We start from the raw sequence: 53202 nt of genomic DNA, 5'->3' as shown, positions 1-53202 counted from the left end.
CCAGGCATTCGGGGCGGCCCACCACCGGTGGGCCGCCCCGAACACTATGTCGCACCCGGACCCGGGCCGCTAGCGTCGCTCACGCGAGGTTGGCGTGCAGGAACTCGGCGATCCTCTCCCACGGGATGGCGCCGCTGGCGCCACCGTCATACAGGTCGGTGTGGGAGGCGCCGGGGATGGAGACGAATTCCTTGTTGTCCCCCTGCAGCCGGGCGAAGGCGTCCTTGCCCATGTAGTAGGAGTGCGCCTTCTCCCCGTGGACGATCATGACGGCGTTCTCGATCTCCTCGATGTAGCCCAGCAGGGTCGCGTTCATCAGCGAGGAGCCGCCGATGACAGTCCACCCGTCGTTGGAGTTCAGGGAGCGGGGGTGGTAGCCGCGGGGCGTCTTGTAGTAGGCGTAGTAGTCCTTGACGAAGTCGGGGGCGTCGTCGGGCAGGGGGTCCACTACCCCGCCGGCCAGGGCGTAGGTGCCGGAGCGGTAGTCGGCGGTGCGCTGGGCGGCCACGGATGCGCGCGTCTGGTTGCGGGCCTCGGCGGAGTCGGCGGAGTCGAAGTAGCCGTTGGCGGCCACCCGGCTCATGTCGTACATGGTGGAGACCACCGTCGCCTTGATGCGCGGGTCTGCGGCAGCGGCGGCAAGGGCCATGCCGCCCCAGCCGCAGACGCCGATGATGCCGACGTGCTCGGGATCGACGTCATCGCGCACGGACAGGAAGTCGACGGCGGCCTGGAAGTCCTCGATGTTGAGGTCCGGGGAGTTCATGTAGCGCGGCGTGCCGCCGGACTCGCCGGTGAAGCTGGGGTCGAAGGCGATGGTCAGGAAGCCGCGCTCGGCCATGGTCTGGGCGTACAGGCCGGACGACTGCTCCTTGACGGCGCCGAAGGGGCCGGACACCGCCAGTGCGGGCAACTTGCCCGTGGCAGCCTTGGGCCGGTACAGGTCGGCGGCGAGGGTGATGCCGAAGCGGTTGTGGAAGGCGACCTTCTCATGGTCCACGGCGTCGGACTGGGGGAAGACCTTGTCCCATTCCTGGGTCAGTTCGAGGTTCTCGATGCTCATGGCGCGCTGCTCCGTATCTCCGTGTCTGCGGGTATCTGTGGCTGTCTGCAGCGCCCGGCGTGGTGCCGCGGCGCCTCTGACGTCTAAATTAACCGTCCGCATGACATGACGCTAATGACTGTTTGGCATACACGACATGCCGTGTTGGCATATCGTAGCGGGCATGGAGATACGCACGCTGCGCTACTTCGCCGCCGTGGCCCGCGAGGAGAACATGACGCGCGCCGCCGCTCAACTGCACGTCTCGCAGCCGACGCTTTCGAAGCAAATGAAGGCACTGGAGCACGAGCTGGGGCACAAGCTGTTTGTCAGGCGCTCCTTCAGCATTGAGCTCACCGAGGAGGGCCGTCTGCTGCGGGAGCGGGCCGACGACCTCCTCCGCCTGGCGGACCGCATCGAAACCGACTTCCTCGCCCTGGGCGACGTCACCGGCGGCGACCTCTACCTGGGCCTGGCCGAGTCCTTCCAGGTGGGTCTGCTCGCCCGCCAGCTCAAAGGGCTCAAGCAGGAGTGCCCCGGGCTGCGCTACCACGTCACCAGCGGCGACACCGAGCAGGTCACCGAGAAGCTGGACCGGGGCCTGCTCGACTTCGCCGCGATCGTTGAGGAGCCCGACGGCGAGCGCTTCAGCCGCTACGAGACGCTGCCGCTGCCCGTGGCGGACAGGTGGGGCGTGGTGCTGCGGCGCGAGGACGCCCTGGCCCGCAAAGAAGCCGTCACCGTGGACGATCTGGCGGGAGTGCCGCTGTTCTGCTCGGAGCAGTCCTGGGCACGGGACATCCCGGCCTGGGCCGGCGGCCGCATGGGCGAGCTGCAACTGGAGGGGACCTTCCGCCTGCCCTACAACGGCGCGGTGTTCGCCCGCGAGGGCCTGGGTTACCTGCTCACCTTCGACCGCCTGGTGGACACGAGCGAGTCCAGCGGCCTAATCTTCCGCCCGCTCGAGCCCGCCCTGGAGTCCCGCATGTACTTGATCTGGCGCCGCCGGCAGGCCCTGTCCCCCATCGCGGAGCGCTTCCTGGACCGCCTGCGCGCCTCACTCGTCGACGACGCAGAGAGCAAAGGGGCGGGAAGTGATGAAAGCAGCTGACACGGCGCCGCTGCCGTTGGCGTCGATCCCCTCTCGCCGAAACCGGCGCGGTCAACCCACCCGAACCAGTGAAACACGAACAACGCGTTTTCAACCGGTCTCGGCACGTCACTAGTGCCGGTCTCGATGCGTTACTCGTGCCGGTCTCGGCACGTCACTAGTGCCGGTCTCGGTGCGTTACTAGTGCCGGTCTCGGCTGGGAAGGATCTCCCCACTGCCGCGAGTGATGAACTGCGTGGGGATCACGATGTGCTCGGGCCGGGGGGCCTCGCCCTCCAGACGGCGGAACAGGCGCTGCGCGGCCACCCTTCCCATGCGCCGGGGGTCCTGCCGCACCACGGTGAGCGCGGGCTGAAGCATGTCCGCAAGCGGCAGGTCGTCGAAGCCGATATGCGCAATCCGGTCGCGCAGTTCCAGCTCGTGCAACGCGTGCAGCGCCCCCTCGGTGAGGAGGTTCTGCCCGCTGAAGATCGCCGTCGGCGGGTGCGGCCTGCTGAAGAGCTCGGTGACGGCACGCTCGGCCGCCTCCGCCCCCACCAGCCCGGACACCACGATGGCGCCGTCGGCGCCGGCACCGCGAGAAGTGAATGCGGCGGCAAACCCCTCTTGCCGCTCCACCGCGGTGGCCACATTCAGGCGCTCGGTGAGCAGGGCGATACGGCGGTGACCACGCGCAAGCAGGTGCGCAGTCGCCCGCTCTGCCGCAGCCCGGGTATCGCTGGTTACACGGTCGGCCTCGATGCCGTGCGGCGCCCGGTCCACGAAGACGATCGGCACCCCCAGGTGCAGCACCCGCTCCAGGGCAGCCCCGTCCGCCGTGGTGGTGTTGACGATGATGCCGTCCACGTGGCGCCTGATGGAGTCCTCCACCGCCGCCACCTCCCGCTCCGGCTCCTCGTCCAGGCTGGAGGCCAGCACCGCCACATCGTGCTCGCGGGCGACGTCCTCCACACCCCGGTGGAGCTCTCCGGCGAAGGGATTGTCAACGCTGCCCACCAACAGGGCGATGGTGCGCGTGGCGCCGCCGGGGCGGCGCAGGCTGCCGGCGCGCAGGTCAACGTGGTAGTCCAACTCACGGACGGCATCCCAGACGCGCTCGGCGGTGGCGTCGGAGACATTGGGCTCACCGTTGACCACGCGCGAAACCGTCTTGACGCCGACTCCCGCCAGGCGGGCGACCTGCTTCATGGTGGCCCGCCGCCGCGGCCCCGGCGCAGAGTCGGCAGATGAGTATGACGTCACTGTCTCCTCCCCGATTCTTAAAACGCACTTGACCCGAGTGGAAACCAACCGTACCATCGTCACTGCGATTGACATCGTTGTCAGTACTGGAACGCCGCCACTTGGGGGCATTCCAGTAACCCCTTCCCACCGGCCGCTCCGGCGACCCTCCCAGCCGCGCCCGGCACCGCCGCCCGCGGATTACCTCAAGCAATGGAGCAGATATGGCACCACCACAACCACCCCGGCTGAGACTCACAGACGTCTCCAAGTCCTTTCCCGGAGTGCAGGCCCTCAGCGGCGTGTCCTTCGACCTGATGCCAGGAGAAGTGCACGCTCTCGTCGGGGAGAACGGCGCCGGCAAGTCCACCCTGGTGAAGATCCTCACCGGCATCCACCCGGACTTCGAGGGCAGCTACGAGTACGACGGCGCCCCGGCGGCCTTCCGCTCCATTCGCGACGCCCAGCGGGCCGGCATCGCCATCGTCCATCAGGAACTCAACATGATGGCCGACCTGACCGTGGCGCAGAACATCTTCATCGGGCGAGAGTCCTCCTCCCTGCTCATCTCGGACCGCACGCTGAATCGCCGCGCCCAGGAGTTACTGACCGAGCACGAGGTCGACGTCGCTCCGCAGGCACTGTTACGGGACCTGTCGGTCTCCAAGGCGCAATTGGTGGAGATCGTGCGCGCCATGTCCTTCGAGGCCACCATGGTGCTGATCCTGGACGAGCCGACGGCGGCCCTGTCGGAGGCTGAGAGCGCCGAGTTGCTTCGACGGGTGCGACGCCTGCGGGACCGCGGCGTGGCGGTCGTATACATCTCCCACCGCATGCACGAGGTCATGGCGATAGCCGACCGCATCACGGTCCTGCGCGACGGCGCGCACGTCGGCACGCTCAAGACGTCCGACACCGACCTGGACGAGATCATCGAGATGATGGTCGGGCGCCAAGTCGTCAACACCCCCAAAGCCGCCTCCGAGGTGGCACCCGACGCCCCCGTCGTCATGCGGGCCGAGCACCTGGCCTCCGCCGACGTCAAGGACGTCTCCTTCACGCTGCACCGGGGAGAGATCCTCGGCTTCGCCGGCCTGGTAGGCGCAGGCCGCACGGAGACCATGCGGATTGTCGCGGGCGCGGACCGCCCCACAGCCGGGCGGCTGGAGGTCAACGGCGCCGAAGTCTCCTTCCACCGCCCCAAGGACGCCATTCGTGCGGGAATCGCCTACCTGTCCGAGGACCGCAAGCGCTTCGGCCTGGTAACCGGCCTGTCGGTCTCCGACAACACGGTCCTGGCCTCTTACGACGCCTTCACCACCGCGACGGTGGTGCACGAGCGGGCGATCCAGCGCGCCACTCGCCGTTACGTCGACATGCTGCGCATCAAGACTCCGTCCACGCGCCAGCGGGTGCGCAACCTCTCCGGCGGCAACCAGCAGAAGGTGGTGCTGGCCAAGTGGCTGCTGCGCGACGTCGACATCCTCATATTCGACGAGCCCACGCGCGGCATCGACATCGGTGCACGCGCAGAGATCTACCAGCTCATGCGCGACCTGATCGCGCAGGGGAAGTCAATCATCCTCGTCTCCTCCGACCTCGACGAGGTCCTGCACCTGTCCGACCGCGTGGTTGTCATGCGGGAAGGGCGCAAGACCGGGGAGCTCGACGCCTCCGAGGCGACTCAGATCAAGATCATGGAACTGGCCACCAAGCAGGAAGAAGGTCGCGCAGCATGAGCGCAAATATCATCAAGAACAACCCACTGCGCGCGCTGCCCATGCAGCAGCTGATGGCGCTGGCCGCACTGGTCATCCTGTACGCGTTCTTCGCCGTATTCGGTAACCACTTCCTGTCCCCCAGCACCTTCGTCTCGATCCTCGACTCCTCCTACTACATCGGGTTTCTGGCCATCGGCATGACCTTCGTCATCATCACGGCGGGCATCGACCTGTCCTCCGGGACGGTGATGGTCGGCTCCGCGCTGGTCGGCGGCGTGGCCTACAACGTCTGGCACCTGCCGATCGCCGTAGCACTGCTGGTCGTACTGGCGACTGGGGTCGCCTTCGGCATCGGTAACGGCGTCCTGGTCGGCTTCCTGCATATCCCACCCTTCATCGCCACCCTGGGCATGCAGTTCGCCTCCCTGGGCCTGTGCGCGGTGATCGCCCAGGTGCAGACGCAGACCTACCCGAGCCTGACCTCCGACGACGGCTGGTTCAAGACGGTCCTGTACAAGGCGGGGAACCTGCCCGTGGGCATCTTCTGGCTGGCGGCCTTCTTCGTGATCGCCTGGTTCATCCTGACTCGCACCAAGCTCGGCCGCTACACCTACGCCATCGGCTCCAACGAGGAGGCCGTCGAGCTGTCGGGCGTCGTCGTGTCGCGGTGGAAGTTCTGGGTCTACGTGCTCAACGGCTTCTTCTGCGGACTGGCCGGCGTCATCTACGCCGCCACCTTCTCCTCCATCACCCCGCAGACCGGAAACGGTCAGGAGATGTACGCCATCGCCGCCTGCGTGATCGGCGGCACCTCGCTGGCAGGCGGCGTCGGCTCCCTGTGGGGAACCATCATCGGCGTCTTCGTCATCTCCGTGCTCAAGACGGGCCTGCTGTCAATGGGCCTGCCGGTGCAGTGGCAGCAGGTCCTCATCGGCGTCGTCGTAGTGCTCGCGGTCCTGCTCGACGTCATCCGCTCGCGTCGCTCCGGCCGCGCCTGATCCCGCCATCCGTTCTTCTCCCCCAGCCCACGAAAGGAAAACAACCATGTCCACCATGCTCACCCGGAGGACCGCGCTGACGGCGGCGCTCGTATCCGCCTGCTCGGTATCCCTGCTGGCCGCTTGCAGTGACGACGGCGGCTCCGCAGGTGCGGACGGGAAGATGAAGGTCATCATCATCTCCAAGAGCTACCAGAACCAGTTCTATCAGGCCGCCTTCAAGGGCGCGCAGGACGCCGCAGATGAGCTCGGCGTCGACCTGGAGACCAATGGGCCCGACGCGGAGAGCAACGTCTCCCAGCAGGTGGAGCAGCTGGCCTCCGCGGTCAACCAGCGGCCCGCCGCGATCGCCCTGGCCGCCTGCCAGCCCGACGCCGTGCAGGACGCCCTGGTGAACGCCAAGAACCAGAACATCCCGGTGATCGGCTTCGACTCGGGCGTGCCCGACGACGCCTCCGGCGCGGTGCTGGCCACCGCGACCACGGACAACGAGGTAGCGGGCGGCAACGTCGCCACCAACCTCGCCGCCAATGCCGATTTGCAGTCCGCCCTGGCCTCCGCGAGCGCGGACTCCCCCGCCGTCATCGGGGTGCTCGCGCAGGACTCGACCTCCGGCTCGATCGTCCAGCGCGTGGACGGCTTCACCGCCACCCTGGTGAGCGAGTTGGAGAAGCTCGACGGCCTGGCGGGGGCGGTGGACGTGTCCGGGCAGCAGCGTTGGACCACGCCGTCGTCCAACCCCGCCAAGGTGAAGATCGTCGTCACCGTGCCGCCGACCACCAGCCAGGCGGATATTCAGTCCGCGGCCACGTCGATCCTGTCCACGGACGGGCTGGTCGCGCTGTTCGCCGCGAACCAGGACGCCGTCAACGGCGTCATCAGCGCCACCGCAGACGCCTCCCAGCTGGATCGCGACTCCGGCCGCTACAAGGATCTGCTGGTGGTGGGCTTCGACGCCGGCACCTCCCAGAAGGACGCCGTGCGCTCAGGGGCCTTCCTCGGCTCGGTAACCCAGGACCCCTACCAGATGGGGTACCAGGCGGTCGCCCTCGCCGTGCAGGCGGCCAATGGTGAGAGCGTCGAGGACGTGGACACCGGCTCACACTGGTACGACTCCTCCAACATCGACGATGAGGACATCTCGGTGCTGCTGTACGACTGAGAGATCCGAACAGGCGTGAGGGCCGGCGGCGCGTTGCCGCCCGGCCCCCACGCCTGTTCCACTGCGGTCGCGGCCTGCAATGACTTGGCAACGGCGACCGGGCAACGCTCGCCTAATCCACGGCCAGCCACAGCTCTCCCGTGTCCTGCCGGCGAATCCGCCAGGTGGTGGAGGTGGTCGCCTCCACCAGGGCGGCGTCGTGGGAGACGAGCAGCAGCGCCCCAGGAAATGCCGCCAGCATCGCCTCCAGCGCCCGGATGGAGCCGACGTCCAGGTAGTTGGTGGGCTCGTCCATGACGATCAGCTCAGGCCGGTCGAGGACGCCGAGGGCGAGCATGAGCTTGCGCATCTCTCCGGGACTGATTGCGTCCCCCTCCAGGACCCGCTCCGGAGAGGAGTTGAGCCGGGCGACGATCGACAGCACCCGGCCGCGACGTTCGGTACCCATCCCGGCCAGACGCGCCAGCGTCGCCTGTCTTGTCGCCCGGTCCGGCTCCTGAGGCACATACAGGCGGGTGGTGTCCTGCGGCAGATGCCCCAGTAGGGCGCCGACGAGCGTGGTCTTACCTTTGCCGTTGCCACCCGCCAGTGCCACATGGTCGCGGCTGTCCAGGTGCAGGGCCGGGGTGTGCAGCGTCGTCGTCTCCCCCAGGGGCAGGGCCAGCGGCTCGGTGCGCAGCAGCACGGGCCTTCGGCTCGGGGCGGCGTCCACCCACGCATCGGCGTCGTAGCGCTTGTCGATCCTAATAGCCTCCACTTCGGCGTCGGCGCGGGCGAGCCGGGCCTCCATACGGGAGGCAAGCCGCCCCGTCTTGCCGTCCTGCCCGCTCACCACGGCTAACCGGCGGCGGAAGCGCGCGTCGTTATCGTGCTTGGCGATGTTGCGTCCGGAGCGGCGGGAGGCGGTGCGGGACGCCTCCTCGCGACGTCGCTGGGTCTCCCGGGCCAGACGCCGCTGCTCGCGCCTGGCCGCCTCACGCCACTGGAGGGCGGTGTCACGCTCTAGCTCGGCCTGAGCGGCGGCCTGGGTATAGCCGCCCGGGCGCATGACGGCGCTCCCAGGAGCCATCAACAGGCACTGGGTGCACAGCGCGTCCAGCAAGGCGCGGTCGTGGGCGATGAGGATGCCGACCCCGCTGAAGCGCGCCAGGGCGGCGCGTATGGCCGCGCGGGCGGGGGCGTCGGCGTGGTTGGTCGGCTCGTCCACCACCAGCACGTCTGGTTGTTCCCACAGGGCGCAGGCGATCTGAACCAGTTTGCGCTGTCCGCCCGAGAGGGTGTCGTAGCGCCAGGCCCAGTCGTCGTCGACGCCGAGGTCGCGCCGCAGCCGCATGGCGACCTCGTCGTAGGCGCAGGCGAAGTCCGTCAACGCCGACGGCGGGGCGGTGGCGTCCTGGGCGCAGTAGTGGGCCACGAGCCGCGGAGCCACCGTGCCGGCGTCGGGTTTCAGGTCGCCACAGGCGATGCGGGCGAGGGTGGTCTTGCCGCAGCCGTTGTCGCCGACTACGCCGGTCCAGCCGGTCGGGAAGGTAACCGTGATGCCGGCCAGCGCCGGGGAGGCGGCACCGGGGTAGGTGTAGTGGATATCGGACAGGGTGAACTGCATGCGGGCCTCCTGGGGTGAGGGGGCCGTGCGGCGGTGCAGGCTGTTCGCGATAAGGACTTTCCGACGGGGCCGTATTTGTGTGGCAGGCGGCGCGCCCGCTGGAGCGGGTTCAGTCTGCGCCGGATGGGGCGCGAGCTCAGGCCGGTGGCCTATCGGTATGGAGGTCAGCGATGCTGCACCCCGGGCACGGCCTCATGTGTTGAGTCTGGTTCCGTGCGCCCGTGGGGCGTCGCTACTTCCTCATGCGCCCGACGCTACTGGGTTGGCGCACGCTCGTCCAGCCCAGCTATGGCTTGTCCCGGCTTCGCCAGTACTCCCCACCGCATGTGCGCAGTCAGCATGCAGGGCGCAGCTCCGCCCCGGCAGGACCAGCAGCATTGCCGGGGCGGCGCACCTCGATCATGATCCAGTCACTTGCTCGCAGTTGCGCCGGCGAGCGGCTTGTCGCCGGGGCGGGCGAGCGGGCCGACCAGCTCGTGAGGCTGGTAGAGCTCCTCCAGGTAGGCGACCTCCTCCGCGGTGAGCTTCAGGTCCAGGGCGCGCACGGCGTCGTCAACCCGGCTGGGCCGCGAGCAGCCGACGATCGGTGCGGCCACGCCTCGTGCCCAGTGCCAGGCCAGTGCCACGTCCGCCATGGGAACGCCGCGCTTCTCCGCGGTCTCGGCCACGCGCTCGATGATGGGCATGTCGATCTCGCGGTCGTGGTCGTACTTGCTGCTCATGATCTTGTCGGTGGTGGAGCGCACGGAGTCGGAGTCCCAGGTGGGGCGGGTCAGGTGACCGGAGGCGAGCGGGCTGTACGGGGTGAGCGACATGCCGTACTGCTGGCACACGGGGATCAGCTCGCGCTCGTCCTCACGGTAGAGCAGGTTGTAGTGGTTCTGCATAGAGGCGAAACGGGTCCAGCCGCCCACGTCCGCGGCCAGCTGCAGGTTGTGCAACTGGTAGCCGTACATGGCCGAGGCGCCCAGCGCCCGGACCTTGCCCGCCTTCACCAGCGAGTCGAGGGCCTCCATGGTCTCCTCAACCGGGGTGCCGTAGTCGAAGCGGTGGATGATGTACAGGTCCAGGTAGTCGGTGCCCAGGCGCTTGAGGCTGCCCTCGATCTCCCGGTTGATCGCCTCCCGGGACAGGTGCCCCTCGTTGAAGTAGACCTTGGAGGCCAGTACCACGTCCTCCCGCTTGACGCCTAGGTTCTTCAGGGAGGCGCCGATGAACTCCTCGCTGGTGCCGCGGGCGTAGACGTTGGCGGTGTCTATGAAGTTCACGCCCAGCTCCAGGGCACGGGCGATCACCTCCTGGGTGGCGCTCTGGTCAATGGACCACTGGTGGGAGTCGGGGAAGACCTCCCCAAAGCTCATACCGCCGATGCACAGGCGAGGGATGGTGATGTCCGTGGTTCCGAGCTTGGTGTACTCCATGTCAGAGTCTCCTTGGGTACGTGAGTCGGTATGCGCGTTCGGGCGCGGGGCGGCGACGCCGTCGCCCGGACCTCAGCCTGCCCCGGGCGGCTCCCGCACAGCCAGGTTCTGGCAGTGCCCCCTCGAACACACGTCGAGCCGAGCAACCGGGCTGCAGGGCGCCGCGTTGTCAGTTGCGCAGACAGGCCAGGGGGATGACGAAGACGCCGTCATCTCGGCGGTAAGCGGTGGCTCCGGCGGTGATCACCGCAAGGAAGGACGGCTCGCCCATTCGGTCCAAGTCCACACGGTCCCGCAGGCGGCGCAGGTGGGCAGCAGCATCGTCAAGTTGCGCTGAACCGAGCTTGACCTCGACCGGCGCCCACCGTCCGTCGGCGAGGACGATGACAGCGTCCGCCTCTAGGCCGGTCTTGTCGCGATAGTGGAAGAGCGTCCCGTCGTTGGCTTCGGCGTAGACCCTCAGGTCGCGCACGCACAGCGATTCGAACTGCAGTCCGAAGGTCTCGAAGTCACCTAACAGGTCAGCCGGACTCCAGCGCATGACGGCAGCACCGATAGACGGATCCACGAAATGACGGGTCGGGCTGGTTCTGATCGCGGTCTTCGAGCGCAGCGCGGGGTTCCATGCAGGCAGGTCCTCGATCACGTAGGCGCGCGACAATGCGTCGAGATAGTCGCTTACCGTGTTGGGTGCCATGGAGGCTTCATCAACCGCTAGGTCGGCCGCGATCGTGGCCTGTGAGGCCTGAGTGGAGACGTGGCGCGCATAGGCGCGCATGAGTGCGCGCATGCGGGTGGCGTTTCGGGCGACACCATCCATGCGCGCTACGTCGGAGTCGACCAGGCCCTCAACATAGTTCCTTGCCAGGCGCCCGGCCGGCACCGCTGCGCCTGCGGTGACGGCGGCAGGCCAGCCGCCGCGGCAGAGCACCCGTGCCATGTCTTCCACGTCAAGCGTGGCGACGCCGACGATCTCCGTTTCTCCGTCGAAAAGCGCCTTTAGAGACACCTGCCCAGTGGACTCCTCCGACTCGAAGAGCGTCATGGTCCGCATGACTAGGGAGGCAATCCTCCCGACGCCGGAATGCATCCCCTGTACAGTCGGCGTGGATGAGCCGGTGAGTATGAACTGCCCCGGCTCGCCGCGGCGGTCGACGGCGAAGCGGATCGCGTCCCACAGCTGCGGAGCCATCTGCCACTCGTCTATGAGTCGCGGGGTCTCACCTTCCAGCAGCGCGGAGGGCTTTGCATCAGCGAGCGCGAGGTAGGACCGACTGCGGTCTGGATCCTGGAGGTATATGACGCTGCCGGCCTGCTGTAAGGAGGTAGCGGTTTTGCCGCACCACTTCGGTCCCCTGACCTGCACCGCACCGCTGATCGCCAGCGCCTCGCCAAGCAGGTCGTCTGCGAGTCGTGGCAGGTAGCGCATGGCTCGTTCCTCCAGCTTCCGAATCCCGCATCCTTCCGACGCCAGCCTACCCGACTGCGTCAGGTGGACCGGATCCGTTGCGTCAGTTGGACCAGATCTGTTGCGTCAGTTGGACCGGATCCGTTGCGTAAGTTGGCGCCAGTCCGGCTCTTCCGGTACAAGAGTGCGCCGGACGGGTAAGGCCGAGGGTGTTCAGATGCGCGCGCATCGCGGCAGCCGGTTGCGACGGCCCGATCCCGGCGCAGACCGTGGCGGAATGTCCGAGAACGGCACGAACGGCGCCGGACGCGTAGGCAACCGCGAGCAGAACGTTGCAATCATGCGGGTGCCGCATCAGGCTGCATGGGCATCGACGGCGTTTCTGCCGAATCTGGACATTTCTGCCTCCGCCCTGGGGCATGCCCTCCACCAGGCCCTGGCGAACGAGCCTGCCACCGCACCCCAAATACACAGCTTCGCGCCTTATCGCTTCTGCCAGCGCCGCAGGTGGGGCAGTACCGCACTCATGTAGGAGATGGCCTCGTCCTCGGTGATGTGCACACCCTCGGACATGTACGGAGCGCTGTTCTCGATCGCCTCTTCCAGCGTCTCCGGACCGATGAAAGCGCCGTCCTGGTAGCACCAGGCGCAGTAGTCCTCGGACTTGGTGCCGTCCATCTTCTTGCCGTGCTGCTCCTCCTTCGGGATGGGCATGCCACAGCTCTGGCAGTGGGGTCCGGGGGTGGCCCCGGTCTCCCAGCGCGAGACCGCCTGCCGGGTGACCATGACCCGCTGCGCCAGTTCGTCCTGCGTCAATCCCCGCTCCACTCGGACCTCGGCGACGACTTCTCCGATTGTCATATCGGCCTCCTCTTCCGCGGCTTCCCAGCGCTGCCGCCACATAAGAACAGCACACGCCCCGTCGAGCAACGGGTTGTTGTACCGCCACCCCGATCGCCGATCATGGGCACAAGGCCCTCAGGGGAAAGGTGAGGACGCCGTCGGAAGCTTCATAGTGGGACCGTCCGCAGTCACGACGGCGGTGAAGACCGGTGCGGGCGTACATCGCGTGTCAATGTCCGCCACGAACGCGGCCAGGGAGTCCTGGGCCCGCGCTATCTGCCGCTGCCCCAATTTGACCTCAAAAGCAGCCCAGTGACCGTCATCGAACTCGACGACGGCGTCGGCCTCCTTTCCCGACTTGTCCCGGTAGTGGTAGACACGCCCGCCCCGCAACTCGGCGAAAGTACGCAGATGCTGCACAACCTGGGACTCGAACCACAACCCGGCGGTATCCAGGTCTTGCATCAGGCGCTCTGCCGAGGTCCCGGTGATGGCTGCAGCCAGTGCGGGATCCACGAAATGGAGTTTTGATGAGGTTCGCACCGCGTAGCGCGAGCGCAGGTGCGGAGCCCACGCGGGCTGCTCTTCGACAATGAAGAGCCGCCTAAGGGCGTTGACGTAGTTCGCGGCGATATCTGCACTGAGCACCTGAGTTGTACAGGCAGCGGCGCCTCGCCGTCGAACAGTGCCGCCAACGAGACCTTCCCTGTACCCAGGCCCCGCTCGAACAGGGTCATCGGCCGCAGGCGCACCCTGGAGATCCGGTGGATACCAGAATGCCGCGTAGCATCCTCGGCGGGAACCGAGGAACCGGTGAGTATGAACTGTCCGGGGCGTTGCCTGGAGTCGACCTCCCGTCGTACCGCATTCCACAGGTCCGGCGCCAGCTGCCACTCGTCGATCAGCCTAGGAGTATCACCCTCCAGCAGCAACGCAGGATCGAGGTCGAGCGCAGCTCGAATCTGGGGCAGACCCGAGTCCAGGGCGACCTCGGATGCCGCATGCTGCCGTCCGGTCATGGTCTTGCCGCAGCGCGCACGCCTTCGATGAGAAGCCCGCCCGAATAGCCCAGGATCTCGCTTATCAGTGCGTCAACGACGCGAGGACGGTAGCCCGTACCGGTCATCGTCCGCCTCCCACAATACAGTGCAAAACCAACCTCGACCCGAGAGTTGGCATCATTCCAACCCGGCAGTTGGCACCCTTCCAACCCGGCAGTTGGCGTCATCTCAAGCCTCAACCAGCCGCACGAGGCTGCTAACAATGCGCGCCATCGGTCAGGGCACGAGCCCCATCCATCACCAGGCCGACGCCGATGTCCATCATCCGCTGTGGCGCAACCGCCTTTCCCCCTTCAAGTCACGCCTGGTAGATGCGCAGCGGAGCCGAAGTGACATGAGCCGGGTACAACGCCCACTCGCCCGCGTCCCAGCCCTGCGGGATGTTGCCGCTGCCATCCGCCTCACGGACCTCGGCCATCATCCGCTCACGGATGGCGTCGTGCCGCCCAGCAACGGTGACCGCCTCATAAAACTCGTCTGCGCGACGCTGAACTCGAAAAAGGCACGGGTGATCACCTCGGCATTCTCTGGAAATGACAGCCCCGCGATGCGCTCGATGTCGGGCTGGGAGTACTGCGCCTGCACCTCGGCCAGCAGGTACTCGATGGCTGGGTAGTGGCAGTAGAAGGCCTTCTTGTTGATGCGCGCCCGCTCGCACAGCTCTTTAACAGTGACTGCCGCGAAGCCCTTCTCCAGGATCAGCTGCCTGAAGGAACTCTTCCGGTCTGCGGGTGTGGTGGGTGGTGGCTGTTGCCGGCCTAGTGGGTTGGGTGCTGGCGGGTGGTGTGCGCCTCGGGCGACCGCCGTGGGGCGGAATGTCCAAATTCGGCACGAAGGCCACCGACGACCGCTGGGACCGATTTGAAAACCGCATGATTCCAACGTTCTACCCATGTCCTAGGGCGATGTCGGAGTCGTTTATGCCGTTTCTGGACACTTCGGGCCGCTACACACGGGAACGAGCACCAACAGCGAGCCACCGCGGGCGGACAAGGCCACCCGCGCACCCGAGATCACCCCGGAGTCCAACACCACGCCCCCGAAGCTGGAAGAGCCCCGCCCGCAACTCTCCAAGGCATTGCCGTACTCGACGGCGAGCGGCACAGCTGGTTAGCCGTCCACCCGGGGCTTGCGGCCCTGCCCTGCATCCGGCGCGCTGCCTGGCGGCGGCGAGGCAGGCCGGGCCCGGCGCCCGCACCTTTCCCAGGCCCCTACTGGTCTCAGGGCCCTGCTTGGACCGCATCTCCGCGGTTGGACCGTCTGGGAGTGCGCCTGGGGCGGCCCAAGTGCAGCCGGACGGTCCAAGCGCAGCCCGGCAGTCCAAGCAGACACGAGCCAGTCGACCGAACCGCCACCCGTCAGCATCCCTGCTTGCCGAGGCCGAGGCGACGGACTCAGCTCATATGCGCCTCGCCCCAAGTACACAGCTGGTCGAGCACCTCCATGAGCGACTCCCCCAGCTCGGTCAGCGAGTACTCCACCTTCGGAGGAATCTGCGGATACTCCTGGCGCGCCACCAGGCCGTCCGCTTCTAGTTCCTTCAGATTCGCGGACAGGGTCTTGTCCGTGATCCGGCCCAGATAACGCCGCATTTCGTTGAAGCGAACCGGCTGAAACTCCATCAGGCAGTACAAGACGGCCATCTTGTGCTTACCTCTGATGAGCGACATCGTGTAGCTGTAGCCGGTGCCCTCGAACTTCGCGTCCGCAATGCTTGTGCCGCGATCCGACATCTTTGCACTTTCTTCTGAGATGGTACCTATCTTCTAAAATAGTACTAGCCTGGTCTCCGGCGGCGCAATAGAGTGCCGCACGTGGGGCGGGCACCCACAGCGCTCCGCCCTCAGACCAGAGAGGACACCGGCATGGCTAACGCATCCATCCGCGACTACCAGGACATCATCGACTGCGTGAAGATCTACACCGAGGGCGGCAACGTGAGCGGTGATGCACAGCGCCCCGCCTTCATGGAGGGCGCGACCATCAATGGGGATCCCATCCAGACCCTGTTCGACACCGTCGACCAGCTCGGCCCCGGCGAGTCGACCGCGCAGATTGACGTGCTCGACGTCGTGAATGACATCGCCGCCGTACGCGTAACGATGGAGAACTTCCACGGCGCCGGCTACGTGGACTTCCACGTACTGAGGAAGACCGAGCAGGGATGGAAGATCGCCGCGAAGGTATTCACCGACAAGTAACCGCCGACGGACGGAGAAGACGGAATATGACGGGAAAGGAGATCGCCATGAAGGTGTTTGTCGCAGGAGCGTCCGGGCGCGTGGGTCAGGAGCTGGTGTCGCGCCTGGCGGCGCGCGGATATGAGGTGATCGCCGCGTCCCGCAATGCCGAGTCCCGGCAGTGGCCGACGGGCGTCGTCGCCCAGGACTTCGATTTCCATGCCGACGTCGAGGCGATGACAGCCCAGGTACGCGGAAGCGACGCCGTAGTCTTCACCGCCGGTTCGCGCGGCAAGGACCTGCTGCAGACCGACGCGTTCGGTGCCGTGAAACTCATGCGGGCCGCTGCCGCGGCCGGCATCAGCCGCTTCATAATGCTCAGCTCGATCTTCTCCTTGCAGCCCGAGAAGTGGGAACAGGAGCCGTCGCTGAAGAACATCACCGACTACAACATCGCCAAGTTCTTCGCCGACGAGTGGCTGACCAGGCTCTCGGGCCTGGAGTGGACTCTGGTACAGCCGAGCGTATTGGAGGAGGAGGCGGGCACCGGGCTCATCGAGCTATACCCGCAGCACGACGGGAGCATTCCCATCCCCGACGTCGCCGAGGTCCTGGCCCGCGTTCTCGACACGCCCAGCACCGTCGGCAAGGTGCTCACGATCAAGCGGGGCGATGAACCCATCGCCGACGCCCTGGCTCGCGCCTGATCTGCGCGCGGAGGCGCCCCAACTAAGAGCGAGCCGACCGGGCTCCACCGGCGGCCGACTCAGGGGGTGACCACCACCTTGCCCGAGGCTCCGCCGGCGTCGACGCGCGCCAGCACCACGGACACCTGCGCCAGCGGCAGGACCTGCCCCCACCTGCACGGGTACGCCCGGCTACGCCAGGATCGTCGAGGCCCGCTCCAGCTGTGCACCGTCGGAGTGGGCGAAGACGAAGCGGTAGCGCTGCCCGCGCTTGGCGGCTGCGCGGATGCCAACCAGCGCGAACAACACCCGCTTGAGAGGTCCGTGTCCCGCCTAGGAACGCCAGGTTACATATCTCGCAGTAGAACGGGTCTTCAGACAAGCCATCACAGCCCCTACCTCCTATTTCACAGCCACGGCACCGTAGGCGGTGCGGTCGGTTAGAGCGAAACCCGGCTTGCGCCCCAGACCCCAGTAGACCGGCGAGCGGAAGCACAGCCAGAACACGGCCACGAGCCAAGCGACAGCAATAACCCAGTCGAACCACATAAAGCTCGCAGAGTCGAAGACCCGCGTGAAGTAGCGCACAGCTATTGGGGTAAGGCCGACCACCGCGGTGACCATGCCGGGATTGTAGAGCGTGCGCAGCCGTACATTGAACACAACCAAGTGCATGAGGATCTCGGCGACATTGAAGAGCATAGCCGCCAGCACGAGCGGGCGCGCACCAGGTACGATTATGGGAAGAATATAAACAAGCAGCAGGAAGCCCCAGTTGCCGTACATGGAGTTGAGGTTGTTGCAGTCCCACTTGGACGAGTCCATCTCGCCGCTGCCCATGAGCACCTTGACGCCCATAAAGGGAAATCCACCCGGGAAACCAAACTCCTCGAAAAAGTGCAAAAACAACACCATTACCGACGCGATCTGCAGCGTGAGCAGCGGGCCGCGCGCTATGAAGATGGCAGCCAGCGCCACACCTCCCGCCAAGTACACCGACACATAATGCCAGTTGTTCACGATTGTCTTGCCCATGGCACCCGCCTTCCATCGGGATCTGTCCGTTGACACCGTTGTACGCCCCGGCAACAGCCCCTGCAATGAGCAAAATAGCTCGATGGTACAATATCGAACCGTTCGTCTAGATTCGTCTAATGAGAGGTACCATGAACGAGGAAGACCTACGCGTGGTAAAGACACGCGAGAACATAGAGGGCACGTTCATGCGGCTTCTGGGCGAGAAGGACTTCTCTCAAGTCACCGTGGCCGAGCTCATTCGCGAATGCCGCATATCCAAGGGCACGTTCTACTACCACTACCGCGACAAGTATGACCTTGCCGAGAGGCTGCTACGGCGACAATTCGAGGTATTCGCTACCGTGGTGGATGAAAGCCGAACCGCCATTGAGAACGGCGATGCCGAGGTTGGACGCCTGGTGGCTACCCTCGTGCAGCTTGTCACCAATTTTGCTCGCCTGAGCTCCATCCGCACGCCCGAGCTGGACTCAAGGGAGGAGCTCACGCGTTTCCTGCAGGACAAGTTCGTAGCCTACATCGGCCAGCAGCCTGAGCTAAGGACCCGGGATCCCGAGCAAGTCGCCAGGTTCCTGGCCGCGATCGTCGTTGCCGAGGCCGAAATGGTCGGCGCGGGCAGGGTTGAGGCAGGCCCTGTCTTCTTTGAGGCGCTGCATGACCTGGCTGCCCTCATTGAGAGGCTGCCAAGGCCCTCCACGCAACCCTGACCACCACCGCACGCATCCTTCAGGATGCCGTCCCGAAAGCCAGGCAGGTCAATATGACGCAGCAGAGGTACCGTCCACTTCGCACACCATCAGCCATTCGGTCTCATCGGCGCCGTCGCCCACGATGCGGAAGCCCATTCGCTCGTACAGGCTGCCCGGTGAAGTCCTCGGGCACGTGGACGGCCTCCAGCAGGAAGTCCTTCAGCAGAAAGTCCTCCAGCAGGGGCGTCTCCTCGAGCCGCAGCGACCGAATCGCGATTGCATCGTCTTCGATGATCAAAACCCGGTCTCCGCGGCTGGCCGGACGCTCAGCCGATGTACGGGATGCGGAAGTAGTCGAGGTGTTGTTTGAAGCGGTCCTGCGCTGCACGGCAGGTCTCCAACAGGAATCCGGGCTGCGAGTCCCATTCGCGCAGGCCCCGGTAATAGAAGCCCTTCATGTCATCGGTGATGATGAAGGGCACGACGCCACTCGCCAGACACTCACCCAGCATGATTAATCTCCCGACCCGGCCGTTGCCGTCCTGGAAAGGGTGGATGCGCTCGAAGCACACGTGCATGTCAATGATCTCTTCCAGGGTGTGGCGCTGAGCCGGACGATAGCGGGTCAGGAGCGCACCTATCGCCTCAGGCACCTCTTCGGGCGGCGTCGTCGGCATCCCGGAGACCTCGTTGGGCACGCGCTTGTAGTCGCCGACGGCGAACCATTCCTTGGCGGCGTCGCCGGTCGCCGCCTTGAGAATGCGATGCAGACGCTTGATCGCACCCTCGGTGAGCGGCTCACCCACATGGTCGATTACAGCGTCGATAGCGCGGAAGTGGTTGGAGGTCTCGACGACGTCGTCCACGCGTACCGGCCCCTCGGAGGCGTCTAGCGTACGGGTCTCGAAGATGAGGCGGGTCTGCTCCTCGGAGAGCCGACTGCCCTCAATCCGGTTCGAGGAGTAGGTGAGGTCAATCTGGAGGCGGTGGTAGATCCCGCCCTTAATCCTCTCCGCCTTCTCCGCTCGCAGCCGGGCCAGTAGCGGCGATCCGGGCACGTTGACGCGCTCCGCGGCATCATTCAGCAAGGGCGCCGTCGCCGCGCGTGATGGCCGCGTCACCGGCGCATCGTCATCAGTCGTCATCGGACACGATTGTAGGGTCCGGCGCCGTCTATTCGGCGGCCCAAGGTTCCATGCCACATTCCCGACCGGCTGCAGCATGCTGCACTTGCTTGGGGTAGCCCGTCGCGCGCCCCTCGCTCTACCTGCCTATTCCCATTCGATGGTGCCGATGGGCTTGGGGGTCAGGTCGTAGGCCACCCGGCACACGCCAGGGACCTCCGCCAGGATGCGGGTGGTGATCCGCCGCAGCAGCGGCCAGTCGAGCTCGGGCACCTCGGCGGTCATGGCGTCGACCGTGTTGACGCAGCGGATGATGACGGGCCAGTCGAAGGCGCGCTTGCCCTCGCGCACGCCGGTGGCGCGCATATCCGGCACCACGCAGAAGTACTGCCAGATGTCCTGGCCGGCGGCCTCGATCTCCTCGCGGACGACGGCGTCGGCCTCCCGCAGCGCCTCCATGCGGTCGCGGGTGATCGCACCCAGGCAGCGCACCCCCAGTCCCGGACCGGGGAAGGGCTGGCGCTCCACCATGGACTCCGGCAGGCCGAGCCGGCGGCCGACCACGCGCACCTCATCCTTGTAGAGCAGCTTGACGGGCTCGACGAGCTCGAAGTCCATGTCCTCGGGCAGGCCGCCGACGTTGTGGTGGGCCTTCACGCCGTCGGCGGACTCCAGGATGTCGGGGTAGATGGTGCCCTGCCCCAGGAAGCCGACACCCTCAAGCCCCGCAGCCTGCTCGGCGAACACGTTGATGAACTCGGCGCCGATGAGCTTGCGCTTGGCCTCGGGGTCGGCCACGCCCGCCAGCAGGTTCAGGAACCGGTCCGTGGCGTCGACGTATACGAGGTTGGCACCCAGCCCGTCCCGGAAGACCTCGATCACCTGCTCGGACTCGCCCTTGCGCATGAGGCCGTGGTTGACGTGGACGCTGATCAGCTGCTTGCCGATCGCCTTGATAAGCAGGGCGGCGACGACGGAGGAATCGACGCCGCCGGATAGGGCGAGCAGCACCTTGCCGCCGCCGACCTGCGCGCGCACGGCCTCGACGGCCTCGGCGATGAAGGCGTCCGCCAGCTCTGGGGTGGTGATGCGCTCCATGTCGGGGCGCTGGTTGGAGGTGAAGTCCACTACGGTCTCCTTCATCGTCGCGTGCGTGCTCCGCGGACGACTCTACTGCCATCCCCGAGACGGCGCGGAAGAAGCCGACCCTTCACGATGAGCGGGCACCCAAGATGTCAAAATCGATGACAAACGCGTCCAGGGGCGTTGGCGCCAGCGAACAAAACGTTGGAATCATGCGGGTGCCGGATCGGCTCTCGCCGGCATCGGGAGTGTTTGTCATCAAAATTGACACTTCCGCCCCGGGCACACCGCCGCGCACTCAGCAGTCTGCGGCCGTCGCTACTCCCACTCGATGGTGGCCGGGGGCTTGCTGGTCACGTCCAGCACCACGCGGTTGACCTCCGGGACCGCGTTTGTGATGCGCGTGGAGATGCGAGCCAGCACGTCGTAGGGCAGCCGCGTCCAGTCCGCCGTCATGGCGTCCTCACTGCTCACCGGCCGCAGCACCACCGGGTGCCCGTAAGTGCGCCCGTCGCCCTGCACACCCACCGAGCGCACATCGGCCAGCAGCACCACCGGGCACTGCCAGATCTCCCCATCCAGCCCCGCCGCCGTCAACTCCTCGCGGGCGATCGCGTCCGCCGCCCGCAGGATGCGCAGGTTCTCGCGCGTCACCTCGCCGATGACGCGAATACCCAGCCCCGGCCCGGGGAAGGGCTGGCGGGACACGATCCCCTCGGGCACACCCAGCTCCCGGCCGATGGCGCGCACCTCGTCCTTGAACAGGGCGCGCAGCGGCTCGATCAGCTCGAAGTCCAGATCCTCGGGCAGGCCACCCACGTTGTGGTGGCTCTTGATATTGGCGGCGCCCTCGCCGCCGCCGGACTCGACCACGTCCGGGTACAGCGTGCCCTGCACCAGGAACTTGATCTCCCCGCCGACGGAGCCCACCTCCTCAATCACACGCCGCTGGGCGGCCTCGAAGGAGCGGATGAACTCCCTGCCGATGATCTTGCGCTTGGCCTCCGGCTCGCTCACGCCCGCGAGCGCGGTCAGGAAGCGCTCGGACTCGTCCACGGTGATCACGCGGATGCCCATGCCCTGGGCATAGTCGTGCTCCACCTGCTCGCGCTCGCCGGCGCGCAGCAGGCCGTGGTCCACGAAGATGCAGGTCAGCTGGTCCCCGATGGCCCGGTGCACCAGGGCCGCGGCCACGGAGGAGTCGACGCCGCCGGACAGGCCGCAGATTACGTGGGCGTCGCCCACCCGCTCCCGGATGGCCTCGACCTGCTCGTCGATGATGTTGCCCGGCGTCCAGGTGGCGGGAATGCCGGCGCCGTCGTGCAGGAAGTTCTCCAGTGCCCGCTGCCCGAACTGCGAGTGCATCACCTCCGGGTGCCACTGCAGCCCGTACAGGCGCCGGGCGGGGTCCTCGAAGGCGGCCACGGGCGTCTGCGCGGTGGAGGCGGTGACGGTGAAGCCGTCCGGGGCGGCCTGCACGGCGTCGCCGTGGCTCATCCACACCGCCTGCCGGGCGGGGGTGCCGGCGAACAGGCAGGAGTCGGGGTCGACGTCGGCCTCGGTGTGCCCGTACTCGCGGGTGCCGGTGCGCCCGACGGTGCCGCCGAGGGCCTGGGCCATGGTCTGGAAGCCGTAGCAGATACCCAGCACCGGCACCCCCGCGTCGAACAGGGCCGGGTCCACGCCCGGGGCGCCGTCGGCGTACACGGAGGCGGGCCCGCCGGACAGGATGATGGCGGCCGGATGCTTGGCGAGCATGCCCGCCGCCGACATGCTGTGGGGCACAATCTCGGAGTAGACGCTCGCCTCGCGCACGCGACGGGCGATCAGCTGGGCGTACTGGGCGCCGAAGTCCACCACGAGGACGGGGCCGGTCCGGCCCTCCTCCCCGGTGGCGGCATGGGGAGATGTCGTCACCGGCACAGGATAGCGGGATCCGCCGCTGCGATGACGACGACGTCCGCGAGCGCCACGGCCGAGCACCACGGCCACCCGAACGCTCTTCGACGTGCGCGCTTCCAGCACCCTCCGCCTGCCAGTGCGCCCCGCCTCACACCAGCAGGTAGGCGGCGGACAGCACCGTCAGCACGGTCACCAGTGGATCGAAGATCTTGTTGTCCATGCGCCCGGCCAGCCAGCGCCCTCCCAGCGCCGCAACCACCACGACCGGCACCAGCGCCAGGTCCAGCCACAGCGTATCGGGCCGGATAATGCCCAAGCCGATCGAGAAGGGCAGTTTTACGAGGTTGACAATGAAGTAGAACCACGCGGTGGTCCCCAGGAAGGTCGCCACCGGGAAGCGCGAGGCCAGGAAGTACATGCTGGTGACCGGTCCGCCGGCGTTGGCGGCCATGGTGGTGAATCCCGCCAGGGTGCCGTAGACAGCGCGCCCCACCCGGCCCTGGATCTGCGGGGGCCGCGGCAGCCGCATGAGCAGCAGGGTGACCGCGATCAGTGCCAGCAGCAGCACGCCGATGAACTTCTTGGTGACCTCGTCGGAGGCCACGCGCAAAAAGAGCGCGCCCAGCACCACGCCCGCGAGCACTCCGGGGACGAGCCGACGCAGCGTGCCCCAGTCGGCGTCGCGCCGGTACATGCTGATCGCCAGCACGTCCCCCACCAGCAGCAGCACCAGCATGGTGCCGGTGGACTCCTTGGCAGGCAGCACCGTGGCGAACAGGGCGACGGCGAGCGTGGCCGCACCGGGAAGTGCGGTCTTGGCCAGGCCGATGGCGGCGGCGGCGATGATGAGGATGAGCCATGTCGGAGTGGACAACATTGTCAGCACAAATGCATCCTAATACCTGTGCGCCCCGCCGACCGGGGCCCATGGTCGCATCTCGGGCGGCGCAGCCCGCAAGCAGCTCCTCCTGGCAGGAAGGCGATTGATGACAACCGCTAAGCGCACCCCGCCGCAAAGGCGCCTGCGGGCCCTGCTCCTGGGCTCCGAACTGGCCTCCGGGGCCGCCTGGGGCGCAGTCGGCGCAACCCTGGCGGGCAGCAGCGGAGCAAGGGCGGCACTGACCGCCCACGGCAGCGCGGGCGCCGATTCGCTCGCGCCCCTACTGCTGACACTCGCAGCCCTGCCGCTGGGCTCCCTCGTGGGAGCGCCCGCCCTCGACTTTGTCTCCCGCGCCGGCGGACGCCGCCCGGCGATGCTTACGTGTGCGGTCCTAACCGTGCTCGGCTGCCTGCTGGCAGCCGCGGACAGGTCATTCCTGTGCGTAACCGGTATAGGTGTGGTCGGCCTGGGGGTGGGCGGCTACGCGATTGTGGCACCAAAGCTGGCCCACGAGCTGGCCGAGCACGGGCACCGTCGGCTGATGCCGCGGATGCGGGCCGCCGCCCCGGCCGGAGCCGGCCTGGCGGTGCTGGCCGGCGCGCTGGGCGCACTGCTGTCCCCCGCACAGGGCGTGGCCTGCGCCTGGACTACTCCACAGCTGGCAGCAATTGGCTCACTACTACTGATGCTAACCCTGCCGGAGACGCCGCAGTGGTATGCCGCGCAGGGGCGCGTGGACGCCGCTTACGCGGCGCTGCAGCGCATGCTGGGCGGGCTTGAGGCCGCCGTCGGCATCGACTGGGTGATGATGGATACCGGCACGCGCGGTGAGCAGCACCCGATCGGCCGCTCCGACCTCGCGATTAAGCGTGTTAGGCGCACCGTCGTCGCCGGGCTACTGCTTGAGGCCGTACAGGCCCTGCCGTTGGGCCTGGCGAGCCTGTGCCTGGGGCCGTCCCTACTGGCCCAGGCCGCCGACGCTGCCGACGCCGCCGGGACGGGGATGACGACCTTGCCGGTCGGCATCGCCGCAGTCCTAGCCGCTGCCTGGGCGGCTATTGCACTGCTAGGCACCAGGCGGCGCGGCGACCGCTACGCCTACGCCTGGATTCTTGCGGGCATCGGCGCCTCCGCCTGCGGCATCACGCTGCTGGCTCTAGCCGATACGGTCCACGGCGTCGGCCTGGTGGCACTGCTGGCCGGCGTGGACGCACTGCTGGTGGCCTGCCAGTTCCTAGCCGTGGCTCCCGCGTGCACGGGCAGCATCGACCCGCTCGTACCGCCCTGGCTGCTGCGCTCGCAGCGGCGCGCCGTCGCTACGCTCAGGCCGCTGGTGCAGTTGGTCTCCGTGACGGCTCCGGCGCTGCTGCTGGCGCTGGTGCCCGCCCCTACGGCGATCGGGGTCGTACTGGGCTGCCAGGTGCTCAGCCTTCTGATCGCGGTGGTGACACTGCCGTGGGCCCTGGCGGCAATGCGCTGAGTACAGCAAAAAGCGCCGGCCCGTGGGGTCGGCGCTCGGCGCTTGGCTCGCGGCGGTGTCACTGCACGCGCCCCGCCGGCGGCGCAGGTGCTGCGCGGTCCGCGTCGCCCGCGCAGCTCGGGAGGAGCAGGGCGCAGGCCCGTCCTCCGGTTCGGTTCAATGCTTCAGTCGGCCAGGATGTTCACAGCGGTGTACACGCTCACAAAAGTGGCAACCGCGGTGAGCAGGCCGGCGGCGATCAGCAGCGGAGCAGATGACGCGATGAGGCCGACGACGGTCATCACGAGCAGCACGGAGCCGACAACCAGCAGGGCGATCTGGAACGTCAGAAGCTCGGTTGCGCCGGCCTCGTCCCGCGTTGCGGTAGTGGGCTGGGCGGTGGCGGACTGCGGGGTGGTGACGGTGGCGGCGTCGACGACGGGTGCGTTCATGTTGGCTTTCCTTCCAGTTCCTGTGCGGAACCGGTCGGGCGGCCCGCACAGCGGTGTGCCCGACCCTGCGGTCGGCGCCGACCTGTCTGGTCGGCAACCCGAACAATAGAAACTTCCCCAACGGTTTGTAAATACAAAGCACTGATATTCGCGTCACGTTCACGCCGTCGCCGGCACTCCCGGCCCGCGCGCCCGGTACCCCGCGCCCAGCGACAGCACCCACCACTAGGGCGGCCCCGCCCGCAACCCGCCACAGTGCACGGCCTATCCTGGCACCGCCTACACCGCCTCCCGCACCCCCTCCCGGCCCCGCACCTCAAGGAGTGACGCCGTGACAGCCTCATCTCGCCCGGCGTCACCACACGCCACGCAGCAGGACGTCGCCGCCGCGGCGGGCGTGTCCCGCGGACTCGTGTCCCTGGCACTCAAGGGCGGAGGCCGCATGTCTCCGCAGACGCGCCGCCGCATCCTGGACGCCGCAGCGCGCCTTGACTACCACCCCAATGCGGCGGCGGCCGAGCTGGCGGCCCGCCAGTCCCGGCGCCTGGCGGTGGTGGTGCCCTACCTGGACAACCCCTTCTTCGGCCTGCTGCTGCGGGCACTGCGGCGGCGGGCCAGGCAGGCCGGCTACACCTTGGTTGCGCTGGCCTCAGACCTGGGCGAGGACCTGGAGAGCTCAACCATCGACGACGTCCTGTCCCTGCGCCCGGCCGGACTCATCCTCCCCGGCACCTCCATGACAGCCACGGAGCTGCGGGACCTGGGTCGGCGAGTCCGTCTGTGCGTGATCGACCGCAGCCTGCCGGAGTCGGCAGGAATCGCGACCGTGCGGCTCGACGAGGCCGACGCCGCCCGATTGACCGTGGAGCACTTGACCTCGCAGGGGTATACCCGCCTGGCCTTCCTCTCCCCCGCCGCACGGCTGCGGGAGACGATCCTTGGGGAGCGGGTTGAGGAGTGCCGCAAGGCCGCGGCGCGGGCCGGGGTGGGCCTCACCGAGGTCAGCGCCGACGCGGGCGTGGGCGCGGCCATCGCACAAGCCCTGGAGGTGGGCACAGGACCACTGGGACTGATCGCGTACAACGACCTACTGGCGATTGACGCCATCGCCGCGGGGCTGGGGCACGGGCTAAGCATCCCCCTCCAGCTCGGAGTCTCCTCCTACGACAACACCCCCCTGGCCGAGGGCATCGAACTGCGCATAACCAGCATCGACCAGAACCCGGACATGCTGGCGGCCGGGGCGCTGGAGGCCCTACTCAATCCGGGGGACATCTCCGGCTTTCGTCGCGTGGTGCCGGCCCGGCTGGTTGAACGCTCCTCCACGGCACGCCACTGAGCCATCGCGCCGACCACCGACTCGCACCAACCCCGTCTACCCCACCGGCCTCACCCCGAAGCCATCCCCACAAAGCGGCGCTTGACAGGACAAATACTCATCCATAGACTGCTTGTACACCGCTGCTGACACGCGTTACCTCAATGGTTGCCTTGGGCGCTGACGACGTTTCGGTCGCGGCAACCGACAAAGGAGTCACCTATGACCACTAAACGCAAGCTGGGAGTCGGGGTCATCTCACTGGGCTGGATGGGCCGCCTACACGCCCGCAGCTACCGCTCCCTGTCCGAGCGCTTCCCGGAACTGGAAGTTGAGGCCCGCCTCGTGGCCGCCGCCGACCCGATCGAGGAAGCACAGCGGGCCGCTGTGGAGGACCTGGGCTTCGAGCGCGCCTACGCCGACTACCGCGAGCTGCTGGCCGATCCGGAGGTTGCGATTGTCTCCATCGCCTCTCCGAACTTCCTCCACGAGGAGATCGCCCTGGCCGCCGTAGAGGCCGGCAAGCCGTTCTGGATCGAGAAGCCCATGGGCACCTCGGCCGAGCAGTCGGAGAGCATAGCCCGCGCCGCCGAGGCCGCCGGCCTGGTCACCGCCGTCGGCTTCAACTACCGGCACGCGCCGGCGATTGAGTACATGCGCGAGCTCATCCGCTCCGGAAAGCTCGGCCGCATCACCAACGCCCGCATCTGGTTCATCGCCGACTACAACTCCTCGCCCCGCAGCCCGCTGACCTGGCGCGCCTCCAGGGAGAAGGCGGGCGCCGGCGTCGTCCCGGACCTGATGAGCCACGGGGCGGACCTGGCCCAGTACCTGATCGGCCGCATCGCCTCGGTGACCGCCCTGACCGACACCTTCATCAAGGAGCGCCCCATACCAACCAAAATGGGCATCGGCCACTCCGGCTTCGAGATCGGCGACGAGGTCGGCGAGGTTGAGAACGAGGACTACGTGGGCATGCTCGCCCGCTTCGAAGGCGGCGCCGTGGCCACGATGGAGTCCTCGCGCGTGAGCGTGGGGCCGCGCGCCGAGTACGTGGTGGAGGTCTACGGCACGCAGGGCTCGGCCCGCTGGAACTTCGAGCGGCTCAACGAGCTCGAGGTCTGCCTGGGCGTGGACGGCGGGCCCACGCACGGCTACCGCCGCGCCATGGCCGGCCCCGCCTGGGGCGAGTGGCACCGCTACCAGCCCGCCATCGGCACCTCCATGGGCTTCGACGACCTGAAGTCCATTGAGGCCGCCCAATTCGTCCGGTCCGTCCTGACCGGCGAGCAGCACGCCCCCTCTGCCGCCGACGCCTGGTGCGCCGCCGAGGTCGACGCCGCCGTCGTCGCCTCCGCGGCCGACGGGCAGTGGCACGACGTCGCCCGCGTTCAGGGCCGCACCACCTTCGACGCCTGAGCCCGAGCAACCGCAACAACCAGACAGACACGTTCCCAACCGCATCAAACCCAACCGCATCAAAGGAGATCGCTCATGAGCTTCCGCCTCGACCCCGCCACCGCCATCAACGACCCCCACGGCATCACCTGGGGCATGCACCCCATCGCCTGGCGCAACGACGACATCAAGGAGGTCGGCGCCTTCAACACCCTGGAGGACATGCTCCTGGACCTGGCGGACCTGGGCTACCGCGGCACCGAAGTGGCCGGCTGGTTCCCGGCCAAGGAGGTAGCTAAGGAGCGTGCCGACGCCCGCGGCATCGCCATCGTCGCCCAGTGGTTCTCCTCCTTCATCGTGCGCGACGGCGTGGACGCCGTCATCCCGGAGTTCACCGCCACTTGCGAGTACCTGCAGTTCCTGGGCGCCACCCGCGTGGTCGTCTCCGAGCAGACCGGCTCCGTGCAGGGCAAGCGCGACGTATGCATCTTCACCAACAAGCCGGTGCTCACCGAGGCGCAGTGGCCGGTGCTGGCCGCCGGCCTGAACCGCCTGGGCGAGATCGCCAGGGAGCACGGGCTCACCCTGGTCTACCACCACCACCTGGGCACCGTCATCCAGACCAAGGCCGAGACCGTCAGGCTCATGGAGCTGACTGACCCGGACAAGGTCTCCCTGCTGTTCGACACCGGCCACGCCTTCGTAGGCGACGGCGACGTCATGGGCCTGCTTAAGGCCACCATCGACCGGGTGGCGCATGTGCACTTCAAGGACGTGCGCCCGGAGAAGCTGGAGGAGTCCAGGCAGCTGGAGCGGTCCTTCCTGGACTCCTTCCTGGCGGGCATGTTCACCGTTCCCGGTGACGGCATGATCGACTTCACCGATCCCTACAAGTTCCTGATCGACCACGGTTACCGGGACTGGATCCTGGTGGAGGCCGAGCAGGACCCGGCCATCGCCAACCCCCACGAGTACGGGGCCAAGGCCCGCGCCTACATCGAGTCCGTACTGTTCAGCGTTTGAGCCCACTCCTCGGCGGGTCCGCGGCCCGCGACACGGGCAGCGGACCCGGCACCAGTACTGAGCCGCCATCATCATGATTCACGGATTCTTCACCGACGTCTCCCGGCGGAACCGCAGCACCACGGGCTTCACCAGGAATGACGCCCTCCTCATCGCCTATTGCGCCGCAGTATGGATCGCTGTAGTGCTGCTCGCCATGGGGCACCTGCTTGGCGCAATGGCACATTCCCCGTTGCGCATGACGGCATTGTGGTGCATGGCAGGATACTCCGCCTGGTTGGCACTGCCCGTCGTTCAGATCTTCACACCCTGGGAGTCAGCGCGACGCCTGTTGCGCACCGCGATCCACGGCGTCTCCATACTGGCCGGCGCCGGCAGCCTGGGCTTCCTCGGCGGCGTTTGGTCCATAACACGAGCGCCTGCGCTCGCCCAGGACTACTTCTGGGAGATCACATTCCCCGGAGGCGCCCTCATCCTACTGGGACTCGTTGGACTGGCATTCTCATCTGCCGCTCTGCGGCACAGCCGCAACAACATCCCTGTGAATCAACCCGCCTCCGGGGAACGCAGCATCGACTGAGTTCCTCCCGCGCCTATCTCACAGGCTCATATCCACAACCGCACGCCCCTGGATCTGGCGGTTGCGCAGGGCCTCGTACCCGGCACCCGCCTCCTCAAGCGAGAAGCGGCGGGAGACGACGTCCTTGTAATTGATGACGCCACGGGCGGCCAGGTCGACGACGGCCGGCAGGTCCTGGCGGGTGCGGGCGCCGTAGGAGCCGAGGATCTTCTGCGAGCGGCGCACGGTGCGGTTGATCTCGACCTCGGCGGTCTGCACGCCGGCGCCCAGGCCGATCGGGACCATGCGGCCGCCGTCGGCCAGCACGTCCAGGGCGGTCTTCCAAGTGGCGGGGATGCCCAGTGCCTCGAAGGCGACGTCGACGCCCTTGCCGCCGGTGAGCTTCAGAACCTCCTCGCGGGCGTCCTGAGTGACGGAGTTGACCACAGCGGTGGCACCGTATCCGGGCATGGGCGCAAGCTTCTCATCGGAGACGTCGATGGCGATGACCTGGCTGGCGCCGAAGGCGCGGGCGACCTGAACGATGTTGGTGCCCACCCCGCCGGTGGCGACGACGGCGACGGTCTCCCCAAAGCGCAGGTCGGCGCCGCGTCGCACAGCCCCGTAGCCGGTCATGGCGGCGCAGCCGAGGATCGCTCCGGGGACCAGGTCGAGCGCGTCGGGCACGGGGGCCACCGAGGTGGCTGGGATGACCGCATACTCGGCCAGGCCGCCCATGGAGTACATGTAGATGGGGTCGCCCTCAAGCGTGGACAGGCGTGTGGTGCCGTCGTAGAGAACCCCCTTGAGACGGTTGAGGTCGAAGAACGGCCCGCACAGCTCATCGCGCCCGGAGGCGCAGGCCTCGCACTGGCCGCAGGGCATGAGGAAGCCGCCGGCGACGTTCTGGCCGACCTCCAAGCCGGTGTGCTCATTACCCGGCCCAAGCTCAACTATGGTGCCAGTTACCTCGTGCCCGAGCACGGCGGGCTTGGGGAAGGCGATGGCTCCGCCGATCACGTGCAGGTCGGAGTGGCACAGGCCGCACGCGGCAACCTTGACCAGCACCTCCCCACTCTTCGGGTGGGGGGTACGGATGGTTTCTACCTGGAGGCCGACCTCGGGATCGCGCAGCACCGCGGCGCGCATGGTTTCCGGGATGGTGGTGTTCTGGACTGCATCGTTGCTCGTCATGCGGGTATCCCTCTCGAAGCGGACGCGACGATCGCGCCCCGGCGCAAGGCCTAGGCCGAGCCTATCACCACAACAATCATTTGTCAGGACATATTGGCCAAGCGTCCTCGGCTCCCGCAAGCACTCCCCCACGCGCGCCTAGCGCATGGCGCGGGCGGCCCACACCTGGAGTCCATCGAGGCATGCCCGGTGGACGGCGTCCTCTTGCGCAGATGCGCCTTGTTAGGCGCGCACCGCTGCCCCACTAGCACATTCGTCCGCTAAAGTCCCTCCCGTCCGCACCTTGGCGGAGGAGAGGGAACACCATGCCTACCAGCGGTCAAGACGTCACCCAGTCCGACGTCGCCGCGGCTGCCGGGGTATCACGCAGCCTCGTCTCCCTCGCGCTGAGCGGCTCGCCCAAGGTTGCCGAGGACACGCGCACGCATATCTTGCAGGTGGCCGCCTCGCTCGGCTACCGCATCAACACGGCGGCCTCCGCACTGGCGCGCCAGCGCTCAACCACGATTGGGCTGGTACTTCCCAACCTCCGCAACGCCTTCTTCGAGCAGGTCTCCCGCTCGCTGGACGAGGCCGCGGCCGCGCAGGGGCTAACCGTTTTCGTCACCGTCGGTGCGGAGGACCAGGACCGGCTGCGGCGCGCGATCGGATCCCTGCTAGGCGTGCGGGTGCTCGGACTGATCCTGGTCTCCCCGTGGCTCACCGACGCGCAGCTGGTCGCCCTGGGGCAGGAAGCGCCCACCTGCCTGATCGGTCGGCTCCCACCGGGCGGGCACGTCGACGCCGTCCACATCGACGAGCGACAGGCCGCCGGGCAGATCGTCTCCCACCTGGCCTCGCGCGGGGTCAGCTCCCTGGGTTACGTGGCCCCCCGCATCGGCGACGACGCCTCACGCCTGGCCCGGGAGGAGGCCTTGGCCCGGACCGCCGGTGACGTGGGCCTGCCACTTACCACCGAGGAGGCCAGTGCCGATGACGCCGGGGCCGCCATCCGCAGTCTGCTGCGCGTGGGCACGCCGCAGATGGGGCTGATCGCGCACAATGACATGCTCGCCATCGACGCCGTCGCCGTGCTGCGGGAACTGGGACGCCAAGGGGCGGGGCGCATTCCGCTGGTCTCCTACGACAACACGTACCTGGCGCGCCGCTCAGAGTTCGCCCTAACCAGCCTGAACCAGCCGGACCAGCAGATGGCCGAGGCGGCGGTGCGCCTCGTCGTCGAGCGGGCGGCCGCACTCGCGCGGCACCCCGACGCACCTCCCCCACCCAACGACGTTCAGGTCGCGGGCCGCCTAGTCGTCCGCACCTCCTCCATCGTCTAGGTGCTCGGCTCCGGGGGCGCGAACGCTCGGCCTACCCACGACTACAAGATCGACTCGCGCCTTCCTGCGCGCACGGGCAGCCGGGCACGTCGTTGGCGTCGATCCCGGCACGTCAGTGGTGCCGGGACCGGCCGAGGCAGCGGGGGTCAGCTGTATTCGCGCTCGAAGCGCTCCTCCAACTCCTCCAGGGAGTCGTACTTCGTCTCGGGCACGAACTTGATGTAGAAGATCAGCGAGACCACGTTGATCAGGCAGAACACCAGGTAGGTGCCCGCGCCGCCGAGCCTGTCCATCATGATCGGGAACACGATCGCGACGATGGCATTGGCGATCCACAGGGCACCGACTGCCAGCCCCATGGCGGTGCCGCGGATCTTGCTGGGGAAGATCTCAGCGATCAGGATCCAGGTGACCGTCCCCGACTGCTTGGCGAATACAAACAGGCTCACGATGATCAGCACCAGGAAGGGCGCGAAGGTCGGGGCGCCCACGATGTCGCCGTCGGCGTTCTGGTAGGGCTGGATCAGGAAGAAGAACACCGCCGACAATAGCCCCAGGGAGACCACAATGCTGGTCTCCTGGTAGATGCCGACGTGCCGGCGGGCGAACTTGGTGACCAGCCACAACCCGACCGCCGAGCCGATGAAGGACACGCCTCCGGACACCACGTTCAGCGAGATGGCATCACTCATCGGCAGCCCCGCGGCGGCTAGCACCTTCGGGGTGTAGTACATGGCGGTGTTGATGCCGGTCAGCTGATCGGCCAGACCCAGGATGATGCCGATGATGAGCAGGTGGCGCGTCCATCGGGTGCTCCAGATCTGGGACAGCCTCCACTTCTCCTGGTTGGCCTCCTTGCGCTGGATCTGCAGCATCTCGTCGATCTCCTCGGCAATGGGGCCGTCCTTGGCCTCGTTGCGCACGCGCTTGAGGGAGCCGATCGCCTCCGGTATGCGCAGGTTGGCCACGTACCACCGAGATGACTCGGGCATGAGCCGAATGCCGATCCACAGGGCGACGGCCGGAAGGGACGCCAATACCAGCATGTAGCGCCAAGTCACGCCGTTGCCGGAGCTGACCATGACGTCGGCGAAGTTCTGCACGCTCTCCCAGGCGACGGCATCACCCGCCCGCGCGACCGTATTGCCCGCGCTGTTGACGACATCGCGCGAGACCGTCACCTCCGGGCCGCCGTACATCCGGGCCAGGATCGCATTCATGGAGTAGGCCAGGAACTGTCCGAAGACGATCATCATCTGGTCCACCGCAACCAGGGTGCCGCGGATACGCTTGGGTGCCGTCTCACCGAGGAAGACCGGCACGGTTGCTGAGGCCCCGCCGACGGCGAATCCGAGGATCACCCGGAACAGGTACAGGATCCAGATGTTGGGCGCGAACGTGCAGCCCAAGGCGCCGAACAGGAAGATGATGGCCAGCAGGGTGATGTTGTGGCGCCGACCGTACTTGTCGGAGAGCTTGCCGCCTACGGACGCGCCCAGCGCAGCACCGATGCACAGCAGCCCACCGATCCAGCCCTCCTCCGTGGTGGTTAGGGCCAGCCCGTCCGCCGTGCGCGGCAGGTACATGTATGGCAGGGCGCCGGAGATCACGCCGGTGTCGTAACCGAACAGCAGGGATCCCAGGGTAGCAACGACAGCGATCGCGCCCAGCGAGCGCTTCCTGCCCGACGGCGGGGTCTGGTCGACCAGCTCCTGAATCTTCGCGCGGCTGTACTCACCGGCAGCCAGAGTCGTTGTGGACATTGTTAATAACTCCTTGGGGAACCTGCCGAGGTACGCAGGTTAGAGGACGCGTAGATGCTAGGCGATTAACGACCCTTCGTGTCTTTGGGTGCGGCTGGCAGACGGAGGCGGTGGGTGGTGGTTGGCATGCGCGGCGCGTGCACGATGACCCGGGCGCGCACGGCCGGGCCCACACTCGTGGCTTGCGTTTGACGGCTCACCGACCACAACGCGCTTCGCCGCCGCGGCTGGGACTCGCCCGCCACAACAACGACTTGTGTGATCAGCCCCACAAACCGCGCGGAACGGCGTCAACCCACCGGGCACGGTGACGACCCGCGCCCCCGGGAACGACCTCCACCCGGCGAATACGACCTCGCCGGCCCGAGTACGACCTCCGCCCGGCGAAAACGTCCTCATCAGCCCGAAACCCTCCACGATGTGGAGGGTTTGGGGCGTACGAGGTCGTATTCGGCTGGTGTGGGGTGGTCGAGTACGACCTCGTAGGCCCGAATGCGACCTCATCAGCCCGAGAACGACCCCGTGCACTCACCCGAATACGACCCCGCGAGCCCCAAAACGACCCCCGCGCGGCGAATACGACCTCGCCGGCCCGAGGAGGCGTTCCCCGAGCACGATCACCACGCCCCAGACCCGAGAAACCCGCCCGCCCGGCGCAAATGCCGAACCCGCCAGCCCCGACCACGCGCGGCATGCGCATGCATGCGGGGCCGACCACTGCACCCGGCAGTGGCCGACCCCGCAGTTGGGCGGGGCGCGTCGCGGCACCAGAGCGCCGACGCTCCGCCGCTGGATTCAGTTATCCCGGTTGCTCGCTACTTGCGGCGCTTGAAGAGCTCACCGCTGATCACATCCGCCTCCAGCTGCTCCAGCGTACGGCCCTTGGTCTCGGGCACGAACATGAAGAAGAAGGCGAAGGCGATGACGTTCAGCACGGCGAATACGAGGAAGGACATGGACAGCCCGATCGCCGAGATGACCGAGGCGAAAGCCAGGCTCAGGAAGGAGTTGGTCATCCACAGGACGAAGACCGACAGCCCCATACCGAAGGCGCGCATCTTCAGCGGGAAGATCTCCGACAACGTCACCCAGGTAGCCACGTTCAGGCACAGCTGCATCGATCCCACGAAGAACACGATCAGTGCCAGCAGCACGAAGGGCTTGACGTCGTTCTCCGGCAGCACGCTCGCCGCAGTCGCAATGAGCACGTGGGTGATCGCAACCAACGCGTAGCCCCACAGGAAGGTCTTGCGCCGGGAGAAGCGGTCCATCATCTGCAGGGCGATCACCGCGGCAATCACCGAGATCGTGGCCGGGGCGATATTGGCGATCAGGGCCGCCCCGGTGCTGAAACCGGATTCCTCCAGCACCCGCTCCCCGTAGTAGAGGATGGAGTTGATGCCCGTGGTCTGCTGGAAGAAGCCGATTCCGCAGCCGATGAGGACGATGCGCACCAGGTTCTTGTTGGAGAAGATCTCCTTAACGCTCATGTTGACCCGGCTGGCCTCCTCCTTGCTGGCAGCCTGGATCTCAGCCAGCTCGGGCTTGGCGCGTCCCTCAGGCCGCAGGTCGTCGAGAATCTCGAGCGCCTCTTGCTCACGTCCCTTGTCGGCGAGCCAGCGCGGCGACTCGGGCAGACGCGTCACCCCCAGCAGCAGGAGGATTGCCGGCACAGCGGCCAGCGCAAACATGGCCCGCCACACCCACGGGTACTGGCTGCCCCAGACGTTGCCGATAATGGCGTTCATGATGATGGCCAGCAGCTGGCCGGTCACGATCATCATCTCGTTGCGTCCGGCCAGCGACCCGCGAATCTCATAGGGTGCGAGCTCCGCCAGGTAGACCGGCACCACCACGGAGGCCGAGCCCACGGCCAGCCCCAGGATGACCCGCCCAAAGGCCAGCATTGGCAGGTTGACTGCGGTGACGACCACGACCACGCCCACAATAAACATTGACGCCATGAGCGTGATCGCCGTCTTGCGGCCGATCATGTCCGAGATGCGCCCGCCAGTCAGCGCACCCACGGCACTGGCGAAGAGCAGGGAACTGACCGCGATGCCCAGGCCGAAGTCGGTCAGGTCCAGCTGATCGGGCCTGACCATGAAGCTCTGGGCACCATTGATGACGCTGGTGTCGTAGCCGAAGAGCAGACCGCCCAGGGTGGCGATCAGGGCGACGACAGTCAGCCGGGCGCGGTAGGGACCCGGCGTCAGCGGGGGCAGCTTAGTCGCTCCGGGAGGGGCGCTGGCGGTTGGACTGTGTGACACGTTGACTCCTTTGTCGACTCATACGGTGGGCTTCACGGTAGCACAATTACCATGAAATTGTCAGGACAAATTGTGCGAGGGAATCGTCCCACGTGTGAGGATCGGGTTGATGAGGGATTTGAGATATGCGCCTGGCGGCCTGTCGGCGCAGTGCCTCCAGGCGCTAGCGGACCTGGGCCGCGCCGCCGCAGCGGGCGGCAGCCCCGCACACTGCGGGGTGCGGGCGGGGCGGCTGCTGGGCGCGCAGCGCAGCAGCCGTCCCCGGATCAGCCGCCGAGCTCCTGGGTCAGGCGCTCCAGCGCGGCCTTGTTGTACTCGTCGGCCCGCTCGTGCCAGCCGAAGATGCACACGGATACCACACCGTCGAAGCCGACCTCACGCAGCGTGCCGAACACCTGGTCCCAGGGGACCTCGCCGTTACCGATGGCATTGTGCTGGTGGACGGTCACATCTGCTCCCGGCGGATTGACGATGTACCGGTTGCCGTCGTTGATGCGGTGGTTGAAGCCGTCGGAGACGTGCACCTCACGGAGCTTGCCCGCCGCGGCGGCGGTGCGGATCATGCGGTCGGCGTCGCCGGCGCCGTCGGACAGGTGGAAGGTGTGCGGGCAGCAGTACTCGTAGCCGAGCCAGTCCTTGTCCACCGAGCGGACGATTTCGAGCGCCCGGTCGTGCAGCTCGACGAAGTCGTAGGGGTGCGCCTCCATGTTCAGGCGGATGCCGTACTTCTCGAAGTGCGGGATCAGCTCCTCAATGGACTTGTACCACTGCTGCTCGGAACGGCTGGCGAGGTTGCGGTCGCCGGAGAACTCCGAAACGATGTCGCGCACGTCCAGGGCGTCCGCGAGTTCTAGCAGGCGCCGCCAGTTGCGCACCTGCGCCTGGCGCTCGGCCTCATCGGGCGAGGACCAGTTGAACACCGGGTTCAAGGTGCGCACCTTGACGCCGGAGTCCTTCTCCGCCTGCTTGAGCTCGGAGATGAAGGCCCGGTCGGCCTTGGGGTAGTGGTGCCAGAGGTGGAACTCGTTGTTGGGCGAGAGCTCCACGTACTTGAACCCGAGCTGCGCGGCCTTGTGCAGGGTGTCCGCAGTGGACATGCTCAGGTAGTACATGTTCGGATCCAGGGCGATATCGACCATGAGGCCTCTCCTTTCGGTGGTTGCGTCCCGGCCAGCGTCAGGCGTAGAAGTCCGGCTTGTCGATGAGGGTGACGTCAACCAGAGGTGAGGAGGCGTCCTCCAGCGAGGCGACGGCGGCGTCGACCACGGAGGTGGCCGCGTAGCCGTCCCAGGAGGTGGAGCCGGTGTGCTCGTCGCGGGCGACGGCGTTGATCCACTCCTGGAACTCGCGGTTGAAGGCACCCTGGAAGCGGTCGATGTGCGACTGGCACATGGCGTTGCGGTTGCCGTAGGCGTCGCGGATGTGGATCTTCTCCTGGTCGCCCAGGCGCACCGCCGCGGTCTCGAGCACGAGCTCGCACTCGATGGAGTATGCCCACTGCAGGTTGACGTTGACCTCGTCGTCGATGCGCACGCCGGACTCGGTGTACATGACCACCACGACCGGGTCGATCAGGTGGTCGAAGCGGTGGGTGGTGGACTTCGGGCGCTCGACGCGCACCTTGACGATCTCCTCCCCCAGCAGCCAGCGCATGGTGTCGATCTCGTGGATGGCGGTGTCATCTATGGCCATGCGCGAGGTGTAGGACTCCGGCACCGACGGGTTGCGGTGGCGGTTGTGGACCAGCAGCGCCTGCCCGTTCTCCCCCGCATCCAGGACGGCCTTCATCTCGTTGTAGGCGGCGTCGAAGCGGCGCATGAAGCCGACGGTGACCAGCTTCTTGCCGGCCTTCTGCTCGGCCTGCATGATCTTGAGGCAGTCCTCGGCGGTGGTGGCCAGCGGCTTCTCGCACAGGACGTACTTGCCGGCCTCGATGCACTTGATGACGTCAGGAGCGTGCACCTTGCCGAAGGTGGCGATGACGACGGCGTCGACATCGGGGTCATTGATCAGCTCGTCGGAGGTGTGGTAGGCCTTCGCCCCGTAGGGCTCGGCGGCCGACACTGCAGCATCGTGGTTGATGTCCGCCACGGCGACGATCTTGCCGCCGGACAGGTCGTTGGTGATGCGGGCGAGGTGGGCGCGGCCCATGCCGCCGGCGCCGATGAGACCAATGCGAACAGTCATTACTCTTCTCTCTCTTCCTTGAGACTTCGCTGAGGCTTCGTTGTGGTTGAGGCTTTGCGGGCGGGCTCGGCCGCGCCGCTCAGGCCAGGCCCAGGCCGCACTCGGCCAGGTACTTGCGCATGTTGATGGCGTTGGGCTTGGGGAAGGACGGGTCACAGGGGTAGCAGTCCTGCTCGCAGATGCAGTAGATCGGCTTGTCCAGCTCGGCGAGCGCGTCCACGAAGGCGTGCATCTCCGGCAGGCCCGCCGGCGGGCAGACCGAGGCGCCCTTGGTGACCGCCTCGCCGAAGGGCCAGTCCTTCTCATGGGCCTCACGAGTGATGTCCTCATCGAAGGCCTTGATGTGCACGTAGGTGATGCGCTCGGGGTACTTCTTGCACAGCTCCACCGGGTCGCCGCCGCCGTAGACCACGTGACCGGAGTCCAGGCACAGGTTGACGTACCTGGGGTCGGTGGCGTCGAAGATGCGGGCGATCTCCTCGGGCGTCTCAATGTGGGAGTCGCCGTGGGGGTGCAGCACCATCTTCAGGCCGTAGTCCTCCAGCAGCATCTGGCCGAGCGCGTTGGCGTGCTCGACGTACAGCTTCCAGGCCTCGTCGCTCAGGACGCGGTCGTCAGTCCACTCCCAGGTCTTGTCATCGCGGTAGAGCGGGGGCAGGTGAACCATGTACTCGGCGCCGACGGCGGCGTGGGTCTCGGCGATCTCCCGGAAGTGCCTGACCGTCTCGGGCCAGGCCTCGGCCTTGTGCAGAATGCCCCAGCCGGTTCCTGCGACGACCCGCATGCCGTACTCGTCGCACCACTTCTGGAGCTCCTTGGGGTCGGTGGGGAAGTAGCCCCAGGGGCCGGTCTCGATGACCTCGAAGCCGGCCTCGGCCATCTCCTCCCACGCCTGGCGGGGCGGCATCTGCTTGGGATCGTCGGCGAACCAGACACCCCACTGGTCCGGACACACTCCGATGGTGAGCTTGGAGTACTTCGGGTCGTTGGTGTTGACGGCCTTGGAGGCGGTAGACGTCATTGTCACTCCTAGGAGTTCAGCTGGATCGCTCGGACCGGCGGCGGCCGACCCGAGCGTCCGAATCGTTTCGGACAACTACGAGTGTAACGGTCGGCACCCGAAAACACCAGAGATTTGTACTGACAAATTTGGTGGTGAGAACGGCCCGACGCGGTGCGAGACCGGCGCGCACCGTGCGCCCCCGCAGCCACGGCACTGCGGGGGCGCACGCGCGGGGACCGCGCCGTCTAGCCTCGCCTACTCCTCGCGCTGGAAGGACATCGTGGCCGCGTAGGTCTTCTCACTGGGCCAGCGGGAGGTGATCGCCTTGGCCCTGGTGTAGAACTTCACGCCCTCCGGACCGTGAATGTGCGTGTCCCCGAGCAGGGACTCCTTCCAGCCACCGAAGGAGTAGTAGGCCACCGGGGTCGGGATCGGGACGTTGATGCCGACCATGCCAGCCTCGACGTCCAGCTGGAAGCGGCGGGCGACGCCGCCGTCGTTGGTGAAGATCGCCGAGCCATTGCCGTAGGGCGAGGAGTTGACGATCTCGATGGCCTCCTCGTAGGTGTCGGCATGCACGATGGAGAGCACCGGCCCGAATACCTCCTGCTGGTACAGCTCGGAGTCCAGCGGCACGTTGTCAACAATGGTGGGGCCCAGGAAGTGTCCGTTCTCGTGCCCGGGAACCACTAGCCCCCGGCCGTCCAGGACCACGTCACCGCCCTTGGACTCGCCCTCATTGATCAGCCCGATGATGTTCTCCTTGGACTTCGCGTCGATGACCGGCCCCATCTCCACGCCCTCGTCCATGCCGTAGCCAACCTTGATCTTCTCGGCGTGCGCCTTGACGCGCCGGGCGAGGTCCGGACCGATCCCGCCGACGGCGACGACGACGGGCAGCGCCATGCAGCGCTCGCCGGCGGCGCCGAAGGCGGCGGCCGAGATGTGCTGGGCGGCGAAGTCCAGGTCGGCGTCGGGCATGACGATGGCGTGGTTGTTGGCCCCGCCGAGGGCCTGCACCCGCTTGCCGTGGGTTACGCCGGTGTCCTGCACGATGTGGGCCACCGGGGTGGAGCCCACGAAGGAGATGGCGTTGATCCCCGGGTGCTCCAGCACCTTGGTGACCATCTTCCGGTTGCCGGCGACGACGTTGAACACGCCGTCGGGCAGGCCGGCCTCCTTGTACAGCTGGGCGGTCAGCAGGGCCGCCGACGGCGTCATGGATGCGGGCTTGAGAATGAAGGCGTTGCCGGTGGCGATGGCGATCGGGTGCATCCACATGGGCACCATGGCCGGGAAGTTGAAGGGGCAGATACCCGCGACCACGCCGACCGGCTGGCGCAGGGTGTGGATGTCCACACCCGTGGAGATGTCGTAGGAGTACTCCCCCTTCAGGGCGAGGTTGATCGCGGTGGCGAAGTCGAGGGTCTCCCGGCCGCGCTGGATCTCCCCGATGGCGTCGGAGTAGTTCTTGCCGTGCTCGGCCACGATCAGCCGGGCCATCTCATCCTGGTGCTCCAGGACGAGGTCCCGCATACGGAACATGATCGCGGTGCGCTTGGCCAGGGAGTACTTGGCCCACTCCTTCTGCGCCCGGGTGGCCACCTCGACGGCGTAGTCGAGGTCGGCGTCCGAGGCCTGCAGCAACTCGGCCTCTACCTCGCCGGTGCCCGGGTTCTCCACCGGGAAGCGGCCGATCGGGCTGCCCTCGTAGGGCTTGCCGTCAACCCAGTGGGTGATCGTCCGCAGGTCGGACGCTGAGGTGCTCTGTGTCATCGCTGACTCCTTCGTGTGTTCTCGGTTCAGGTTCGTTCAGGTAGGGGCCGCCGCTCACAGGTAGTGGCGCTGTGGCTTGCGGTCCTCGACGTACTGTTCGTAGGCCTTCTGGGTGGACTCCAGGTTGGAGACGCCGGAGACCACCACGTCCCACCAGGAGGAGGACGGCGGGTTCGGGCCGTACAGATCGGTCTCGATGTGGATCATGGCGGCCTCGTCCCCGGCGTGCGCCTGGGCGTAGGCCTCCTTGAACTCCGCAATCGTGGAGACCCGGTAGACCTTCAGGCCCCAGGACTCGGCGTTCGCGGCAATGTCCACCCCGGCGATCTTGTCCTCGTCCTGCAGGTGGCCGCCCTGGCCGCGGCGGCGGTACTTGGTGCCGAAGCGCTGGGAGCCGTGGGACTCGGACAGCGACCCGATGGAGGCGAAGCCATAGTTCTGCAGCAGTACGTAAATGACCTTGATGCCCTCCTGGGCCACCGTGGCCAGCTCCATGGGGAGCATCTGGTAGGTGCCGTCCCCGACGATGGAGACGACCTCACTCTCCGGCCGTGCCAGCTTCACGCCCAGCGCCGCCGGGATCTCGTAGCCCATGCAGGAGAAGGCGTACTCCACGTGGTACTGGACGGGGGTCTTGGCCTGCCACAGGGCCTGGAGGTCGCCGGGCATGGAGCCGGCGGCGTTGATGACCACGTCCTCGTCGCCGAGCAGCTCGTTGAGGGCGCCGAATACCTCCGTCTGCGCCGGCAGCGGCTGGTGGTCCAGGTGGTAGCACTTGTCGGTGACGGCGAACCAGGCCTCGCGCTCGCGGGCGATCTCCGCGGTGTAAGCGGGCTCCACGTGGTAGTCGGCCAGGGCCTCGGTCAGCGCCACCAGTGCCTCGCGGGCGTCGGCCACGACCATCTCCGCGCTCTCCTTGGCGGCGTCGAAGGCGGCGACGTTGACGTTGACGAACTTGACGTCGGGGTTCTTGAACTGGGTCTTGGATGCCGTGGTGAAGTCGGAGTAGCGGGTGCCGACGCCAATGATCAGGTCGGCCTTGTCCGCCAAGTGGTTGGCGGAGTCGCCGCCGGTGGAGCCGACCCCGCCCACGGCGCAGGGGTGGTCGAAGTTGATGGCGCCCTTGCCGGCCTGCGTGTCGGCCACCGGGATGCCCGTGGCGGTGGCGAAGGCGCGCAGCTCCTCGGAGGCCTCGGAGTAGATCGCTCCGCCGCCGGCGATCACCAGTGGCCGCTTGGCGGCGCGGATCAGGGCTACGGCGCGCTCCAGGGCGGCCGGCTCGGGCACGGGGCGGCGCACGTGCCACACGCGCTTGCGGAAGAACTCGATCGGCCAGTCGTGGGCCTCGGCCTGGACATCCTGCGGCATGGCGATGGTGACGGCGCCGGTGTCGGCCGGGTCGGTGAGCACGCGCATGGCGTTCAGCAGCGAGGGGATGAGCTGCTCGGGGCGGTTGATGCGGTCGAAGAACCGGGACACCGGCCGGAAGGCGTCGTTAACGGTGATGTCCAGCGTGGTGGGGTCCTCCAGCTGCTGGAGGACCGGGTCGGGCACGCGGGTGGCGAACTGGTCGGAGGGGAACAGCAGCACGGGCAGGCGGTTGGTGGTGGCCAGGGCGGCGCCGGTGACCATGTTGAGCGAGCCGGGGCCGATGGATGCGGTGCACATGTAGGTCTGCAGCCGGTTCTTGGTCTTGGCGAAGGCGGCGGCCGCATGCACCTGCCCCTGCTCGTTGCGGGGCATGATGTAGGGCATCGGCTCCTCGCCCTCCAGGGGGGCGACCTCGTTCTGCAGCAGCGCCTGACCGATACCGGCTACGTTGCCGTGGCCGAAGATGCCGAAGGCGCCGGCAATCAGGCGCTGCTCGACGCCGTCACGCTCGGAGTACTGGTTGGACAGGAAACGGATGGTGGCCTGGGCGACGGTAAGGCGGATGGTGCCCGCGTAGGCTTCATTGCTCATGGGTGGGTTCTCAATCTGTGCAGGTTTGCTGGCTGGTTTACTTGCTGGTTGCTTGATTGGCTTATCGGCGGGGTGCACGGGGCGCCGGCCGGCCTGGACGTCAGTGCGTCATGGGTAGCCGCGGGTCGATCTCCTGCTCCTCCCAGGTGCCCCGGATCCAGTGGTGGGCGGGGTCGTCCGGGGCGAGCCAGACCAGGTCCTCGGCCGGGCCGGCCATGACGTTGAGGTAGTACATGTCGTAGCCGGGCGCGGCCACGCAGGGGCCGTGGTAGCCGTAAGGCACCAGGGCGACGTCCCCCTGGTGCACCTCGGTGCACAGGTCGATGGGACGCTCCGGGCTGGAGGCGTAGGTGCGGTGCAGCCCGAATCCGGCGGTCCCATCCGGGGCGTTGCGGATCTCGAAGTAGTAGATCTCCTCGAGCTCGCGCTCATCGGCGGAGGCGACGTCGTGCTTGTGGGCCGGGTAGGAGGACCAGTTGCCGCCGGGGGTGAGCACCTCGCAGCACAGCAGGTGAGAGGTCTCCACGCCGTTGTTCAGGGCGTAGTTGTTCACCTGCCGGGAGCAGTCCCCCGCACCGCGCAGGTCGGTGCGCACCTGGTCGCGCCCGTAGTAGGCCACCGGCAGGTCGCGGGAGGCCACGGCCGCCGGCAGGGCGAAGCGGCCGCGCCCGTGGGAGGTGATGGTGAAGGTCTTGCCGCGCGGCACATACAGGTAGTCGGTGACCTCCTCGAACACGCCCGTGCGGCCGGTGAGCTCGTAGCTGCGACCGTCCACCAGGACGGTCGCAGCTCCCTCCAGCGGCAGTACCAGCAGCTCGCTCCCGCCGGTCTCCAGGGTGGTGGAGCGCTCGGGGGCGAGCACGCATACGCGCAGCCCGGAGTAGGCCCAGCCGGCGCGGGCGGGATCGACGTCGACAGTGAAGGTGTCATGGCCGGAGGTACCGGCGGGCACGTAAATGTCTGCAGCACTGGGGGCGGCACTGGGGGCGGTGGCGTTCATGAGAGCAGTCCTACGGTGTGGTCGACGGCGGCGGCAACGTCGTCGTCTGGCGGATACAGGAGGGAGCGGCCGATGACCAGCCCCTTGACGGTGGGCAGGGCGAGCGCCCTGGCCCAGGACTCACGGGCGGCGTCGGCGTCCGCGCAGACGGCCCCGCCCAGGATCAGGGCGGGGAGCGTGGAGGCCTCGACAACCCGTTCCATCTCCGGGAGTGCCGGCAGCTTCAACCAGGTGTAGGCGGAAGTGCGTCCCAGGCCGGAGGCGATGGCCATGGCCGTCATGACGGCGTCGGGGCTGAGGTCATTGACTACGCGTCCCGACTCCCAGCGGGAGATGAAGGGCTCCACCATGGCCATGACGCCGCGCTCGGCCAGGGCGTCAACGGCCTTGGCGCTGGCGGCGATGGTGTCAGCCGTGGCGGGGTCGGAGTAGTTGATGCGTAGCAGCATCTTGCCGCCGTCCAGGCCTGCGGACACCACCCCGGCGGCGTCGTAGCCGGTGAAGCGGTCATCCATCTCGAAGGCGGAGCCCGCAAGGCCGCCGCGGTTCATGGAGCCGTAGACGAGCTTGCCGTCCAGGGCGCCGAGCAGGGCCAGGTCCTCGATCAGGTCGGCGGTGCCCAGGAAGCCGTTCACGCCGGGCCGCGACAGAGCGGTGACGCAGCGGGCGAGCACTTGCTCCCGCGAGGCCATGGCCATGGGGTCGTCACCGGCCGCGAGCGCCCCGCGGGCGGGGTGGTCGCAGGCGATGATCATGAGCTTGCCGTCCCCTTCGGGGAGGGTGCCGCGGGGGCGGTCGGCCAGGACCTGGGCGATGCGCTCGGGGGCGTGGGCACGGATCTCGATGATCCGGTCGGTCAGCGGCGTTTCAGACATGCTCATCCCCTCCTCACAGGTCCTGCAGGGTGGGCACCAGGTCACGGTGCGTGCGCATCAGGGCGAGCAGCTCGGGCTCGGTCGGCATCGCCGTGGAGCACTCCAGGCGCGAGGAGACGATCGCGCCGGCCGTGGAGGCGGCGTAGATCGTCTTTTCCAGCGACCAGCCGGACAGCAGTCCGTGGCAGACGGCGCCGCCGAAGGCGTCACCCGCCCCCAGGCCGTTCTTGGTGACCACCGGGGTCACGGGGATCTCCACCCGCTCCTGCCGGGTCTTGGCCAGCGTGCCCTCCAGGCCCTGCTTGACGATGGCCAGCTCCACGCCCGCCTCCAGCAGGGCGTCGGCCGCCTTGTCCGGCTCGGTCTGGCCGACGGCGACGCGGCACTCCTCGCGGTTGCCGATCGCGACGGTGACCTTGGGCAGGACCGCGGCTACCTCCCGGTGCGCGGTGGCCTCGTCCTTCCAGAACATGGACCGGTAGTCCAGGTCGATGATGGTGTGCCGCTTGCGCCCGCGCAGGTCCAGGGCGGCGTGGTGGGCCGAGCGGGAGGGCTCCTTGCTCAGGCCCGTGGCGGAGATCCAGAAGATCGCGGCGTCACGTACGGCGTCGCCCGGGATGTCGTTATTCGTCAGCTCCAGGTCGGGGGCGGAGGGCTCGCGGTAGAAGTACAGGGGGAAGTTGTCCGGGGGGAAGATCTCGCAGAAGGTGACCGGGGTGTTGAAGTCCGACTTGGTGACTACGTAGTCGTCATACACGCCCAGCCGACGCATCTCCGAGCACACGAAGCGCCCGAAGGGATCGTCGCCCACCCCGGTTATGACCGCGGAGCGGTGCCGGTAGCGTGCCGCGGCCACGGCCACATTGGTGGGGCTTCCGCCCAGGAACTTGCCGAAGCTCTCCACGTCCTCCAGTCCGACGCCGACCTGGAGCGGGTAGATATCGATCCCACAGCGTCCGATCGTCAGTACATCGAGCGGCGGCGTGCTCGACGAAGCGGTCATGTTGGTCTCCCTTTCCACATCATCGGGGCGGGGCGCATCCGGGCGCCCGCGAGGGCCCGCTGCTCGAAGTCTGGCCCAGATCCGCTCCACCAGTCAAGCGGTTTGTCCGAACAAAATGAAGCAGTTTCGACTGCCCACCCCGGCCGCGCCCGGGCCGCGCCAGCAAAGCCGCGACCCGAACGAGTCAAAGTCGATCCCCAGCCCCCGACCCGCAGACCATCCCGGCGCCGTACCATGTGTCTATCGATCGTCCTTTCAGAGAGCCTGCATGTCCGATACGCCCTTTCAGCCAGAGATCACCATTGATCGCTCCAGCGAGCTCCCGCTGTACGCCCAGATAGCGGAAGCTCTCGGCACGCTGATCCTGGAGGGCGAGCTGGCGCCGGGAACCCGCATCGAGGACGAGGTCTCCATGGCCAAGCGCCTGCAAGTGTCCCGCCCCACCGCCCGCCAGGCCATGCAGTCCCTGGCGGACCGCGGCCTGGTCTCCCGCCGGCGGGGCGCCGGCACGGTAGTCGCCTCACCGCACGTGCGCCGCCCCATGGAGCTGTCCAGCCTGCTGTCAGACCTGACTGCCGCCGGGCACAGAGTCGAGACCACGCTGCTGGAGTACACCACCGCGCCGGCCACCGAGGAGCAGGCCGAGCAGCTTGAGGTGGACCCCGGCACCGAGGTCACTCATCTGCGCCGCCTGCGCAGCGCCGACGGCGAGCCGATCGCCCTGATGGACAATCTGCTGCCGGCCGCCATCGCACCGACTCGCGAAGAGCTCGAGCACGCGGGCCTGTACGACCTCCTGCGCGCGCGTGGAATCGTGCCGGCAACCGCCAAGCAGGTGATCGGCGCCCGCAACGCCACCGCCAAGGAGGCCGATGCCCTCGACGAGCGCCGCCGCGCCGCCCTGCTGACCGCCAAGCGCACCACCTATGACGCCACGGGCCGGGTAATCGAGTACGGCAACCACATCTACCGCGCCTCGCGCTACTCCTTCGAGACCTCCCTTTTCACCGGCTGAAGCCGCCCCGCCCTCTGGCCACGCCCCGGGACGGCGCCGCGCAAGCTCCGCCCCCGCTACCACGGGGCGCCTGGCGCCGGGCGCCGACCGGTTCGGGCCACCTGTGCCCGCGAGCTCCGCGGCGCGCAAGACGCCGCCCGCAGCCACCAAGACCTGCCGACGCCTGCCGGCACCCACCGCAACTGCCAGCACAAACCTCCCTAGATTTGTCATTACAAATGCTTGACAGTGGCGGCGCTCAGCGCTTGAATTGAGCCAACGGACCACACAGTCGAAGACGCCGGTGGCCCACCCCTCACCCAGGAGCACGCCGATGAGCACTGAATACACCCCCGGGCCCCTTCTCGAGGCCGCCCGCACCACCCCAACCGCACTGTGGAACGACTCCGCCGACCCCGACGAGCTGCGCCAGTCCATCTCCTTCGGCGGCGTAGGCGCCACCTGCAACCCTACGATCGCCTACACCTGCATCAACCAGAAGAAGGAGCGCTGGCTCCCCCGCATCGCCGAGCTCGCCGAGGAGATGCCCGAGGCCAGCGAGTCCGAGATCGGCTGGCAGGTGGTGCGCGAGCTGAGCATTGACGCCGCCAAGCTGCTGGAGCCGATCTTCGAGGAGCACAAGGGGCGCAACGGCCGCCTGTCGATGCAGACCGACCCGCGCCTGGCCCGCTCCGCCAAGGCCTTGGCCGACCAGGCGGAGGAGTTCTCCAAGCTAGCCAAGAACATCATCGTCAAGATCCCCGCCACCGCCACCGGCATCAAGGCCATCGAGGAGGCCACCTACCGCGGAGTGTCCGTGAACGTGACCGTGTCCTTCTCCGTGCCGCAGGCAGTCACCGCGGGCGAGGCGATTGAGCGCGGTCTCAAGCGGCGCGAGGCCGAGGGCAAGGACACCTCCACCATGGGTCCGGTCGTCACACTCATGGGCGGCCGCCTGGACGACTGGCTCAAGATCGTCGCCAAGCGGGACAACCTGTTCATCGATCCCGGCCACCTGGAGTGGGGCGGCGTAGCCGCCCTGAAGCGCGCCTACCGGGAGTTCCAGTCCCGCGGGCTGCGCGCCCGGGTGCTCTCGGCCGCCTTCCGCAACGTCATGCACTGGTCGGAGCTGGTTGGCGGTGACCTGGTGGTCTCCCCGCCCTTCAAGTGGCAGAAGCTCATCAACGACTCCGGCTACAAGGTTGAGCCCCGGATCGACGTGCCCGTGGCCCCGGAGATCATGAAGACGCTGATGTCGATCCCCGAGTTCGTGCGCGCCTACGAGCCGGACGGCATGACCCCGGAGGAGTTCGACTCCTACGGCGCCACGCGCCGCACACTGCGCGGGTTCCTCCAGGCCGACGCCGACCTGGACGCCCTGGTGCGCGACGTCATCATGCCGCAGCCGTGAGCCGACCGGTTCCGGGAGCCGAACGCAGGCGGTTCCCGGAACCGGCGCTCGCGCCACCACCTCCTCCCGCACCACCGGTTCACACCCCGCTTCAATCACATCCGGGCCACCGCAGACCCGTTGCTAACGCGCGCGCTCAGACAGTGCCGCCGCCGCGCACCCACGACCCCGCGCCCACGACCAAGGAAGCTCTCAAAGGAAGTTCGCAGATGCTCAACATCGCCATCATCGGTGCCGGCCGCATCGGCCACGTCCACGCCCGCACCGTAGCCGCACACCCGCAGGCGAAGCTCGCACTGGTGTGCGACCCCTTCGGTGACGCCGCGGAGAAACTGGCCTCCCAGTACGGCGCCCGCTCCTGCAAGGACGCCGAGGAGGTCTTCTCCGACCCGGAGGTCGACGCCGTCGTCGTGGGCTCCCCGACGCCGCTGCACATCCCCCACCTGCTGGCGGCCGCGAAGGCGGGCAAGGCGGTCCTTTGCGAGAAGCCCATCGCCCTGGACATGCAGGACGTCGACTCCGCCCGCACCGAGCTTGACGCCGTAACCACGCCCGTCATGTTCGGCTTCAACCGGCGCTTCGACCCGTCCTTCGCCGCCGTCCGCGCCGCAGTGCGACAGGGGCGGATCGGGGAGCTGGAGCAGTTGACCATCATCTCCCGCGACCCGGCGGCCCCGCCGGCCGAGTACATCAAGGTCTCCGGCGGCATCTTCCGCGACATGACCATTCACGACTTCGACACCGCCCGCTTCTTCCTCGGCGACATCGTCGAGGTCCACGCCGTGGGCCAGCACCTGGATCCGGCCATCGCCGCGACCGGCGACTTCGACGCCGCCGTCGTCACCCTCAAGGCCGCCAGCGGCGCGGTGGCCACGATCATCAACAACCGGCACTGCGCCTCCGGCTACGACCAGCGCCTGGAGGCCTCCGGCCGAGAGGGCGCGCTGCTGGCGGAGAACGTGCGCGCCCACACGGTGCGCCTGTCCAACGCGGAGGTCACCGACGCCCAGGAGCCCTACCTGGACTTCTTCCTGGAGCGCTACGCCGACGCCTACCGGCTGGAGCTGTCGGCCTTCATCGAGGCGGTTGAGGCGGGTACCACTCCCCCGACCGGCATCGCCGACGCCGTCGCCGCCCTGCGCCTGGCCGAGGCCGCCACCGAGTCCGCCCACACCGGGCAGCCCGTGCGGCTGGCCTGACACTCCCGCCCCGCGCCGGCGCCTATCCCGCATCACGCCCTCACGCTTGACCCGGTCGCCCCTCGGGCGCGGCCGGGTCAAGCCGTGGACTCGCGCACGATCAGCTCAGGAGCCACCAGGTAGGCCCAACCGCCCTGCGGGCGCGGCTCGCGGATGACGCCGGCGGGCAGCTCCCCCGGCACCTGCCCAGCCGGGACCCCCGCCAGCTCCGGGTGCACCCGGGCCAGTAGCGTGCGCACCGCCACCTCGGCGATCAGGGCGGCATCCTGACGCACGGTGGTCAAGTCGAATGCGGTGGCGGCGGTTACGGGGATGCCGTCATAGCCGCACACGGCCACGTCCTGCGGTACCCGGACGCCGCGTCGCCGCAGCTCCATAAGCGCGCCCACCGCGGCATGATCGTTGAAGCACACCAGCGCTTCAGGCAGCTCGGCCAGCGCCGCGGCGCCGCGAGCGCCGGCGTCCTCATCCGCCCCGCCGGGAACCACGCGCACCTCATCCGCCAGCCCGTGCGCCGCCATGGCGGCGCGGTAGGCGGCCGCGCGCGGCGCGGAGGCCGACTGCGCACCGCCGTCAAGGTAGACGATGCGGCGCCGTCCGGTTGCGACCAGGTGCTTGATCAGGGCGGTAATGCCGACATCGTCGCGTGAGCGCACCTCGTCGATGCCCGCCACCGCGGTGGTCTGGCACACGACTACGGTCCGCACCCGCGCGCCGGCGCGGCCGAGCTCATGGTCCGGGATGGCCGGATCCACCAGCACCAGCCCCTCGCAGTGATCGGCCAGCAGGGCCCTTACCCCCGCCACGCCGTCACGGTGGGCGGTCACGGCCGCGAGCGCCAGCGAGTGCTCCAGATCGGCACAGGCACGGTACAGGCCGTCAACGATCAGACCCTGGAATGCCTGCCCCACCGCGAAGCCCGCTCCGATTAGCCCGGAGTGGCTGCGCCGCAGCAGGCGCGCGCGAGGATCGGCCACGTAGCCCATCTCGTCGGCTACCCGCAGGATCTCCTCCCGGGTGGCGGCCGCCACACCCGGCGCACCGTTCAGCGCCGCGGACACCGTGGACACCGAGCGGCCGCAGCGTGCGGCGACCATGGCGATGGTCACCCGCGAGACGGCACCGGCGGGCATAGGGCTCCTCTCCACGAGCTACTTCCCTGATGCCAACCACGACCGGCGGCACCCGGCAAGCATTCTATGGGCCGGCCGAAGCCGGCAGGGGCGCACGTCCGGAGCGGCGGCGACAGACTCCACGCGCACACGATACCGGCGAATGTCCGGACTAATTTGAACTTCTTTCCCGCACCCCCTTGACTCCGACGCGCGGGCAGAACACACTTGTTACACCAATTCACGCGCGTGAATTGATGTGGGTCCGTTCCCTTGGCCGACGTCACCGACCGCCTGCCGGCGTCCGGTGCGGCACCGCATGCGATACGGCATGCCATGCGCCCCACGGCCGGCGCAGGGTGCGGCACCCGCTTTCACCACCACCGTCAACGAGGACACCAACCATGAATTCCAGCTCACCCCTGTCAGTCGCAGTCATCGGCGCCGGCATGGCCGGCACCACCCACGCCAACGCCTGGCGCCAGGTCGGCACCGTCTACGACCTGGGCCTGCCCAAGATCCGCCTGGCCGCCATCGCCGACGCCTACGAGCCCTTCGCCAAGGACGCCGCCGAGCGCTACGGCTATGAGAAGGCCGTCACGGACTGGCGCGACATCGCCGATGACCCCAACATCGACATCGTCTCCATCGTGGTGGGCAACGCCCTGCACCGCGAGATCGCCGAGGCCATGATCCGCGCCGGCAAGCACGTCCTGTGTGAGAAGCCCCTGGCGGACACCCTCGAGTCGGCCAAGGCGATGGCCGAGGCCGAGAAGGCCGCCGGCACCGTCACCTCCGTCGGCTTCACCTTCCGCCGCAACGCCGCCATCGCCGAGATCGCCAAGTTGGTCCGGGAGGGGCACCTGGGCGAGATCAACCACTTCGAGGGCCGCTACTGGTGCGACTACGGCGTCGACCCCAACACCCCCATGGCCTGGCGCTACTCCGGCCCCATGGGCTCCGGGGCGCTCGGCGACGTCGGCAGCCACCTGATCGACACCGCCGAGACCATTTGTGGCCCCCTGGTCTCCGTATCCGGAGGCGCCATGATGACCTCCATCAAGCAGCGCCCCGTAGCCAAGGGGCACGTCACCCGCGGCACCGCCCTGGACACCACGGATGTGGAGATGGCCGATGTCACCAACGACGACGTCGCCACCTTCACCGGGCACTTCGCCAGCGGCGCGGTGGGCACCTTCTCCTGCTTGCGCGTGGCCTGGAACATGCCCAACGCGCTGATGCTGGACGTGCTCGGCTCCAAGGGACGGGCCTCCTGGGACCTGGCCCGCGCCGGCGAGATCATGGTCGACGACGTGAACTCCCCCGCCGGCCTGGGCGGCGCGCGCCAGGTGCTTGTCAACCCGACCTTCCCCTACTTCGAGCGTGGCTCCTCCATGGCCTTCGGCGGCGTGGGCCTGACCCAGATCGAGCAGTTCACCTACCAGGCCTACGCCTTCCTCCAGCAGGTAGCCGGCGTCACCGAAGGCGCCCTGCCTCCGTGCGCCACCTTCGCCGACGGCTACCGCGAGATGCTCATCGCCGACGCCGTGGCCACCTCGGCCGCCAATGGCGGCGCCGCCGTGGACCTCACCCCCTACAACAAGTAATCCCCGGGGCACCCGCTGCACCAGGCGGCTCGGCCCTCACCGCAGGTAGCCGAGAGCCGCACCCAAGAACCACACCTACGAGCCACACCCAAGAACTACAAGGAGAAAGCCTCATGGCACTGAACTACGGCGCCTACACCGCCTGCCTTTCCGACCGCCCGCTTCCGGCCGCCCTGGATGTCCTGAAGGAGGCAGGGCTGACCGGCGCGGAGGTCAACGTCGGCGGCTTCATTCCCTCGCCCCACTGCCCCGTTGACGCGCTGCTCGCCTCCCAGGCCGCCCGGGAGGACTACCTGGGCATCTTCGCCGAGCGCGGCATGCGGCTGTCCGGGCTGAACACCTCTGGTAACCCCACATCGCCGCTGCCCGCCGAAGGCATCAAGCACGCCGCGGACCTGCGCAACGCCATCAAGCTGGCGGGCCTGCTCGGCGTCGGGGAGATCGTCACCATGTCCGGCACGCCCGGCACCGACCCGACGGCGAAGTACCCCACCTGGGTCGTCAACCCATGGAACGGCATCGACATGGAGATCCTCGAATACCAGTGGAGCGTGGTCGTGCCCTTCTTCAAGGAGATTGACGCCCTGGCCCGGGACAACGGCGTGCAGGTCTGCCTTGAGCTGCACCCCCGCAACCTGGTGTTCAACATCCCCTCCTTCGAGCGGCTGATTGAGGAGACCGGGTCCACGAACATCAAGGTGAACATAGACCCCTCGCACCTGTTCTGGCAGCAGATGGACCCGATCGCCGCCACCAAGCGGCTGGGGAAACTGGTCGGTCACGTCCACGCCAAGGACACCAGGGTGTTCCCCGGTGTGGCCTACCGCGGGGTGCTGGACACCGACTTCGGGCACGTCCCCGCCGAGGCGGAGAACAAGACGCCGGTGGCCTACGGCTACTGGACCACCGCCTGGCCGCAGGATCCCGCCTGGCGCTTCGTCGCCCTCGGCCTGGGGCATGACACGGACTACTGGGCCGAGTTCCTGCGCACCATCGCGGCGGTGAACCCGGACATGAACGTCAACATCGAGCACGAGGACGCCGAGTACGGCAACGTCGAGGGCCTGCGGCTGTCGGCCACCAACCTGCTTGCGGCGGCCGCCAAGCTCTGAGCACCGAGAGCCAAACACGACCGCCCAAGA

Annotated in this window: 46 protein-coding genes and 2 pseudogenes; 19 read left to right on the top strand and 29 right to left on the bottom strand. The window is 67.7% G+C overall.

Annotated elements, in window-relative coordinates; translation table 11 throughout:
- Positions 1–79: 79 nt before the first annotated feature.
- A complete protein-coding gene (locus tag GZ998_RS06420; RefSeq protein ID WP_219109385.1) occupies positions 80–1063 on the bottom strand; it encodes an alpha/beta hydrolase in 984 nt (327 codons plus the stop codon).
- A 163-nt stretch (positions 1064–1226) separates the two neighbouring features.
- Between GZ998_RS06420 and GZ998_RS06415 the strand changes: the two genes are divergently transcribed.
- Positions 1227–2153 carry a LysR family transcriptional regulator gene (locus GZ998_RS06415; RefSeq protein WP_162679702.1) on the top strand — a complete coding sequence of 309 codons (927 nt, stop codon included), beginning with the start codon at positions 1227–1229 and terminating at the stop codon, positions 2151–2153.
- Positions 2154–2333: 180 nt separating this feature from the next.
- Here the strand turns inward: GZ998_RS06415 and GZ998_RS06410 are convergent, their stop codons facing one another.
- On the bottom strand, positions 2334–3395 hold the full coding sequence (locus tag GZ998_RS06410) for a LacI family DNA-binding transcriptional regulator (RefSeq protein ID WP_219109384.1): 1062 nt from the start codon (positions 3393–3395) through the stop codon (positions 2334–2336).
- A 203-nt stretch (positions 3396–3598) separates the two neighbouring features.
- Between GZ998_RS06410 and GZ998_RS06405 the strand changes: the two genes are divergently transcribed.
- The 3 genes from GZ998_RS06405 to GZ998_RS06395 are packed head-to-tail and all read left to right on the top strand — an operon-like array spanning position 3599 to position 7255.
- Positions 3599–5113, top strand: coding sequence for a sugar ABC transporter ATP-binding protein (locus GZ998_RS06405; RefSeq protein WP_219109383.1), 1515 nt, complete (start codon positions 3599–3601; stop codon positions 5111–5113).
- Entirely contained in the window at positions 5110–6093 is a 984-nt protein-coding gene (locus GZ998_RS06400) for an ABC transporter permease (RefSeq protein WP_162679700.1), read from the top strand. The genes GZ998_RS06405 and GZ998_RS06400 overlap by 4 nt, the downstream gene beginning before the upstream one ends.
- Positions 6094–6139: 46 nt before the next feature.
- The gene (locus GZ998_RS06395) at positions 6140–7255 is read left to right on the top strand and encodes a substrate-binding domain-containing protein (RefSeq protein ID WP_219109382.1); all 1116 of its coding nucleotides are present in this window, start codon (positions 6140–6142) and stop codon (positions 7253–7255) included.
- 112 nt (positions 7256–7367) lie between these two features.
- Here the strand turns inward: GZ998_RS06395 and GZ998_RS06390 are convergent, their stop codons facing one another.
- The 6 genes and pseudogenes from GZ998_RS06390 to GZ998_RS13380 form a co-directional block, all read right to left on the bottom strand.
- Positions 7368–8861, bottom strand: a complete 1494-nt coding sequence (locus GZ998_RS06390; RefSeq protein ID WP_219109381.1) for an ATP-binding cassette domain-containing protein — start codon at positions 8859–8861, stop codon at positions 7368–7370.
- A 410-nt stretch (positions 8862–9271) separates the two neighbouring features.
- On the bottom strand, positions 9272–10282 hold the full coding sequence (locus tag GZ998_RS06385; protein ID WP_219109380.1) for an aldo/keto reductase: 1011 nt from the start codon (positions 10280–10282) through the stop codon (positions 9272–9274).
- Positions 10283–10451: 169 nt separating this feature from the next.
- Positions 10452–11711: an ATP-binding protein gene (locus GZ998_RS06380; protein ID WP_219109379.1), complete on the bottom strand. Its 1260-nt coding sequence runs from the start codon at positions 11709–11711 to the stop codon at positions 10452–10454.
- A gap of 462 nt (positions 11712–12173) precedes the next feature.
- Positions 12174–12551 (bottom strand): zinc ribbon domain-containing protein, encoded by a 378-nt coding sequence (locus GZ998_RS06375; protein ID WP_257505375.1) that lies wholly within the window; start codon positions 12549–12551, stop codon positions 12174–12176.
- 117 nt (positions 12552–12668) lie between these two features.
- Positions 12669–13181 carry a DUF4143 domain-containing protein gene (locus GZ998_RS13070; protein ID WP_308807178.1) on the bottom strand — a complete coding sequence of 171 codons (513 nt, stop codon included), beginning with the start codon at positions 13179–13181 and terminating at the stop codon, positions 12669–12671.
- 134 nt (positions 13182–13315) lie between these two features.
- Positions 13316–13552, bottom strand: a pseudogene (locus tag GZ998_RS13380) (ATP-binding protein); the annotation flags it as partial.
- Positions 13553–13796: 244 nt separating this feature from the next.
- On the opposite strand from GZ998_RS13380, the gene GZ998_RS13060 reads away from it, so the two are divergent.
- Complete coding sequence (locus GZ998_RS13060) at positions 13797–14210, top strand: hypothetical protein (RefSeq protein WP_257505372.1); 414 nt, start codon at positions 13797–13799, stop codon at positions 14208–14210.
- A gap of 26 nt (positions 14211–14236) precedes the next feature.
- Here GZ998_RS13060 and GZ998_RS13485 read toward each other — a convergent pair.
- Positions 14237–14488, bottom strand: a pseudogene (locus tag GZ998_RS13485) (hypothetical protein); the annotation flags it as partial.
- 500 nt (positions 14489–14988) lie between these two features.
- Positions 14989–15264, bottom strand: coding sequence for a helix-turn-helix domain-containing protein (locus GZ998_RS06360; protein ID WP_203234155.1), 276 nt, complete (start codon positions 15262–15264; stop codon positions 14989–14991).
- 195 nt (positions 15265–15459) lie between these two features.
- Between GZ998_RS06360 and GZ998_RS06355 the strand changes: the two genes are divergently transcribed.
- Together GZ998_RS06355 and GZ998_RS06350 are read left to right on the top strand one after the other, a co-directional pair.
- Positions 15460–15795 (top strand): nuclear transport factor 2 family protein, encoded by a 336-nt coding sequence (locus tag GZ998_RS06355; protein WP_219109376.1) that lies wholly within the window; start codon positions 15460–15462, stop codon positions 15793–15795.
- 47 nt (positions 15796–15842) lie between these two features.
- Complete coding sequence (locus GZ998_RS06350) at positions 15843–16481, top strand: SDR family oxidoreductase (RefSeq protein ID WP_219109375.1); 639 nt, start codon at positions 15843–15845, stop codon at positions 16479–16481.
- Between the two features lie 381 nt (positions 16482–16862).
- Here GZ998_RS06350 and GZ998_RS06345 read toward each other — a convergent pair whose 3' ends face one another.
- Positions 16863–17495, bottom strand: coding sequence for an HXXEE domain-containing protein (locus GZ998_RS06345; RefSeq protein ID WP_161924676.1), 633 nt, complete (start codon positions 17493–17495; stop codon positions 16863–16865).
- Positions 17496–17626: 131 nt separating this feature from the next.
- Between GZ998_RS06345 and GZ998_RS06340 the strand changes: the two genes are divergently transcribed.
- The gene (locus GZ998_RS06340; protein ID WP_219109374.1) at positions 17627–18202 is read left to right on the top strand and encodes a TetR/AcrR family transcriptional regulator; all 576 of its coding nucleotides are present in this window, start codon (positions 17627–17629) and stop codon (positions 18200–18202) included.
- 103 nt (positions 18203–18305) lie between these two features.
- Here the strand turns inward: GZ998_RS06340 and GZ998_RS06335 are convergent, their stop codons facing one another.
- The 5 genes from GZ998_RS06335 to GZ998_RS06315 all read right to left on the bottom strand — a co-directional run bounded on the left by GZ998_RS06335 (position 18306) and on the right by GZ998_RS06315 (position 23179).
- Positions 18306–18482 (bottom strand): hypothetical protein, encoded by a 177-nt coding sequence (locus GZ998_RS06335; RefSeq protein WP_219109373.1) that lies wholly within the window; start codon positions 18480–18482, stop codon positions 18306–18308.
- 28 nt (positions 18483–18510) lie between these two features.
- The gene (locus tag GZ998_RS06330; protein ID WP_219109372.1) at positions 18511–19329 is read right to left on the bottom strand and encodes a Fic family protein; all 819 of its coding nucleotides are present in this window, start codon (positions 19327–19329) and stop codon (positions 18511–18513) included.
- A gap of 126 nt (positions 19330–19455) precedes the next feature.
- Entirely contained in the window at positions 19456–20451 is a 996-nt protein-coding gene (guaA, locus tag GZ998_RS06325; RefSeq protein ID WP_219109371.1) for a glutamine-hydrolyzing GMP synthase, read from the bottom strand.
- Between the two features lie 258 nt (positions 20452–20709).
- Complete coding sequence (gene guaA / locus GZ998_RS06320) at positions 20710–22308, bottom strand: glutamine-hydrolyzing GMP synthase (protein WP_219109370.1); 1599 nt, start codon at positions 22306–22308, stop codon at positions 20710–20712.
- Between the two features lie 133 nt (positions 22309–22441).
- Positions 22442–23179 (bottom strand): sulfite exporter TauE/SafE family protein, encoded by a 738-nt coding sequence (locus GZ998_RS06315; RefSeq protein WP_162679683.1) that lies wholly within the window; start codon positions 23177–23179, stop codon positions 22442–22444.
- 100 nt (positions 23180–23279) lie between these two features.
- Here GZ998_RS06315 and GZ998_RS06310 point away from each other — a divergent pair, with 100 nt between their 5' ends.
- Positions 23280–24653 carry an MFS transporter gene (locus tag GZ998_RS06310; RefSeq protein WP_219109369.1) on the top strand — a complete coding sequence of 458 codons (1374 nt, stop codon included), beginning with the start codon at positions 23280–23282 and terminating at the stop codon, positions 24651–24653.
- 164 nt (positions 24654–24817) lie between these two features.
- Here the strand turns inward: GZ998_RS06310 and GZ998_RS06305 are convergent, their stop codons facing one another.
- Positions 24818–25084, bottom strand: a complete 267-nt coding sequence (locus GZ998_RS06305) for a mandelate racemase (protein WP_219109368.1) — start codon at positions 25082–25084, stop codon at positions 24818–24820.
- Positions 25085–25415: 331 nt separating this feature from the next.
- On the opposite strand from GZ998_RS06305, the gene GZ998_RS06300 reads away from it, so the two are divergent.
- The 4 genes from GZ998_RS06300 to GZ998_RS06285 all read left to right on the top strand — a co-directional run bounded on the left by GZ998_RS06300 (position 25416) and on the right by GZ998_RS06285 (position 29403).
- Positions 25416–26423: a LacI family DNA-binding transcriptional regulator gene (locus GZ998_RS06300; RefSeq protein ID WP_308807177.1), complete on the top strand. Its 1008-nt coding sequence runs from the start codon at positions 25416–25418 to the stop codon at positions 26421–26423.
- Between the two features lie 201 nt (positions 26424–26624).
- Positions 26625–27821, top strand: a complete 1197-nt coding sequence (locus GZ998_RS06295; protein ID WP_162679680.1) for a Gfo/Idh/MocA family protein — start codon at positions 26625–26627, stop codon at positions 27819–27821.
- A gap of 75 nt (positions 27822–27896) precedes the next feature.
- Entirely contained in the window at positions 27897–28823 is a 927-nt protein-coding gene (gene iolE, locus GZ998_RS06290) for a myo-inosose-2 dehydratase (protein WP_219109367.1), read from the top strand.
- Positions 28824–28896: 73 nt separating this feature from the next.
- Positions 28897–29403, top strand: coding sequence for a pre-mRNA-splicing factor (locus GZ998_RS06285; protein ID WP_219109366.1), 507 nt, complete (start codon positions 28897–28899; stop codon positions 29401–29403).
- Positions 29404–29421: 18 nt separating this feature from the next.
- On the opposite strand, the gene GZ998_RS06280 is transcribed toward GZ998_RS06285, so the two are convergent.
- Entirely contained in the window at positions 29422–30576 is a 1155-nt protein-coding gene (locus tag GZ998_RS06280; RefSeq protein ID WP_219109365.1) for a zinc-binding dehydrogenase, read from the bottom strand.
- A gap of 305 nt (positions 30577–30881) precedes the next feature.
- Between GZ998_RS06280 and GZ998_RS06275 the strand changes: the two genes are divergently transcribed.
- Positions 30882–31898 (top strand): LacI family DNA-binding transcriptional regulator, encoded by a 1017-nt coding sequence (locus tag GZ998_RS06275; RefSeq protein WP_219109364.1) that lies wholly within the window; start codon positions 30882–30884, stop codon positions 31896–31898.
- Positions 31899–32044: 146 nt separating this feature from the next.
- Here GZ998_RS06275 and GZ998_RS06270 read toward each other — a convergent pair whose 3' ends face one another.
- The 10 genes from GZ998_RS06270 to iolC all read right to left on the bottom strand — a co-directional run bounded on the left by GZ998_RS06270 (position 32045) and on the right by iolC (position 45737).
- Positions 32045–33661, bottom strand: coding sequence for an MFS transporter (locus GZ998_RS06270; protein WP_219109363.1), 1617 nt, complete (start codon positions 33659–33661; stop codon positions 32045–32047).
- An 815-nt stretch (positions 33662–34476) separates the two neighbouring features.
- Positions 34477–35931 carry a sugar porter family MFS transporter gene (locus GZ998_RS06265; protein WP_219109362.1) on the bottom strand — a complete coding sequence of 485 codons (1455 nt, stop codon included), beginning with the start codon at positions 35929–35931 and terminating at the stop codon, positions 34477–34479.
- Positions 35932–36197: 266 nt separating this feature from the next.
- Positions 36198–37070 (bottom strand): sugar phosphate isomerase/epimerase, encoded by an 873-nt coding sequence (locus GZ998_RS06260; RefSeq protein ID WP_219109361.1) that lies wholly within the window; start codon positions 37068–37070, stop codon positions 36198–36200.
- Positions 37071–37107: 37 nt separating this feature from the next.
- The gene (locus tag GZ998_RS06255; protein WP_219109360.1) at positions 37108–38118 is read right to left on the bottom strand and encodes a Gfo/Idh/MocA family protein; all 1011 of its coding nucleotides are present in this window, start codon (positions 38116–38118) and stop codon (positions 37108–37110) included.
- Between the two features lie 79 nt (positions 38119–38197).
- Positions 38198–39139, bottom strand: a complete 942-nt coding sequence (locus tag GZ998_RS06250) for a sugar phosphate isomerase/epimerase (RefSeq protein ID WP_162679672.1) — start codon at positions 39137–39139, stop codon at positions 38198–38200.
- A gap of 237 nt (positions 39140–39376) precedes the next feature.
- Positions 39377–40870, bottom strand: coding sequence for a CoA-acylating methylmalonate-semialdehyde dehydrogenase (locus tag GZ998_RS06245; protein ID WP_161925438.1), 1494 nt, complete (start codon positions 40868–40870; stop codon positions 39377–39379).
- 81 nt (positions 40871–40951) lie between these two features.
- Positions 40952–42859, bottom strand: coding sequence for a 3D-(3,5/4)-trihydroxycyclohexane-1,2-dione acylhydrolase (decyclizing) (iolD, locus tag GZ998_RS06240; protein ID WP_219109359.1), 1908 nt, complete (start codon positions 42857–42859; stop codon positions 40952–40954).
- A gap of 100 nt (positions 42860–42959) precedes the next feature.
- On the bottom strand, positions 42960–43859 hold the full coding sequence (gene iolB / locus GZ998_RS06235; RefSeq protein WP_219109358.1) for a 5-deoxy-glucuronate isomerase: 900 nt from the start codon (positions 43857–43859) through the stop codon (positions 42960–42962).
- Positions 43856–44734 carry a deoxyribose-phosphate aldolase gene (locus GZ998_RS06230; RefSeq protein ID WP_219109357.1) on the bottom strand — a complete coding sequence of 293 codons (879 nt, stop codon included), beginning with the start codon at positions 44732–44734 and terminating at the stop codon, positions 43856–43858. The genes iolB and GZ998_RS06230 overlap by 4 nt, the downstream gene beginning before the upstream one ends.
- A gap of 13 nt (positions 44735–44747) precedes the next feature.
- Positions 44748–45737 carry a 5-dehydro-2-deoxygluconokinase gene (gene iolC, locus GZ998_RS06225; protein ID WP_219109356.1) on the bottom strand — a complete coding sequence of 330 codons (990 nt, stop codon included), beginning with the start codon at positions 45735–45737 and terminating at the stop codon, positions 44748–44750.
- 268 nt (positions 45738–46005) lie between these two features.
- Here iolC and GZ998_RS06220 point away from each other — a divergent pair, with 268 nt between their 5' ends.
- The 3 genes from GZ998_RS06220 (at position 46006) to iolG (ending at position 49341) form a co-directional block, all read left to right on the top strand.
- A complete protein-coding gene (locus GZ998_RS06220; RefSeq protein WP_219109355.1) occupies positions 46006–46752 on the top strand; it encodes a GntR family transcriptional regulator in 747 nt (248 codons plus the stop codon).
- Positions 46753–47065: 313 nt separating this feature from the next.
- Entirely contained in the window at positions 47066–48142 is a 1077-nt protein-coding gene (locus tag GZ998_RS06215) for a transaldolase family protein (protein WP_161924699.1), read from the top strand.
- Positions 48143–48351: 209 nt separating this feature from the next.
- Entirely contained in the window at positions 48352–49341 is a 990-nt protein-coding gene (iolG, locus tag GZ998_RS06210) for an inositol 2-dehydrogenase (protein WP_219109354.1), read from the top strand.
- A gap of 77 nt (positions 49342–49418) precedes the next feature.
- Here iolG and GZ998_RS06205 read toward each other — a convergent pair whose 3' ends face one another.
- Positions 49419–50474, bottom strand: coding sequence for a LacI family DNA-binding transcriptional regulator (locus GZ998_RS06205; protein WP_162679665.1), 1056 nt, complete (start codon positions 50472–50474; stop codon positions 49419–49421).
- A 383-nt stretch (positions 50475–50857) separates the two neighbouring features.
- Between GZ998_RS06205 and GZ998_RS06200 the strand changes: the two genes are divergently transcribed.
- Both GZ998_RS06200 and GZ998_RS06195 read left to right on the top strand, forming a co-directional pair.
- Positions 50858–52060: a Gfo/Idh/MocA family protein gene (locus GZ998_RS06200; protein WP_219109353.1), complete on the top strand. Its 1203-nt coding sequence runs from the start codon at positions 50858–50860 to the stop codon at positions 52058–52060.
- A 113-nt stretch (positions 52061–52173) separates the two neighbouring features.
- Entirely contained in the window at positions 52174–53172 is a 999-nt protein-coding gene (locus tag GZ998_RS06195; protein WP_219109352.1) for a sugar phosphate isomerase/epimerase, read from the top strand.
- The last annotated feature ends 30 nt before the right edge of the window (positions 53173–53202 follow it).

Source organism: Actinomyces sp. 594 (assembly GCF_019325145.1).
Lineage (GTDB): Bacteria > Actinomycetota > Actinomycetes > Actinomycetales > Actinomycetaceae > Actinomyces.
Note: the sequence above shows the minus strand (reverse complement) of the source record. Positions and strands in the feature narration are given on the sequence as shown.

Coding starts and splice junctions, on each gene's coding strand:
- GZ998_RS06285 (WP_219109366.1), top strand. CDS start 28,897: ATGATTCACGGATTCTTCACCGACGTCTCCCGGCGGAACCGCAGCACC.
- GZ998_RS06350 (WP_219109375.1), top strand. CDS start 15,843: ATGAAGGTGTTTGTCGCAGGAGCGTCCGGGCGCGTGGGTCAGGAGCTG.
- GZ998_RS06400 (WP_162679700.1), top strand. CDS start 5,110: ATGAGCGCAAATATCATCAAGAACAACCCACTGCGCGCGCTGCCCATG.
- GZ998_RS06330 (WP_219109372.1), bottom strand. CDS start 19,329: ATGACGACTGATGACGATGCGCCGGTGACGCGGCCATCACGCGCGGCG.
- GZ998_RS06375 (WP_257505375.1), bottom strand. CDS start 12,551: ATGACAATCGGAGAAGTCGTCGCCGAGGTCCGAGTGGAGCGGGGATTG.
- GZ998_RS06360 (WP_203234155.1), bottom strand. CDS start 15,264: ATGTCGCTCATCAGAGGTAAGCACAAGATGGCCGTCTTGTACTGCCTG.
- GZ998_RS06260 (WP_219109361.1), bottom strand. CDS start 37,070: ATGGTCGATATCGCCCTGGATCCGAACATGTACTACCTGAGCATGTCC.
- GZ998_RS13060 (WP_257505372.1), top strand. CDS start 13,797: ATGCGCGCCATCGGTCAGGGCACGAGCCCCATCCATCACCAGGCCGAC.
- GZ998_RS06340 (WP_219109374.1), top strand. CDS start 17,627: ATGAACGAGGAAGACCTACGCGTGGTAAAGACACGCGAGAACATAGAG.
- GZ998_RS06255 (WP_219109360.1), bottom strand. CDS start 38,118: ATGACTGTTCGCATTGGTCTCATCGGCGCCGGCGGCATGGGCCGCGCC.
- GZ998_RS06390 (WP_219109381.1), bottom strand. CDS start 8,861: ATGCAGTTCACCCTGTCCGATATCCACTACACCTACCCCGGTGCCGCC.
- GZ998_RS06280 (WP_219109365.1), bottom strand. CDS start 30,576: ATGACGAGCAACGATGCAGTCCAGAACACCACCATCCCGGAAACCATG.
- iolD (WP_219109359.1), bottom strand. CDS start 42,859: ATGAGCAATGAAGCCTACGCGGGCACCATCCGCCTTACCGTCGCCCAG.
- GZ998_RS06305 (WP_219109368.1), bottom strand. CDS start 25,084: ATGAACGCACCCGTCGTCGACGCCGCCACCGTCACCACCCCGCAGTCC.
- GZ998_RS06405 (WP_219109383.1), top strand. CDS start 3,599: ATGGCACCACCACAACCACCCCGGCTGAGACTCACAGACGTCTCCAAG.
- iolC (WP_219109356.1), bottom strand. CDS start 45,737: ATGACCGCTTCGTCGAGCACGCCGCCGCTCGATGTACTGACGATCGGA.
- GZ998_RS06345 (WP_161924676.1), bottom strand. CDS start 17,495: ATGGGCAAGACAATCGTGAACAACTGGCATTATGTGTCGGTGTACTTG.
- GZ998_RS06220 (WP_219109355.1), top strand. CDS start 46,006: ATGTCCGATACGCCCTTTCAGCCAGAGATCACCATTGATCGCTCCAGC.
- GZ998_RS06395 (WP_219109382.1), top strand. CDS start 6,140: ATGTCCACCATGCTCACCCGGAGGACCGCGCTGACGGCGGCGCTCGTA.
- iolE (WP_219109367.1), top strand. CDS start 27,897: ATGAGCTTCCGCCTCGACCCCGCCACCGCCATCAACGACCCCCACGGC.
- iolB (WP_219109358.1), bottom strand. CDS start 43,859: ATGAACGCCACCGCCCCCAGTGCCGCCCCCAGTGCTGCAGACATTTAC.
- GZ998_RS06215 (WP_161924699.1), top strand. CDS start 47,066: ATGAGCACTGAATACACCCCCGGGCCCCTTCTCGAGGCCGCCCGCACC.
- GZ998_RS06200 (WP_219109353.1), top strand. CDS start 50,858: ATGAATTCCAGCTCACCCCTGTCAGTCGCAGTCATCGGCGCCGGCATG.
- GZ998_RS06415 (WP_162679702.1), top strand. CDS start 1,227: ATGGAGATACGCACGCTGCGCTACTTCGCCGCCGTGGCCCGCGAGGAG.
- GZ998_RS06275 (WP_219109364.1), top strand. CDS start 30,882: ATGCCTACCAGCGGTCAAGACGTCACCCAGTCCGACGTCGCCGCGGCT.
- GZ998_RS06385 (WP_219109380.1), bottom strand. CDS start 10,282: ATGGAGTACACCAAGCTCGGAACCACGGACATCACCATCCCTCGCCTG.
- GZ998_RS06230 (WP_219109357.1), bottom strand. CDS start 44,734: ATGTCTGAAACGCCGCTGACCGACCGGATCATCGAGATCCGTGCCCAC.
- GZ998_RS06195 (WP_219109352.1), top strand. CDS start 52,174: ATGGCACTGAACTACGGCGCCTACACCGCCTGCCTTTCCGACCGCCCG.
- GZ998_RS06310 (WP_219109369.1), top strand. CDS start 23,280: ATGACAACCGCTAAGCGCACCCCGCCGCAAAGGCGCCTGCGGGCCCTG.
- GZ998_RS06295 (WP_162679680.1), top strand. CDS start 26,625: ATGACCACTAAACGCAAGCTGGGAGTCGGGGTCATCTCACTGGGCTGG.
- GZ998_RS06205 (WP_162679665.1), bottom strand. CDS start 50,474: ATGCCCGCCGGTGCCGTCTCGCGGGTGACCATCGCCATGGTCGCCGCA.
- iolG (WP_219109354.1), top strand. CDS start 48,352: ATGCTCAACATCGCCATCATCGGTGCCGGCCGCATCGGCCACGTCCAC.
- GZ998_RS06270 (WP_219109363.1), bottom strand. CDS start 33,661: ATGTCCACAACGACTCTGGCTGCCGGTGAGTACAGCCGCGCGAAGATT.
- GZ998_RS06250 (WP_162679672.1), bottom strand. CDS start 39,139: ATGACGTCTACCGCCTCCAAGGCCGTCAACACCAACGACCCGAAGTAC.
- GZ998_RS06380 (WP_219109379.1), bottom strand. CDS start 11,711: ATGCGCTACCTGCCACGACTCGCAGACGACCTGCTTGGCGAGGCGCTG.
- guaA (WP_219109371.1), bottom strand. CDS start 20,451: ATGAAGGAGACCGTAGTGGACTTCACCTCCAACCAGCGCCCCGACATG.
- GZ998_RS06355 (WP_219109376.1), top strand. CDS start 15,460: ATGGCTAACGCATCCATCCGCGACTACCAGGACATCATCGACTGCGTG.
- GZ998_RS06420 (WP_219109385.1), bottom strand. CDS start 1,063: ATGAGCATCGAGAACCTCGAACTGACCCAGGAATGGGACAAGGTCTTC.